55 protein-coding genes and 1 tRNA gene (2 of these 56 cut by a window edge) are annotated in these 57,354 nt (G+C 63.5%); 39 read left to right on the top strand and 17 right to left on the bottom strand.

Annotated features, from left to right (window positions below):
• Positions 1-114, top strand: the 3' portion of a protein-coding gene (locus tag WDS16_RS15120) for a GntR family transcriptional regulator (RefSeq protein ID WP_338893468.1). Its footprint begins 633 nt before the window's first position; only the last 114 of its 747 coding nucleotides appear in the window; its start codon lies off the left edge, out of view; the stop codon is at positions 112-114.
• A 1-nt stretch (position 115) separates the two neighbouring features.
• Here WDS16_RS15120 and WDS16_RS15115 read toward each other — a convergent pair whose 3' ends face one another.
• Both WDS16_RS15115 and WDS16_RS15110 read right to left on the bottom strand, forming a co-directional pair.
• Positions 116-589, bottom strand: a complete 474-nt coding sequence (locus WDS16_RS15115; protein ID WP_338886061.1) for a glucose PTS transporter subunit IIA — start codon at positions 587-589, stop codon at positions 116-118.
• Positions 586-981, bottom strand: a complete 396-nt coding sequence (locus WDS16_RS15110) for a PTS glucose/sucrose transporter subunit IIB (RefSeq protein ID WP_338886060.1) — start codon at positions 979-981, stop codon at positions 586-588. The genes WDS16_RS15115 and WDS16_RS15110 overlap by 4 nt, the downstream gene beginning before the upstream one ends.
• A gap of 94 nt (positions 982-1,075) precedes the next feature.
• Here WDS16_RS15110 and WDS16_RS15105 point away from each other — a divergent pair, with 94 nt between their 5' ends.
• From WDS16_RS15105 to WDS16_RS15090, 4 genes are read left to right on the top strand one after another with little or no spacing between them, the layout of a single operon-like run.
• The gene (locus tag WDS16_RS15105) at positions 1,076-2,233 is read left to right on the top strand and encodes a PTS transporter subunit EIIC (RefSeq protein WP_338893467.1); all 1,158 of its coding nucleotides are present in this window, start codon (positions 1,076-1,078) and stop codon (positions 2,231-2,233) included.
• The gene (locus WDS16_RS15100; RefSeq protein ID WP_338886059.1) at positions 2,230-3,444 is read left to right on the top strand and encodes an N-acetylglucosamine-6-phosphate deacetylase; all 1,215 of its coding nucleotides are present in this window, start codon (positions 2,230-2,232) and stop codon (positions 3,442-3,444) included. The genes WDS16_RS15105 and WDS16_RS15100 overlap by 4 nt, the downstream gene beginning before the upstream one ends.
• A complete protein-coding gene (gene nagB / locus WDS16_RS15095; protein ID WP_338886058.1) occupies positions 3,432-4,211 on the top strand; it encodes a glucosamine-6-phosphate deaminase in 780 nt (259 codons plus the stop codon). Before WDS16_RS15100 ends, nagB begins: the two co-directional genes overlap by 13 nt.
• A 24-nt stretch (positions 4,212-4,235) precedes the next feature.
• Positions 4,236-5,096, top strand: a complete 861-nt coding sequence (locus WDS16_RS15090; protein WP_338886057.1) for an SGNH/GDSL hydrolase family protein — start codon at positions 4,236-4,238, stop codon at positions 5,094-5,096.
• A 5-nt stretch (positions 5,097-5,101) separates the two neighbouring features.
• On the opposite strand, the gene WDS16_RS15085 is transcribed toward WDS16_RS15090, so the two are convergent.
• From WDS16_RS15085 to WDS16_RS15075, 3 genes are all read right to left on the bottom strand, one after another.
• Entirely contained in the window at positions 5,102-5,917 is an 816-nt protein-coding gene (locus tag WDS16_RS15085) for a shikimate 5-dehydrogenase (RefSeq protein ID WP_338886056.1), read from the bottom strand.
• Positions 5,918-5,933: 16 nt separating this feature from the next.
• Entirely contained in the window at positions 5,934-6,623 is a 690-nt protein-coding gene (locus WDS16_RS15080; protein ID WP_422395834.1) for an HNH endonuclease family protein, read from the bottom strand.
• An 88-nt stretch (positions 6,624-6,711) separates the two neighbouring features.
• Complete coding sequence (locus tag WDS16_RS15075) at positions 6,712-7,617, bottom strand: NADP-dependent oxidoreductase (protein ID WP_338886055.1); 906 nt, start codon at positions 7,615-7,617, stop codon at positions 6,712-6,714.
• A 139-nt stretch (positions 7,618-7,756) separates the two neighbouring features.
• Here WDS16_RS15075 and WDS16_RS15070 point away from each other — a divergent pair, with 139 nt between their 5' ends.
• From WDS16_RS15070 to WDS16_RS15040, 7 genes are all read left to right on the top strand, one after another.
• Positions 7,757-10,576 carry a DEAD/DEAH box helicase gene (locus WDS16_RS15070; RefSeq protein WP_338886054.1) on the top strand — a complete coding sequence of 940 codons (2,820 nt, stop codon included), beginning with the start codon at positions 7,757-7,759 and terminating at the stop codon, positions 10,574-10,576.
• Positions 10,576-11,331, top strand: coding sequence for an SWIM zinc finger family protein (locus WDS16_RS15065; protein WP_338886053.1), 756 nt, complete (start codon positions 10,576-10,578; stop codon positions 11,329-11,331). The genes WDS16_RS15070 and WDS16_RS15065 overlap by 1 nt, the downstream gene beginning before the upstream one ends.
• 132 nt (positions 11,332-11,463) lie before the next feature.
• Entirely contained in the window at positions 11,464-12,969 is a 1,506-nt protein-coding gene (locus WDS16_RS15060; RefSeq protein ID WP_338886052.1) for a CoA-acylating methylmalonate-semialdehyde dehydrogenase, read from the top strand.
• A gap of 3 nt (positions 12,970-12,972) precedes the next feature.
• Entirely contained in the window at positions 12,973-14,112 is a 1,140-nt protein-coding gene (locus WDS16_RS15055; RefSeq protein ID WP_338886051.1) for an isobutyryl-CoA dehydrogenase, read from the top strand.
• Positions 14,109-15,155: an enoyl-CoA hydratase/isomerase family protein gene (locus tag WDS16_RS15050; RefSeq protein ID WP_338886050.1), complete on the top strand. Its 1,047-nt coding sequence runs from the start codon at positions 14,109-14,111 to the stop codon at positions 15,153-15,155. Before WDS16_RS15055 ends, WDS16_RS15050 begins: the two co-directional genes overlap by 4 nt.
• Positions 15,152-16,063 (top strand): 3-hydroxyisobutyrate dehydrogenase, encoded by a 912-nt coding sequence (mmsB, locus tag WDS16_RS15045; RefSeq protein WP_338886049.1) that lies wholly within the window; start codon positions 15,152-15,154, stop codon positions 16,061-16,063. Before WDS16_RS15050 ends, mmsB begins: the two co-directional genes overlap by 4 nt.
• Positions 16,056-16,832 carry an enoyl-CoA hydratase gene (locus tag WDS16_RS15040; protein WP_338886048.1) on the top strand — a complete coding sequence of 259 codons (777 nt, stop codon included), beginning with the start codon at positions 16,056-16,058 and terminating at the stop codon, positions 16,830-16,832. Before mmsB ends, WDS16_RS15040 begins: the two co-directional genes overlap by 8 nt.
• A 5-nt stretch (positions 16,833-16,837) precedes the next feature.
• Here the strand turns inward: WDS16_RS15040 and WDS16_RS15035 are convergent, their stop codons facing one another.
• From WDS16_RS15035 to WDS16_RS15025, 3 genes are all read right to left on the bottom strand, one after another.
• Positions 16,838-17,668, bottom strand: coding sequence for a hypothetical protein (locus WDS16_RS15035; protein ID WP_338886047.1), 831 nt, complete (start codon positions 17,666-17,668; stop codon positions 16,838-16,840).
• 74 nt (positions 17,669-17,742) lie between these two features.
• Positions 17,743-18,276 carry a MarR family transcriptional regulator gene (locus WDS16_RS15030; RefSeq protein ID WP_338886046.1) on the bottom strand — a complete coding sequence of 178 codons (534 nt, stop codon included), beginning with the start codon at positions 18,274-18,276 and terminating at the stop codon, positions 17,743-17,745.
• 100 nt (positions 18,277-18,376) lie between these two features.
• Positions 18,377-18,823: a DUF1707 domain-containing protein gene (locus WDS16_RS15025; RefSeq protein ID WP_338886045.1), complete on the bottom strand. Its 447-nt coding sequence runs from the start codon at positions 18,821-18,823 to the stop codon at positions 18,377-18,379.
• Between the two features lie 99 nt (positions 18,824-18,922).
• On the opposite strand from WDS16_RS15025, the gene WDS16_RS15020 reads away from it, so the two are divergent.
• Entirely contained in the window at positions 18,923-19,453 is a 531-nt protein-coding gene (locus WDS16_RS15020; RefSeq protein ID WP_338886044.1) for a PadR family transcriptional regulator, read from the top strand.
• Here the strand turns inward: WDS16_RS15020 and WDS16_RS15015 are convergent.
• The 4 genes from WDS16_RS15015 to WDS16_RS15000 are packed head-to-tail and all read right to left on the bottom strand — an operon-like array spanning position 19,438 to position 23,131.
• Positions 19,438-20,028, bottom strand: a complete 591-nt coding sequence (locus tag WDS16_RS15015) for a class I SAM-dependent methyltransferase (protein ID WP_338886043.1) — start codon at positions 20,026-20,028, stop codon at positions 19,438-19,440. The genes WDS16_RS15020 and WDS16_RS15015 overlap by 16 nt on opposite strands.
• Positions 20,029-20,037: 9 nt before the next feature.
• A complete protein-coding gene (locus WDS16_RS15010; RefSeq protein WP_338886042.1) occupies positions 20,038-21,189 on the bottom strand; it encodes a sulfotransferase in 1,152 nt (383 codons plus the stop codon).
• A gap of 8 nt (positions 21,190-21,197) precedes the next feature.
• Complete coding sequence (locus WDS16_RS15005) at positions 21,198-21,974, bottom strand: SDR family oxidoreductase (RefSeq protein WP_338886041.1); 777 nt, start codon at positions 21,972-21,974, stop codon at positions 21,198-21,200.
• On the bottom strand, positions 21,971-23,131 hold the full coding sequence (locus WDS16_RS15000) for a hypothetical protein (protein ID WP_338886040.1): 1,161 nt from the start codon (positions 23,129-23,131) through the stop codon (positions 21,971-21,973). Before WDS16_RS15000 ends, WDS16_RS15005 begins: the two co-directional genes overlap by 4 nt.
• A gap of 192 nt (positions 23,132-23,323) precedes the next feature.
• Between WDS16_RS15000 and cysD the strand changes: the two genes are divergently transcribed.
• Genes cysD through WDS16_RS14985 form a run of 3 tightly spaced genes read left to right on the top strand, consistent with a single transcriptional unit; the run spans position 23,324 to position 27,170 of the window.
• The gene (cysD, locus tag WDS16_RS14995) at positions 23,324-24,235 is read left to right on the top strand and encodes a sulfate adenylyltransferase subunit CysD (RefSeq protein WP_338886039.1); all 912 of its coding nucleotides are present in this window, start codon (positions 23,324-23,326) and stop codon (positions 24,233-24,235) included.
• The gene (gene cysC / locus WDS16_RS14990; RefSeq protein ID WP_338886038.1) at positions 24,235-26,070 is read left to right on the top strand and encodes an adenylyl-sulfate kinase; all 1,836 of its coding nucleotides are present in this window, start codon (positions 24,235-24,237) and stop codon (positions 26,068-26,070) included. Before cysD ends, cysC begins: the two co-directional genes overlap by 1 nt.
• A 17-nt stretch (positions 26,071-26,087) precedes the next feature.
• A complete protein-coding gene (locus tag WDS16_RS14985; protein WP_338893463.1) occupies positions 26,088-27,170 on the top strand; it encodes a 3'(2'),5'-bisphosphate nucleotidase CysQ in 1,083 nt (360 codons plus the stop codon).
• A gap of 28 nt (positions 27,171-27,198) precedes the next feature.
• Here WDS16_RS14985 and WDS16_RS14980 read toward each other — a convergent pair whose 3' ends face one another.
• On the bottom strand, positions 27,199-28,380 hold the full coding sequence (locus WDS16_RS14980) for an erythromycin esterase family protein (RefSeq protein WP_338886037.1): 1,182 nt from the start codon (positions 28,378-28,380) through the stop codon (positions 27,199-27,201).
• 59 nt (positions 28,381-28,439) lie between these two features.
• Here WDS16_RS14980 and WDS16_RS14975 point away from each other — a divergent pair, with 59 nt between their 5' ends.
• On the top strand, positions 28,440-29,171 hold the full coding sequence (locus WDS16_RS14975) for a TioE family transcriptional regulator (RefSeq protein WP_338886036.1): 732 nt from the start codon (positions 28,440-28,442) through the stop codon (positions 29,169-29,171).
• Here the strand turns inward: WDS16_RS14975 and WDS16_RS14970 are convergent.
• Both WDS16_RS14970 and WDS16_RS14965 read right to left on the bottom strand, forming a co-directional pair.
• Positions 29,168-30,046 (bottom strand): hypothetical protein, encoded by an 879-nt coding sequence (locus tag WDS16_RS14970; protein WP_338886035.1) that lies wholly within the window; start codon positions 30,044-30,046, stop codon positions 29,168-29,170. The genes WDS16_RS14975 and WDS16_RS14970 overlap by 4 nt on opposite strands.
• 65 nt (positions 30,047-30,111) lie before the next feature.
• Positions 30,112-30,184: transfer RNA gene (locus tag WDS16_RS14965), tRNA-Arg, on the bottom strand.
• A 126-nt stretch (positions 30,185-30,310) separates the two neighbouring features.
• Between WDS16_RS14965 and WDS16_RS14960 the strand changes: the two genes are divergently transcribed.
• A complete protein-coding gene (locus WDS16_RS14960; protein WP_338886034.1) occupies positions 30,311-32,701 on the top strand; it encodes a phosphoketolase family protein in 2,391 nt (796 codons plus the stop codon).
• Here WDS16_RS14960 and WDS16_RS14955 read toward each other — a convergent pair.
• Positions 32,698-33,396 (bottom strand): DUF305 domain-containing protein, encoded by a 699-nt coding sequence (locus tag WDS16_RS14955; RefSeq protein ID WP_338886033.1) that lies wholly within the window; start codon positions 33,394-33,396, stop codon positions 32,698-32,700. The two genes, WDS16_RS14960 and WDS16_RS14955, sit on opposite strands and share 4 nt — an antisense overlap.
• The gene (locus WDS16_RS14950) at positions 33,396-34,313 is read right to left on the bottom strand and encodes a DUF3105 domain-containing protein (RefSeq protein WP_338886032.1); all 918 of its coding nucleotides are present in this window, start codon (positions 34,311-34,313) and stop codon (positions 33,396-33,398) included. The genes WDS16_RS14955 and WDS16_RS14950 overlap by 1 nt, the downstream gene beginning before the upstream one ends.
• A 199-nt stretch (positions 34,314-34,512) precedes the next feature.
• Between WDS16_RS14950 and argS the strand changes: the two genes are divergently transcribed.
• From argS to atpD, 21 genes are all read left to right on the top strand, one after another.
• Complete coding sequence (gene argS / locus WDS16_RS14945; RefSeq protein WP_338886031.1) at positions 34,513-36,165, top strand: arginine--tRNA ligase; 1,653 nt, start codon at positions 34,513-34,515, stop codon at positions 36,163-36,165.
• On the top strand, positions 36,162-37,583 hold the full coding sequence (gene lysA, locus WDS16_RS14940; RefSeq protein WP_338886030.1) for a diaminopimelate decarboxylase: 1,422 nt from the start codon (positions 36,162-36,164) through the stop codon (positions 37,581-37,583). The genes argS and lysA overlap by 4 nt, the downstream gene beginning before the upstream one ends.
• Positions 37,580-38,875 (top strand): homoserine dehydrogenase, encoded by a 1,296-nt coding sequence (locus WDS16_RS14935; RefSeq protein WP_338886029.1) that lies wholly within the window; start codon positions 37,580-37,582, stop codon positions 38,873-38,875. The genes lysA and WDS16_RS14935 overlap by 4 nt, the downstream gene beginning before the upstream one ends.
• Positions 38,876-39,943 carry a threonine synthase gene (gene thrC / locus WDS16_RS14930; protein ID WP_338886028.1) on the top strand — a complete coding sequence of 356 codons (1,068 nt, stop codon included), beginning with the start codon at positions 38,876-38,878 and terminating at the stop codon, positions 39,941-39,943.
• 17 nt (positions 39,944-39,960) lie between these two features.
• Complete coding sequence (gene thrB / locus WDS16_RS14925) at positions 39,961-40,893, top strand: homoserine kinase (RefSeq protein ID WP_338886027.1); 933 nt, start codon at positions 39,961-39,963, stop codon at positions 40,891-40,893.
• 321 nt (positions 40,894-41,214) lie between these two features.
• A complete protein-coding gene (gene rho / locus WDS16_RS14920; protein ID WP_338886026.1) occupies positions 41,215-43,350 on the top strand; it encodes a transcription termination factor Rho in 2,136 nt (711 codons plus the stop codon).
• 181 nt (positions 43,351-43,531) lie between these two features.
• Complete coding sequence (rpmE, locus tag WDS16_RS14915) at positions 43,532-43,765, top strand: 50S ribosomal protein L31 (RefSeq protein ID WP_072807073.1); 234 nt, start codon at positions 43,532-43,534, stop codon at positions 43,763-43,765.
• A 92-nt stretch (positions 43,766-43,857) separates the two neighbouring features.
• On the top strand, positions 43,858-44,937 hold the full coding sequence (gene prfA / locus WDS16_RS14910; protein WP_338886025.1) for a peptide chain release factor 1: 1,080 nt from the start codon (positions 43,858-43,860) through the stop codon (positions 44,935-44,937).
• A gap of 41 nt (positions 44,938-44,978) precedes the next feature.
• Positions 44,979-45,764: an SHOCT domain-containing protein gene (locus WDS16_RS14905; protein WP_338886024.1), complete on the top strand. Its 786-nt coding sequence runs from the start codon at positions 44,979-44,981 to the stop codon at positions 45,762-45,764.
• A 41-nt stretch (positions 45,765-45,805) separates the two neighbouring features.
• On the top strand, positions 45,806-46,690 hold the full coding sequence (gene prmC / locus WDS16_RS14900) for a peptide chain release factor N(5)-glutamine methyltransferase (protein ID WP_338886023.1): 885 nt from the start codon (positions 45,806-45,808) through the stop codon (positions 46,688-46,690).
• Positions 46,691-46,782: 92 nt separating this feature from the next.
• The gene (locus WDS16_RS14895; RefSeq protein ID WP_338886022.1) at positions 46,783-47,451 is read left to right on the top strand and encodes an L-threonylcarbamoyladenylate synthase; all 669 of its coding nucleotides are present in this window, start codon (positions 46,783-46,785) and stop codon (positions 47,449-47,451) included.
• Positions 47,448-48,731: a serine hydroxymethyltransferase gene (gene glyA, locus WDS16_RS14890; RefSeq protein WP_338886021.1), complete on the top strand. Its 1,284-nt coding sequence runs from the start codon at positions 47,448-47,450 to the stop codon at positions 48,729-48,731. Before WDS16_RS14895 ends, glyA begins: the two co-directional genes overlap by 4 nt.
• Entirely contained in the window at positions 48,728-49,942 is a 1,215-nt protein-coding gene (locus tag WDS16_RS14885) for an MraY family glycosyltransferase (RefSeq protein WP_338886020.1), read from the top strand. The genes glyA and WDS16_RS14885 overlap by 4 nt, the downstream gene beginning before the upstream one ends.
• Positions 49,943-49,973: 31 nt before the next feature.
• On the top strand, positions 49,974-50,426 hold the full coding sequence (locus WDS16_RS14880) for a hypothetical protein (RefSeq protein ID WP_338886019.1): 453 nt from the start codon (positions 49,974-49,976) through the stop codon (positions 50,424-50,426).
• A gap of 409 nt (positions 50,427-50,835) precedes the next feature.
• Positions 50,836-51,561, top strand: coding sequence for a F0F1 ATP synthase subunit A (atpB, locus tag WDS16_RS14875; protein WP_422395672.1), 726 nt, complete (start codon positions 50,836-50,838; stop codon positions 51,559-51,561).
• 96 nt (positions 51,562-51,657) lie between these two features.
• The gene (locus WDS16_RS14870; RefSeq protein ID WP_068370103.1) at positions 51,658-51,906 is read left to right on the top strand and encodes an ATP synthase F0 subunit C; all 249 of its coding nucleotides are present in this window, start codon (positions 51,658-51,660) and stop codon (positions 51,904-51,906) included.
• A gap of 6 nt (positions 51,907-51,912) precedes the next feature.
• Positions 51,913-52,476 (top strand): F0F1 ATP synthase subunit B, encoded by a 564-nt coding sequence (locus WDS16_RS14865; protein ID WP_068370101.1) that lies wholly within the window; start codon positions 51,913-51,915, stop codon positions 52,474-52,476.
• A 7-nt stretch (positions 52,477-52,483) separates the two neighbouring features.
• Positions 52,484-53,311, top strand: a complete 828-nt coding sequence (locus WDS16_RS14860) for a F0F1 ATP synthase subunit delta (RefSeq protein ID WP_338886017.1) — start codon at positions 52,484-52,486, stop codon at positions 53,309-53,311.
• A gap of 93 nt (positions 53,312-53,404) precedes the next feature.
• Positions 53,405-55,048 carry a F0F1 ATP synthase subunit alpha gene (gene atpA / locus WDS16_RS14855; protein WP_338886016.1) on the top strand — a complete coding sequence of 548 codons (1,644 nt, stop codon included), beginning with the start codon at positions 53,405-53,407 and terminating at the stop codon, positions 55,046-55,048.
• A 51-nt stretch (positions 55,049-55,099) separates the two neighbouring features.
• A complete protein-coding gene (locus tag WDS16_RS14850) occupies positions 55,100-56,074 on the top strand; it encodes a F0F1 ATP synthase subunit gamma (RefSeq protein WP_338886015.1) in 975 nt (324 codons plus the stop codon).
• Between the two features lie 3 nt (positions 56,075-56,077).
• Positions 56,078-57,354 carry the 5' portion of a F0F1 ATP synthase subunit beta gene (gene atpD / locus WDS16_RS14845; RefSeq protein ID WP_338886014.1) on the top strand. The gene runs 172 nt beyond the window's last position, so only the first 1,277 of its 1,449 coding nucleotides appear in the window; its start codon is at positions 56,078-56,080; its stop codon lies beyond the right edge, outside the window.

The following is a 57,354-nucleotide window of genomic DNA, read 5'->3' as shown; positions in this document are numbered from 1 at the left end:
GTGTCGTTCAGCGGAGACGAGCCTATCGAGCACACCGAGAGTTGGTACCGATGCGATCGATACCAACTCTCGATGGAGGTCGAAGGGCAGCGGCGAACCGCGCAGCGCCGCTGACCTAGGGCAGTTCGAACAGTGCCTCTCCGGCGGTGACGGTGGTGCCGACGGCCTCGGTGGTCACCGTGTCCGGCTTCGTGTCCATGACGACGACGGGAATGACGTCCGAGTATCCTGCGGCGGCGATCGCTGCGGGGTCGTAGTCGAGAACTACGTCCCCGGCCTGCACTCGATCGCCCTCTGTTGCAACGAGTGTGAATCCTTCGCCCCTCATCTTCACGGTATCGATGCCGATGTGCACCAGTACACCCGCCTTGCCGTCGGTGAACACGACGAACGCGTGCGGATGAAGCTTGAGAATTTTTCCGGCTACCGGCGAGCGGACTTCGATTCGACCCGCGGAGGTAGCGGGGCGAATCGCGACGCCCGATCCCACCATCTGCGCCGAGAACACCGGATCGGGTACGTCGCCGAGGGCGAGGACCACACCGTCGACGGGGCTGAGAATCGTGGCCGCAGAAGCTTCCGCTTTCACAGAATGTCCTCGATGTCCTCGGCGAGAGTGTCGGCCTCGGGACCGACGATCACCTGAACGGCCGTGCCCTTGTGGAATACCCCATGGGCGCCCGCAGCCTTGAGCGCTGCCTCGTCGACCAGCGCGCCGTCCTTCACCTCGGTCCGCAACCGGGTGATGCACGCCTCGATCTCGACGATGTTGTCGGCGCCGCCGAGTCCTTTGACGATCGCGTCCGCTTTGGACATCTTCAGTTCCCGCTTTCTGTCGGCTGAGTCACATGGCCGGGTTGACACGAGCTCTTCACCTGGCCAAACTACAACTGGTAATGACCGGACAGTACCCCTCGTGGCGTTCGGCCACAACAGATGTTCTCCTCCCTGCCGTCGAAGACCGAGAAGAAGGTCACTCATGACCACGAAGAGTTCCACGTCGGGTTCGAACCCCGACGAAGCCAAGAAGGAATCCCGCTCGCTCGCCGGGCTTCAGCGTTTCGGTCGGAGCCTCATGCTCCCGATCGCGGTGCTGCCCGCCGCGGGCATCCTGCTGCGTCTCGGGCAGGACGATCTGCTCGGTCGCTTCAGCTCGATGGAAACCGCAGCTTCGGTCATTTCCGCAGCAGGTCAGGCGGTGTTCACGTGGCTGCCGCTGATCTTCGCGGTCGGCATCGCAATCGGTTGGGCCAAGAAGTCCGACGGCTCGACAGCCCTCGCTGCCGTGGTCGGATACATGGTCATGAACGGTGTGTTCGAGGCAATGTCACCGGTCGTCCTTGAAGGAAAGGTCGATGCCAACGGTGACCCTGCCGTCATCAACTACGGCGTGCTGGCGGGCATCGTCATCGGACTGCTCTCGGCGATCCTGTGGCAGCGCTTCTACCGTCAGAAGTTGCCGGATTACCTGGGCTTCTTCGCCGGACGACGCCTCGTGCCCATTCTGACGGCCGTCACCGGACTCGTTGTCGCCGTTCTGATGTCGTTCGTGTATCCACTGTTCTACAGCGCCCTCAACTGGGTCGGCACCACCGTTGCGGACAACAGTGTCCTCGGCGGCGGAATCTACGGCTTCGCCAACCGCATGCTCATTCCGACCGGACTGCACCACATCCTGAACTCCGTCGTGTGGTTCCTCGTAGGGGACTACCAGGATGCGAGCGGTCAGGTGGTACGCGGCGACCTCAATCGGTTCTTCGCCGGTGACCCGTCCGCCGGAGTGTTCATGACCGGGTTCTTTCCGATCATGATGTTCGCTCTCCCCGCAGCAGCATTCGCGATCTACCGCAACGCCAAGCCGTCGCAGAAGAAGTTGGTCGGCGGAATTATGCTGTCCACCGCACTGACCGCCTTCGTCACCGGTATCACCGAGCCGCTCGAGTACGCGTTCATGTTCGTGGCCTGGCCGCTGTACATCATCCACGCATTCCTGACCGGCACCTCGATGGCACTCGTCAACGCGTTGGGGATTCACGACGGATTCTTCTTCTCCGCCGGTGCGATCGACTACGTCCTCAACTTCGGAATCGCCAGCAAGGCATGGCTGCTCATCCCCATCGGGCTCGTCTACGCGCTGATCTACTACTTCCTGTTCAGCTTCGTCATCAAGAAGTGGAATCTGCGCACCCCGGGCCGCGAGGACGACGAGCCCGCTGACACCACGAAAGCATGACGAACGCGGTGAGTACGATGCTGCGTGGTCGAGTCGTCACCGTCGACACCGTTGTCGAGGACGGTGTCGTCGTGGTCGAAGGCGACAGGATCTCGTGGGTCGGCCCGGCCGGTTCGGCATCGGGACAGATTCCGCCGCACACCGGTTCGACCATCCTCCCTGGCCTGGTCGACGTGCACTGTCATGGCGGTGCCGGCGCGAGCTTTCCGGATTCGGGTAGCGGGGACCTGATGACTGCCGTTCGACATCACCGCTCACGCGGGACGACGACCATGCTGGCCTCGCTCGTATCGGCACCGGCCGACAGATTGATCGCGCAGACGTCGTTGTTGGCCGATCTGTATCACGGCGGTGACATCGCCGGGGTGCACGTCGAAGGGCCGTTCTTGTCCTTGGCGAGATGCGGTGCACAGGATCCGAATTCGCTTCGCGCAGGGGATCCCGGCTTGCTCCGGGAGATTCTCGATGCCGGCAGAGGAGCGGTGAAGTCGATGACACTTGCTCCCGAGATCGACGGATTCGTTCGTATCGGCGATGCGCTGCGCGAACACGGGGTGCTGCCGAGCATCGGCCACACCGATGCCGACGCGCTCACGACCCGCCGGGGCGTCGAGGCTCTCGGCGAGGGTCCGATCAGCGCAACGCACCTGTTCAACGGTATGCCCACGTGGCACCATCGAGCGCCGGGACCGGTCAGTGAATGCTTGGCCGCAGCGGCGAAAGGTCGAATCGTGCTCGAATTGATCGGAGACGGAGTGCATCTCGCCGACGAGACCGTCCGAGCCGTGTTCGATCTCGTCGGTGGCGAACGCATCGCGCTGGTCTCCGACGCCATGGCTGCCGCGGGAATGCGTGACGGTCGATATCGGTTGGGGCCGCTGGAGGTCACGGTTCGAGGATCTGTCGCTCGATTGTCACTCGAGGGCGATGATGGTGGCACGGATCAGGACGCGAATCCTATTGCGGGAGGTACGTCTACCGTGCTGGACCTGGTTCGTCGCGCGGTAGTGAACGCGGGTGTTCCACTGGCCGAGGCAGTGCGAGCCGGGTCGTCGACTCCTGCGTCGCTGATCGGTGTGGGACACGAGGTCGGTCGGCTCGCGCCTGGATTCTTCGCAGACATCCTCGTCGTCGACTCGGCTTTCGAACCGGAGCAAGTAATTCGCCGTGGCGAGCGTACACAGAGGGAGGCGGCGTCGTGGAGGTCGTGATTTCGAGTAGTGCCGAGCAAGTCGATCGCCTTGCCGCGGACATCGTCGAACACGTCGTGCAGAGCGGTCCGGCCGTTCTCGGGCTGGCGACGGGTTCGTCGCCGGTAGGTACCTATCGTGAGCTGTCGAGACGACATCGCGAGAACGGGCTCTCGTTCGCACAGTGTCGTGCATTTCTGCTGGACGAATACATCGGTGTGCCCAGGGCCGCCGAGCAATCGTACTTCGCGTTCATTCGCGACAACTTCGTCGATCATGTCGATCTCGACGGTGCCGCGGTGTACTCGCCCGACGGCGAAGCGGACGACATCGCGCGCGAGGCGCAGCGGTACGACGCAGCGATCGCCGAGGCCGGGGGAGCGGACGTGCAGATTCTCGGCATCGGTACCGACGGACACATCGGTTTCAACGAGCCGGGGTCCTCGCTTCGGTCGAGGACACGAGTCAAGACGCTTACCGAGCAGACGCGTGCGGACAACGCCCGGTTCTTCGACTCCCCGGACGAGGTGCCGCACCATGTGCTCACTCAGGGGCTCGGCACGATCGGTGAAGCGCGGCACCTGGTTCTGATCGCAACGGGAGAGTCGAAAGCGGACGCCGTTGCCGCGGCGGTCGAAGGTCCGCTGTCCGCGTTCTGTCCGGCGTCCGTCATCCAGTGGCACCCGCATGTCAGCGTGCTGCTCGATGACGCCGCGGCGTCGGCGCTGGCACTCGCGGACTATTACCGATACGCGTATGCGAGCAAGCCACGCTGGCAGCGACTCTGAGAGATACTGCCCGCGGGAGGTTTCATGACGCACCGTTCACGTGTACGTATCTGCGCTGCCGCGTTGCTCACCGCGCTGGCCTGCGCGGTTTCCGTGGCGCCGTCTGCGCACGCTGATGTTCTCGAGTACGTCAATCTGGGTGACAGTTTCAGCGCTGGGAGTGGCGTACTTCCACTGGTCGGCGATGCCCCACTGGCATGCTTGCGTAGCGAGAGGAATTTCGCTCGGGTCGTGGCAGAACAGCAGGGTTACGAGTTGATCGACGTCAGCTGCGGCGGGGCGTCGACCGAGGACTTCCGCTCCCGGCAACACCCGGATACCCCACCACAGCTCGACGCACTGTCATCATCGACCGATCTGGTCACGTTGATGATCGGCGGTAACGACGGTGGTGTGTTCGCGGGGGCGATAGGTGCGTGTGTGCGGGCGGCGCTCGGCTCGCCGGGAACCTTCAGTCCATGCGCGGACACGGCCGGCACCTCGTTCGTGGACACGATCGAACACCAGACGTATCCCGCAATTGTCCAGGCGTTGTCGGACGTGCGCGACCGCGCCCCGAGCGCGCACATCGTGATCGTCGGATACCCGTGGCTGCTTCCGGCACAGGGCACGTGCTCACCGAACATGCCGGTTGCCGAAGGTGACGTCCCGTACCTCCGCGCGCTGCAATCGACGCTCAACACGGCGGTGTCGAGGGCAGCCTCGGAGACCGGTGTCACCTACGTCGACATGTCGGTCGTATCCGAGGGACATGACGGGTGTCAGCCTGCGGGAAGCAGATGGGTCGAACCGTTGGTCTTCTCGGAGCAGTTCGTACCCGTCCATCCGAATGCGCTCGGTGAGGCGGCGATCGCGGACGAGGTGACGAGGGCGCTCACGCGCTGATGTGCTCAGCGCCGCGAGAATTCCGACGCTCGTCGGATCTGCTCGTCGGTCGGCCGCACGCCGGTGTAGAGGACGAATTGCTCGGCGGCTTGCAGAGCGATGACCTCGGCACCGGTCACGACGGGTTTTCCTGCGGCGCGGGCTCGTACGATCAACGGCGTTTCCGACGGCATGGCCACCACGTCGAACACGGCGCGTGCCGACTCGATCTGGGCGTCGGTGAACGGAGAGAGATCGGCGTCCGGGCCGCCTGCCATGCCCACCGGGGTGACATTGACCAGAAGGTCGGCCGCAACCGACTCGTTCGAGTGGTCGTATCCGTACGCGCTTGCGAGTGTGGGACCTGTCTGCGGATTGCGTGCGACGACCGTTCCGCGCGTGAAACCCGAATCACGTAGTGCCGCAACGACAGCCTTCGCCATTCCGCCGCTTCCGGTCACTGCGACGGACCAGTCGGACGAAAATCCGGAGGACTGCAGTAGGTTCGCGACCGCCTGGTAGTCGGTGTTGTAGGCGTGCAGGACGCCGTTCTCGTTGACGATGGTGTTGACCGATTCGATCGCGTTCGCCGAATCGTGCATCACATCCACCGAGGCGATGACTTCCTCTTTGAAGGGCATCGACACCGCGCACCCTCTGATTCCGAGAGCTCGTATGCCTGCGATGGCGGCGGGGAGATCGGTCGTCGTGAATGCCTTGTAGACGAAGTTGATGTCGAGCTCGTCGTACAGGTAGTTGTGGAAGCGGGTGCCGATGTTGCTCGGCCGCCCGGAGAGCGACATGCAAAGCTGAGTTTCACGGTTCAGAAAGCTGCGCGACATTGTCTGCACAATACGCTCAGCAGGTGTGCGCGATTGCTGCGAGAGCGCGATGGTCGTCCTGCGTGATCGGAAGCTCGTACTGCGCTGCGACCGACAAGTACTTTCCGGCGTAGAAGCAGTGGTATGCACCGTTCGGGGGCAACCACTGCGCCGGTGTGCTGTCGCTCTTCGACTGGTTGTCGGTGCCGTTGACCGCCAACAGATTGAAGTCGATGTCGTTGGCGAAGCGCACGCGCTTGTCCGGCAGCCAGCGGTTGGCGCCCATGTCCCACGCCGCCGACAGCGGGTAGACGTGGTCGATCTGGATCTTTCCGGCGTCGGCCTTGGTGAAGCCGAGTTGCGCGCCGGAGTACGGATCGGCCAGCGTGCCCTCGAGGACCACACAGTTGTGCGTGCCATCGCGGAAAACCACGTTTGTCATGCTCCTGGCCAGGACGTTGTCGCGGGTGCCGCACCCGTCGTGACCGCCTGGTCCGTCGTAGTCGTCGGTCCAGGCAGGACCGAAGACGCAGCCCTCACCGCTCTTGCAGCCGCGCTCGTAACCGACTGCGTCCCCTCTGACAGCGACGACCTGAACTTGGGTGAGCAGTTCCTCGATCTGGATGCGCGTCGGGCTGCCCGGTGCGGGCGGAGGTGGTGAGAAACCAGGGAGGCCGCCGATGTTGCACGAGCCGAACGCTGCCATCACCACGGCGGCAGCCGCCATGAACAGCGCTATCCGCAGCTTTTTCACTCACGCCCAATCTTCGTTGCCGGTATTTGTGTACCGAGTGTGCCGTAGTGCACCGACACGATCAGCCGACCTCGATGACGACCTTGCCCTGGACGTGTCCGGTTTCGACGAGAGCGAGGGCCTCACCGGCCCGCTCCAGCGGAAACGTGTGGCCGATGTGCGGATCGAGGATGCCGCTCGTTACCAGCTCGGCCAATCGCGAGAACGCGTCGGACGATCGGTTGCGCTCGACACCCGATCCGCCGAGCGAGGCAGCAAGCACCGGGTCGGCGACGCTGATGACCCGGGTTGCTGCTTGAACCAGCGGAGCGGCGGCGCGTAGCGTCGCACCTCCGACGAGGTCGAGTACACCGTCCGGTCCGGTCGAGATGTTCTCGGCGTACCCGTCTCCGGATTCCACGAATTCGGCACCCAGGCTCGTCACCCACTCACGCTTGCCTGCGCTGGCAACTCCGATGGTGTCGATACCGTCGGCGCGGGCCAGCTGAAGTGCCGCCGAGCCGACACCGCCGCCTGCCCCGAGGACCAGAAGGGTGTCTTCCTTGCGCAGCGCGAGCTGATCCAGCGCGTCGTAGGCGGTACCCGCCGCTACCGGCAGCGTCGCGGCCGCGGCGAACGTCACGCTCTCGGGCTTGTGTGCAGTGGCTGAGGCATTGAGCACCGTGTACTGCGCGTACGCCCCGTGCCCGGCGGCGGTCGCGCCGAAAACGTGATCGCCTACCGAGAAGCCGTCGACGTGAGTACCGACCTGCACGACGGTTCCCGACACTTCACGTCCGAGAACGGCGGGCAGCACCGTCTGGACGGTGTCCTTGCGGTTGCCTGCGCGCACCTTCCAGTCGGCCGGGTTCACCCCGGCCGCGTGTACCGCAACCAGCAGCTGTCCCTGTCCAGGATCGGCGATGGGCATGTCGAGGAAGTACTCCGTCTCCGGGCCTCCATATTCGCTGAATCCGTACGCGATCATGCGTCCACTGTGCCAAACGTTCACCGAGAACCGGGCATAAGGGAACAGTTCCGCGGTTTTCGTGCGGGTACCGTGCGCGGCGAGCGCAACTGATGCACCGTGCCCAACGGGGAAGTCGGTGCCCTGATTGGATAGGTGGATGCTGCACGGTCTCTGGTCTCCCGGTGCCGGGTTGACGCTGTGGGACGACGAGATCACCACCGGCGACGAACCGGACCTACCTGCCGCCCATTCACATGTCCTGAGCAGGACATTTCGGCATCGCGTGCGAGTGGCGTTCCCAGCCGCCGACGGCGGTGAGCCGCAGCTCGCACAGGTTCCCGCGATCGCGTTGGCACCTATGGACGCCGTCGACTTGCTGCTCCGGACTCCGGAGTCGCACGCGCTGATCTCCGGAGACCTGAGGTATCTGGCGCACGTGGCACGCGGAATCGAACGGTGGGTGCGGGCCGGGCGGGTCGTGCCGGCGCTGGAGTTGATGGACGGTCAGTGGTGGCCGCGGTGGCGCCTCGTCGGCGGTGAGCGACAGCGGGCATGGCTCAGCGAGCTCGCTGTCGCGATGCCCCCGGTGCAGCGAGCCCAGGAGCGGCCCAAGAAGATTCTCGAGGACATCACCCGCGAGCTCACCGATCCGATCGTGAGATCGATTCTGGGAAGACCGGATTCGGAGCACTCGCTGCTCTCGGCGCTCGTGCGCGATGACCCGTATGCGGACGGAACGCAGCAGATCGCAGCGTTGCTCGACAAGTGGCGCGGCACTCTCACCGTGGACGAACCGTCGTTGGTATTGCGGTTGCTCGAACCCGACGACGACAGCGAGGGCGCCGACGAGAGCGAGGACGAGCCGTTCTGGACGCTGCAGGTCTGTCTTCGTGCGGACGGCGAGGCTCCGGTCCCGGTGCCGATGAGTCGCAAGGTCGACGCCACGCTGCTCTCGACGGCGGTGCGGAAGCTCGGCGAGGCGGTCGCCGCATATCCGCGGCTGCGTGATCTGCCCTCAGAGGAGGGGACGCTCGACCTCCTGCTACCCACGTCGGTCGTCATCGACCTCGTCGAGCACGGGGCCACCGCTCTGCAAGCCACTGGTACGACGGTGCTGTTGCCGAGAGCGTGGACCAGGTTGGATCCGTCGATGCGCTTGCGCGTCGAATCGCCTGCGGTCACCAAAGCCGCCGCCGATCGCGCGGTGGGTATGGACGAACTTGTGTCGTACGACTGGCAGCTTCAGCTCGGCGACATGGTGCTGTCCGAAGCGGAGATGAACCGCCTTGCCGTGTCCAAGGGCGATCTCGTGCGGTTGCGCGGACAGTGGGTGCTGGCCGACGGCGGGCAACTGGCCCGCGCAGCGAAGTACGTCGCGCAGCATCACGGCGACGGAACCCCCCTGAGCAAGTTGATGCGAGAAATGACGCTGGCGGACCCGCCGCCGGCGCCGGTCGAAGACATTCGCGCCACCGGGTGGGCAGCGACGCTGCTCGAACCCGGCGCGAGCCCTGAACCCATCCCGATGCCCGAGGGCGTGAACGCGGTTCTGCGGCCGTACCAGCAGCGAGGTCTGGACTGGCTGGCGTTCATGAGCCGGCTCGGGCTCGGGGCGGTCCTTGCAGACGACATGGGGCTCGGCAAGACTCTGCAGGTCCTCACTCTTCTCGCACACGAGCGCAGCACGACGCCGACGCTGCTGGTGGCGCCGATGTCGGTTGTCGGCAACTGGAAGCGCGAAGCGGAGAAGTTCACGCCCGGCTTGCGCGTCATGGTCCATCACGGTCCCGCGCGGCTCGGTGGTGAGGAGCTCGACAAAGCGATCGCCGAGCACGACCTCATCGTGACGACGTACGCGCTGATGGCCAAGGACCGGGAGCAGCTGTCCGAGCAGACGTGGCGACGCGTCGTCCTCGACGAAGCTCAGCACATCAAGAACGCGGGCACCGTGCAGGCGAAGGCGGCTCTTGCGATTCCGGCGGAGCACAAGCTCGCGCTGACCGGAACGCCCGTCGAGAATCGACTCGACGAGTTGCGGTCCATTCTCGACTTCGCGAACCCCGGGATGCTCGGCAGGCCGACCGATTTCCGCAAGAGATTCTCGGTGCCGATCGAACGGGAGAAGGACGAGGGCGCAGTGACCCGACTGCGGGCGATCACGTCGCCGTTCATCCTGCGCCGGGTCAAGACCGATCCGACGGTCATCTCGGATTTGCCGGACAAGAACGAGATGACTGTGCGCTCGAACCTGACTGCCGAGCAAGCCGGTCTGTACAAGGCCGTCGTCGACGAGATGATGGCGCAGATCGCCGACGCTAAGGGAATGAAACGCAAGGGGGCGGTGCTGTCCGCGCTGACCCGCCTCAAACAGGTGTGCAATCACCCCGCTCACTTTCTGTCCGACGGCTCGCCCGTGCTCAAGCGTGGCCAGCACCGATCCGGCAAGATCGGGCTGGTCGAGGATATGCTCGACGCCATCCTGGGCGACAACGAAAAAGCGTTGCTGTTCACGCAGTTTCGGGAGTTCGGCGAGATCGTCGCACCGTATTTCGCCGAGAGGTTCGGCACCGAGGTTCCGTTCCTGCACGGCGGGGTGACCAAGGCAAAGCGCGATGCGATGGTGGAGTCGTTCCAGAGTGAGGGCGGACCGCCCATCATGATGCTCTCGCTCAAGGCGGGCGGCACCGGGCTGAACCTGACCGCGGCGAATCACGTTGTGCATCTAGACCGATGGTGGAACCCGGCCGTGGAGAATCAGGCGACCGACCGGGCCTTCCGTATCGGCCAGCGCAAGAACGTCGAGGTCCGCAAACTCCTGTGCGTCGGAACCGTCGAGGAGCGGATCGATTCGATGCTCGAATCGAAGAAGGACCTCGCCGACCTCGCGGTCGGCACCGGTGAAAATTGGGTCACGGAAATGGATACCGCAGAGCTCCGGGAACTGTTTCGGCTCAGCGAGGACGCGGTGGGTGAGTGATGGCCGACTTCAGCCAGTACGGCAAGCGTCGAAAAGCCAAGGGCGGCATCGAGTCGCAGAACAAGCGCGGCGCCTTCGGGCAGACGTGGTGGGGCAGGCACTTCGTGACGGCGATGGAGGATCTGGCCGATCCGGGACGGATCGCTCGCGGCCGAACCTATGCGCGTCAGGGGCAGGTTCTCAATCTCGGTGTCGAACGCGGACAGATCTACGGTGAAGTCCAGGGCAGTCAGCTCGAGCCCTTCTCGGCCTCGGTCATGGTCGACCCGCTGACCGACGGGCAGATCGCTGCGCTCGTCGAGCGGGTGAGGTCGAATCCGGGGATGCTGGCCGAGCTCGCGTCCAACGCTATTCCTCAGGCACTGGCGTCGGCGCTGTTGCCGCACGACAAAGGTCAGCTCGATTTCGACTGCAGTTGCCCGGACGACGGGTGGCCGTGCAAGCATGCGGCAGCGCTGATGTACATAGCAGCCGAACATATCGACGCCTCCGCGGCGACCATCCTGACGCTCCGCGGGGTCGACCTCGATCAGCTGATCGAGGGGGTCGGCGACGACGACAACGTCGAGATGGATCCGAGTGACTGGTTCTCGGACACAGCGTCGTTTCCCGCGTTGCCGAAGGTGAGCTTCACGGCGGTCATGGACGACTTGGATCCACTGATTCTGCGCCGGGTCTTTCGGGCCGACGGTTCCGATGAGGCCGAGGTCAGTCGGGCTATGGCTGACCTACGGTCGTTCTACGACCGCATGTGAGGCGGCTCCGCCGCCACTGGCGCGGTTAAGTGCACCAGGATGCGCTTTTTCGTGCCAATGGGTAGACATACATGGAAGTCCGACTATAGGATGGGCACACTTCACCTCCTCGTATGTGTTAGGACGGATTTCATGGCTCGCGAACTCACTCACTTCATCGGCGGCAAGCACGTAGCAGGAGAGTCGGGCAACTTCGGCGACGTCTTCGACCCCAATACCGGTGAGGTCCAGGCGCTGGTGCCACTGGCCAGCGATGCCGAAGTCGAAGCGGCCATCGCCGACGCCGCCCAGGCGCAGGTCGAGTGGGCGAGCTGGAACCCGCAGCGCCGAGCACGCGTGCTGATGAAATTCCTGCAGCTGATCAATCGCGACATGGACGAGATGGCCCGCCTGCTCTCCAGCGAGCACGGCAAGACCATCGCGGACGCCAAGGGTGACATCCAGCGCGGCCTCGAGGTCGTCGAGTTCGCGGTTGGCGTCCCGCACCTGCTCAAGGGTGAATACACCGAGGGAGCCGGCGGTGGTATCGACGTCTACTCCATGCGTCAGCCGCTCGGCGTCGTCGCCGGCATCACCCCGTTCAACTTCCCAGCGATGATTCCGCTGTGGAAGGCCGGCCCGGCGATCGCGTGTGGCAACGCATTCATTCTCAAGCCGTCCGAGCGTGACCCGTCCGTACCGCTCAAGCTGGCCGAACTCTTCCTCGAAGCAGGCCTTCCGCCCGGCGTATTCAACGTCGTCAACGGTGGCAAGAATGCCGTCGACGTACTGCTGAACGACGATCGCGTCAAGGCCATCGGTTTCGTCGGCTCCACTCCGATCGCGCAGTACATCTACGAAGAGGCCGCCAAGAACGGCAAGCGCGCGCAGTGCTTCGGAGGCGCCAAGAACCACGCACTCGTCATGCCCGACGCCGATCTGGACCAGGTCGCCGACGCCCTCCTCGGTGCCGCGTACGGCTCGGCCGGTGAGCGCTGCATGGCCATCTCCGTCGCCGTGCCCGTCGGTGAAGAGACCGCAGATGCTCTCGTCGCCAAGCTGAAGGAACGCGTCGCGACGCTGAAGATCGGCCGCTCCGACGACGAGAACGCCGACTTCGGCCCGCTCGTCGGCAGCGACGCCCTCAAGCGCGTCAACGACTACACACAGATCGGTGTCGACGAGGGCGCCGAGCTCGTCGTCGACGGCCGCGACTTCCGACTCGAAGGCCACGAGAACGGATTCTTCGCCGGCGCAACACTGTTCGACAAAGTCACCACGGACATGCGCATCTACAAGGAAGAGATCTTCGGACCCGTCCTGATCGTCGTCCGCGCCAAGGACTACGAAGATGCGCTCCGCCTCCCCAGCGAGCACGAGTACGGCAACGGCGTCTCCATCTTCACCCGCGACGGTGACACCGCCCGCGACTTCTGCTCCCGCGTTCAGGTCGGCATGGTCGGCGTCAACGTCCCCATTCCCGTACCGATCGCCTACCACACGTTCGGCGGGTGGAAGCGCTCCGGATTCGGCGATCTCAACCAGCACGGACCCGACTCGGTGCGCTTCTACACCAAGACCAAGACGGTCACGGAGCGCTGGCCGTCGGGCAAGAAAGAGGCAACCGCCAATCACTTCGTCATTCCCAACATGGACTGACGCATGTTCAACTTGACCGAGGACGAGCGTGCGATCAACGAGACGGCACGAGATTTCGCCGACGAGTTCCTCGCCCCCAATGCCGTCGAGTGGGACCAGAACAAACACTTCCCGGTGGACGTGCTGCGCAAGGCCGCGGGACTGGGCATGGGCGGCATCTACATCGGTGAGGACGTCGGTGGATCGGGCCTGACCAGGCTGGATTCGGTTCGAATCTTCGAGCAGCTTGCGACGGGCGATCCGTCCATTGCGGCGTACATTTCGATCCACAACATGGTGACGTGGATGATCGACACCTACGGAACCGACGAGCAGCGCCGCACGTGGGTGCCGGGTCTGTGCTCGATGGACCAATTGGGCAGCTACTGCCTCACCGAACCCGGCGCGGGTTCCGACGCAGCAGCCCTGAGCACCAAAGCTGTTCGCGACGGTGACGACTACATCCTCAACGGTGTCAAGCAATTCATCTCGGGCGCAGGGACTTCCGACGTCTACGTCGTGATGGTGCGCACGGGTGCTGCCGGGCCCAAGGGTATTTCCGCGATCATCGTCCCGAAGGATTCACCGGGTCTCTCGTTCGGTGCCAACGAGAAGAAGATGGGATGGAACGCCCAGCCGACGAGGCAGGTCGTTTTCGAGGACGTCCGTGTGCCGGCGGTCAACCTTCTCGGCAGCGAAGGTGACGGCTTCCGCATTGCGATGAACGGCCTCAACGGCGGACGACTCAACATCGCTGCATGCTCGATCGGCGGTGCACAGTCGGCCCTCGACAAGGCGATCGCGTATCTGTTGGAACGTAAGGCGTTCGGCGCACGGTTGCTCGATGCACAGGCCCTGCAATTCCGCTTGGCCGATATGAAGACCGAACTCGAGGCTGCGCGGACGATGTTGTGGAGGGCTGCGGACGCCCTGCAGGAGAACGCTCCCGACAAGGTCGAACTCTGCGCGATGGCAAAGAGATTCGCCACCGACACCGGTTTCCAGGTTGCCAACGACGCATTACAGTTACTCGGTGGTTACGGGTATCTTGCGGAGTACGGCGTCGAGAAGATCGTTCGCGATCTTCGCGTACACCAGATCCTCGAGGGAACCAACGAGATCATGCGAGTCGTGGTGGCTCGCTCGATAGTGGGAGCAGCATGACAGAGCCCGAAGTCTTGTTCGATGTCCGTGGCGGCGTCGGTCGGATCACGCTGAACCGGCCGAAAGCGATCAATGCGCTCAACCATGCGATGGTTCAGCAGATCGCCCCGCAGCTCGACGCGTGGGCGGCCGACGACGACATCGATCTCGTTCTGCTCGTCGGCGCCGGTGAGCGCGGGCTCTGCGCGGGCGGCGACATCGTCTCGATCTATCACGACGCCAAAGAAGGCGGTTCGAGCACGAAGGACTTCTGGCGCGAGGAGTACATCCTCAACGCCGCGATCGCGCGCTTCTCCAAGCCGTATGTCGCCATCATGGATGGTGTTGTCATGGGCGGTGGCGTCGGGTTGTCGGCGCACGGAAACACTCGCATCGTCACCGAGCGTTCGAAGATCGCGATGCCCGAGGTCGGGATCGGGTTCATCCCGGACGTCGGTGGCACGTACCTGTTGTCGCGTTCGCCGGGCGAGCTGGGCACGCACCTCGGTTTGACGACGGCTCGGATGGACGCGGGTGACGCGATCGCTGCCGGCTTCGCCGATCACTACATGCCGTCGGGCAATCTCGAAAAGTTCTGCGAGGCACTGGAGACGGGTCTTCTCTCGGACGCGCTCGCCGAGTTCACCGAGGAAGCACCGGAGTCGACGCTCGACGCTGCACGAAGCTGGATCGACCGGTTCTACAGTGCCGACACGGTCGAGGAGATCGTCGACGGTCTGCGAGGCAGTGGAATCGAAGACGCGGAGAAGGCCGCTAGCGACATCGAGTCGAAGTCGCCGGTGTCGTTGAAGGTGACGCTGAAGTCGCTTCGGCGTGCCGCCGCCGCGTCGTCGTTGGAGCAGGTCTTGGACGAGGAGTACCGCGTCTCGCTCGCGAGTCTCGACTCCCATGACCTGGTCGAAGGGATCCGCGCTCAGGTCGTGGAGAAGGACAGAAACCCGAAGTGGTCGCCTGCGACTCTCGCAGACGTGACCGAGGCCGACGTCGATCGGTACTTCGAATCGTTGGGTGATTCCGAATTGGGACTGGAGAAGAACGCATGAGCGAGAAGACGATCGGTTTCATCGGCCTCGGGCACATGGGCGGCCCGATGGCAGCCAATCTGGTCAAAGCCGGATACACGGTGCAGGGGTTCGATCTCGTTCCCGCAGCGCTGAGCCAGGCGAAGTCCGACGGAGTGACCGTCGTCGAGTCGGCTGTCGCCGCTGTCAAAGACGCGGACATCGTCGTCACGATGCTGCCGAACGGGCGTCTCGTGCTCGATCTCTACAAGGATCTGCTCCCGGCAGCTGCGCCTGGGACGTTGTTCGTCGATTCGTCGACCATCGACGTCGCCGACGCCCATGCCGCCCACAAGCTGGTGAACGAGGCAGGTCATCGCAGTCTCGACGCGCCGGTCTCCGGCGGAGTCGGGGGAGCGGCAGCCGGAACGTTGACGTTCATGGTCGGTGGCTCGGCGGAGGACTTCGATTCTGCTGCAGCGATTCTCGATGTGATGGGACGCAAGGTCGTGCACTGCGGGTCGGCAGGCAACGGTCAAGCTGCCAAGATCTGCAACAACATGATCCTTGGAGTGTCCATGATTGCCATCAGTGAGGCGTTCGTTCTCGGCGAGAAGCTCGGGCTCAGCAATCAGGCGCTGTTCGACGTGGCATCGACCGCGTCGGGTCAGTGCTGGGCACTCACGACGAACTGCCCGGTGCCGGGGCCGGTTCCGACCTCTCCCGCGAACAACGACTACAAGCCGGGATTCGCGGCCGCTTTGATGGACAAGGATCTCGGTCTGGCGGCGAATGCGCTGCGCGACAACGGCGTCGAAGGCGTGCTCGGGCTTCAGGCTGCGGAAATTTACGCACGATTCAAGGAGACGTCCGGCGGCGGCACCGATGTCGACTTCTCCGGCATCATCAACGACATCCGCGAGCGCTCGACAGGGCAGCCGAATGAGTGAATACAACACGATCCTGCTCGAGCGTCGTGGACGCGTCGGGATCATTACCTTGAATCGTCCGAAAGCGCTGAACGCGTTGAACTCCGAGCTGATGCGCGAGGTCGTCGCTGTCGTCGAGGATCTCGACCGCGACGAGAATATCGGTGCAATTCTGATCACCGGGTCCGAGAAGGCGTTCGCTGCGGGAGCGGACATCAAGGAGATGCAGCCGAAGTCCTACATGGACGTGTATCTCGACGACTTCTTCACGGCGTGGGATCGACTCGCTGCGGCCAGGACTCCCATTGTCGCAGCGGTGGCCGGGTACGCCCTCGGCGGCGGCTGTGAGCTGGCCATGCTGTGCGACGTATTGATCGCAGCCGACAATGCAGTGTTCGGACAGCCTGAGATCAAGCTCGGTGTCATTCCCGGAATCGGTGGCTCACAACGGCTCACGCGCGCTGTCGGCAAAGCGAAGGCCATGGAGATGTGCCTGACCGGCCGAAACATGAAGGTCGAGGAAGCCGAACGCGCCGGCCTGGTGTCACGAATCGTCCCGGCAGACGACCTGCTGGACGACGCCATTGCGACTGCGACGACCATTGCCGAGATGTCGTTGCCGATTGCGATGATGGCCAAGGACGCCGTCAATCGTTCGTTCGAATCCTCTCTGGCCGAGGGAGTTCGCTTCGAGCGTCGCTTGTTCCACTCGACGTTCGCGACGGAGGACCAGAAAGAGGGCATGGCTGCCTTCGTCGAGAAGCGTCAGGCTAAGTTCGTCAATCGGTGAGGCGGTCAGCCCTGCTGATCGACTGACAGCAGGGCTGCACCCCTGGCGGACACCAACTCCGGGTGTCCTGGAACGTGGGTCTTCACCCTCAGTCGCCGTTCGAATGCCTCCCCGATCGACGTCACGTTCGCACCGCCGCCCAGCAGGACGATCGACGCGGGTTTGGTACCGGAGAGTTCGATGGTCTGCTCGACGACCATGGTGGCGTACCGAACCGGGCCCGCGATGATTCCTTCGAAGTCCCTGCGGGTGAACACATGATGCCCTGTCCCGTCCGACCCGTGCGCATTGACGACGCCTCCGTCGCTGAGCTGCTCCTTGATGGAGCGAGATGCCTCGACGTCCGTCCGGACACCGTTCGCGGCCAGATGCCTGCGCACGAGATGGTCGAGATCGTCGCCGCAGAAGGTGGATGTTCGACGCGACGCGACGGTCGTTCCCGCAGCCAGGTCCAGCACGGACACGGTCATTCCCGTGCTGCCGAGGTCGCACAGGACCGTAGCGCCATGGGTGGGAACGGTACCGGTGAATCGGAGATAGCGAAGCTGCGCGTCGGTCTCGTGCACGAGCCAGGAGGGACGGGGATCGCGACGTTCGCTCAATGCGTCGGCGTCTTCGTTGACTCGATAGGCAATCGCCGAGTACGCCACGGGAAGAGCCAGTTTGGACGCGGTGGCGTGCAGCGCTGACACACCGGCTGCGATGGTGGACACCAGTGATTGACCGCGCTGTCTCCGCACCGTTCTCGATGCGACGGGCGCGCGATGCGGACTGTCCAGGTAAGTCAGAATTGCGCGCGCACCGTGTGCACCTGCGCCGACACCCACTACCAACACGTTCTCTCCAACCTGAGCGTGGCCCCCGCCACGTTCTCGTGATATTCCATCACGGATCGTTGACGGGGCGTCACTCACCAGGCCGGTGTTGTCCCACCGTCCTCGAAATCACCGGCGGAGCGCCGCAGTTCGGCGAGGATTCGTACCAGTGAAGTCAAACGCTCTTTGGCCAGACCCGGTTTGCCGAAGACCTGGTCATTGAGCTTTTCGGTGGCGTCCACAGCCAGCGTCCGGCCGGAATCGGTGATCTCCACCAGGGTTGTTCGGCGATCGCTCGGGTGCGGAGTGCGGCGGACGTAGCCCGCTGCTTCGAGGCGGTCGACGGCATTGGTCACGCTGGTGGGATGGACTTGAAGACGTGCGCTCGCCTTTGCCATCGGGATCGCGCCGTTCTTCGTGAAGGTCAGCAACGTCAGAAGCTCGTAGCGCGAGAACGTGAGCCCGGTCGGCTTGAGAACCTCCTCGACCCGGGCGAGCATGATCTGTTGCGCACGCATCAGCGAAGTGACAGCGGCCATTCCGTCGGCGACGTCGCCCCACCCATGCTTGGTCCACTGGCGGTGGGCCTCTGCAATGGGATCGAGCGGTAGCGGCGACGATGACGACATGGTCCCCATCATTCCACGGTTTCGTCTCAGGAAAGGGGGACCGTGAGTGGGCCGGAGTTACCGACCCGCTCGGCGCGAGATTCCAGATCGCCTCGGTCGGTCAGTCGACGTAAAGGCGCCTGCCCGAGCAGGTCGTGGACATCCCGGTCACACGCTGCAGCGCGAGCATCGCTCCCCACGGCCCGATCACCCACACCGGCCAGGGATAGAGGAAATTGCCGGTCGCGATCGAAGTGATGGCCCAGATGGACAGGCACAGGACGCCGACGGCTGCCCACGTCAGCAATTCGCGCGCCATCGGCAGCTGTTTCGGCGTCGGCTTTTCGGTGGCGGCACGAGGGGCGGGGTCGGGAAGGTCCCGGAAGATCGACTCGAGGTCTGCCTGGGTTACCGCGGCATAGATATCCCGAGCTCGCGCGTCGAAATCATCGAGGGCAAGTCGTCCCGACGCGACATGACCGGTCAGCCGGTCGATGGCGCTTTCTCGTTGAGCGTCGGACAACCGGGTGTTCGGGGCGCCGCCGCCGGGCATGGGTCGGTAGGTCATGGTGCTCTCCGCTTCGACTTGCCGGATATTCCATTGTGGACTGTCGAACTCCAGCATCGACCTCCCACTGTGGAATGTCAAGGTGTGCCAAGATGGGTCGTGACCGATGAACGATCCTTGAATGCCACGGCCGGCTCGCTCCTGGGGTTCCTCCACCGCGGCCCGATGACCGGTTGGGACCTGCATGCCACAGCGCAGGCGTGCATCGGCGGATTCTGGACCGTGACCCGTAGCCAGGTGTATCGCGAGCTGGCCGCATTGACGACGCGCGGATTGGTCGAAGAAGGGCACGTCGGCGCGCGAGCGCAGAAGCCGTTCACCATCACCGACTCCGGCAGAGCTATTTTCGCGCTGTGGATCGACCGCGAACCCGGTGACGCGACCATCCGCCACCCTTTGCTCCTCACCATGGCGTTCGGGGCGCATCTGGAGCCAGGGCGGCTCGCGGCAATCCTCGTCGACCACCGACGTCGACATGCCGAAACGCTGGCCGGGTATCGAGCGCAGCGAGACGCCGCAGATGGTGCGAGCGTATTCGATTTGGCCACATTGGATTTCGGCATCAGGTACGAGGAAGCGACCCTCGAGTGGTTCGATGCCCTACCTGCCGAACTTCATGCCAACAGCTGAGGAGCCCTCGCGACGGTCACTGCCCAGTCCGCGCCGTCGTGCCACGGCCGCAGATCCCACGTGGCGAAGCGGTGCTCGACGCCGAGGCCGACTGCACGGAGATCGTCGTCGAACCGATCGACTGTGTAATCCCGGTCGGTCGCGAATCCCGCGATGAACAGTCCGCCAGGTCGAAGGTGCAGGGCGATTCGCGCGAGAGCAGAGCGTTCGGTGCCCGGTTCCATGAACACCATGACGTTTCCGGCCGCAACGATCGCGTCGAACGACATCCCGAGATCGAACTCGGTCAGATCGGCTCGATGGACGCTGATGCTCGTGTGTTGCCGGGCCGCCTCGACGAAGACAGGGTCGAGGTCCACTGCGGTGACCTGATGCCCGCGTCGGGCCAGCTCGGCTCCGAGTCGTGCTGTGCCGCAGCCTGCGTCGAGCACAGCGCTGCCTGGAGCCAGCAGCGCATCGACCATTCGAGCTTCGCCGTGCAGGTCGACGCCGCGGGACTCCAGTCGCGCGAATCGCTCGACGTAGCTCTGCGACTGAGCCTCGGTGTTCTCGCTCTGCCAACGTGTCGGAGCCATGCAGCCACCCTAGCGCTGTGCGGCAGCGAACCTTCGATCCACCTCGTCGCCGTCGAGTCCGAAGTCGCCGAGGGTGTATTTGTGCGACGGGCGACGTGCTCCGCTTCGGCTTTCGGCGTGCATGGCTTCCATGGCGATACGGGCGCTATCGGTGAGCGTGAGGCCGAAGTACCGGTACACCTGCTCGACGGTGCCGAGCGGATCGGCGACGAAGTCGTGGTAATCGACGTCGAAGAACTGCGCAGCCGGGGCGCGAGTGCGCGCCGCCGAAAAGTTGTGTAGTCCGCGTTCCCACAGGTCGAGTTGGGTACTTCCGATGACCTCGCCCTCGAACTTGTGGCTCCACCCGGCCGTCGCTTGTTCGGCGAGACTGCACATCGACGGCATGATGGTGCGCGGCTCTCGATGCGTCTGAATGATCAGTGCGTCGGGGTAGACCTGCAGCAGTTCTTCCAGCGCGAACAAATGGCTGGGGTTCTTCAGCACCCATCGTCGATCGACGTCGTGCATGCCGATGAGCTGGAGATTCTTTCGATGTCGTCGGTAGGCCGCGGTCCAGCTCTGTTCGGCCAACCAGGCCGAGTAAGTGGGTACGTATGCCAGGCACTCGTAGGCGATGGACTGCACCGACTGGCGAAGCAATTGCCAGCATTCCTCGACCTCGGCGGCCGACATGTAGTGCACACCCATGAATTCGGGGTGCTCGACATGATGCTGGGCGAACCCCTTCTCGATCTGCGCGAATATGGGGTTGGACTCCCAGGTATCGCGTGGAGGACGAGGGTGCGGCATTTCCGTCAACCACATCTCGAGACCCTGGTGTGCCGGGTCGACGGTCAACAACCGGTGCAGCGCAGTGGTTCCCGTCCGCGGTAGTCCGGTGACGAAGATCGGCCGATCGATCTCGACCTGTTCGTGACCCGGATTGTTCTTCCACGCCTGTTCGCTGAGCAACCTCGCGACCAGCGCGCCTTTGAGGAAGAATCTGTTCATCCGAGATCCGAGCGGCGTCAGTTCTGCCTCGCGCCGGTAGGAGTCGAGAAGCACTTCCAATGCTTCGGCGTAGTCGTCGGCGCCGAAGTCGTCGAGACCGGTGACCTTGGTCGCCGACGCATGCAGGTCGGCCGCAGTGCCGACATCGGTGCGTTCGGTGCTCGTCATCGGTGCTCCTAGTGGTGGTATTCGCCGCAGTTGACGTCGAGGCATTGACCGGTGATCGCGCGGGCGAGCGGGGAGGCGAGAAACACCACCGCGTCGGCGATCTCGTCGGGTTCCGGAAGACGCCGTAGGTCGGTGGCGGCTGCGGTCTGCTGGTAGATCTGTTCACTGGTGGTTCCGTACTTTTCCGCCATGTGGGCGAAGTATCCCTGCAATGTCGAACCCCAGATGTAGCCCGGTGCAATCGTATTGACCCGCACGCCCTGGGGCCCGAGTTCACTGGCCAACGTCTGCGACATCGCGAGCAACGAGGCCTTGGCGATCTTGTAGCTGCCGTATTTCGGTTGTGAATGTCGAATGACCGCCGAGTTGATCATCACGATCGACCCTGCCGAGTCGGCCAGGGCGGGAGTGAAGAGCTGCGAGAGCCGCAACGTGCCGAACAGCGACAACTCGAGCCCACGACGGATGACGGATTCGTCGGTATGCGCCAGGTCCTTCATCGACGGGATCGCGAACGCATTGTTGACGAGAACGTCGACATGCCCGAAGGCATCGACCGAAGACTCGACGAGTGCTGCCGCCGACACCGCGTCGGTGATGTCTGTGGCTACCACCAAGGCCTGTCGTCCAAGCGCTGCAACGTCTTTCGCGACGACCTCCAGGTAGTCCTTCGACCTGGCCGCGACCACAAGATCGGCTCCGGCTGCAGCGCTGCGCAATGCGATGGACCTGCCGAGTGACGGTCCGACGCCGGAGACCACGACGACCTTGCCCTCGAGCATCATCCGAGCATCCGCGTCGCGACGGCGGTACGGCGTTCTTCTATTCGCGCTGCGAAGTCCTGTGGACTGATCTTGTTGGTGTCGTAGTAGGGCAGCGTCGACGCGACCTGGTCGATGTCGACGACCTCCACGCTCGGTCCGTCCGCCGGCGTCATCTCCCGGGACACCCGTTGCCACCGGAACTGAGCGTATCCGCGAAGATGCCCCGTCGTCTCGATCCAGTTGGTCACCTGTGGGTTTCGTTCGCTGACGACGAGTCGAATGCAGCCGTCCGGGTCGATCTGCGCTTGATCCGCTGTCAGCGAAGTCTGATGATTGATGTAGTCGAGCGAGATGTACCACATGCTGCCCAGTTGAAATCCTTGGTACGGCGCATCGGACTTCGGGACGGTGATGATCATGGCTTGGTCGTCGCGTAGGTCGTAGTGCCCGGCTGAGGAGTATTGGGTGCTCAAGCCACCGGGTGTGAGTCTCGGTTCGGTCATCGTGTTTACCTCGAGGTTCAGATAGAACCACTGAGGAAACTGCAGAAACGTTCGGAGCCGGCCGAGCAGCATCTTTCCTGCCGTCGAATACCGCTTTGCGACGGCTTCTTTCGTGCGAACCGTCGGTGCTTCCTCGGTGCTTCCGACGCGGCTGATGGTCAGCGTTCCCCGCGATGCAGACCAGTCGCTGTAGACCTCGCGTACGACGAGCATCGACGATCCCTCGCCCAGCGTGAAGTGGTTTCTCTCCTCGGACGGACGACCGAAGTGCACCTCGAAGGATCCGTCCGGTTCTATGTGAATGGAGCGATCGTCGAAGGCGGTGAGGCTGTCGGGAACATCGACGGGGGAGTAGTCACCCTTCAGGATCTGAAAGCTCAGATCTGTTGTGGTTCCGCGCGTTCCTGACACCACGTACTCGTGTTCGTCGCTGATGTTCGCGTGGAAGTACAGGGTGTCCGGGTTGTCGAGACCCATTTTCGTGTACGGGCCGGTGGAAGAGGCAAAGAATGGAAACAGTGGGTCGTACGCCCATGCCATCTGAAGCGAAGCGCGAATGCTCCCGGCCAGGTAGTCGAACCCCTCGACGAGGTCCAATTCGCTCCGGACGTGTGGCGCATCCTCGATGATCTTCTCGGCGGCAGCCATTGCCTCGGCGAATGAATCGGTGAGCACGCTGAGCTCCTCGCTGCCGGTGTGTAGAACAGGTTGCAGAAATGACAATAGAACGTGCGCCTGTAGCGGTCAATGCTTGTCGCGATAGCCATTGCGGAAACGTTGACCAATGGATAGAACAGGTTCTATTATTTCGCCATCGAGCGTGAACCGAGTCGGTCCAGGTGGGTACCGACCGATCGGAGGGACGCCATGTCGACCATGTACCAATTGACGCATCTCGGTGCGTTGGAGGCCGAAGCTGTTCATATCTTCCGCGAGGTCGCGGCGACGGCGGAACGGCCGGTGCTGCTGTTCTCCGGCGGCAAGGATTCGGTGGTGATGCTGCACGTTGCGGCAAAGGCGTTCTGGCCTGCGCGGATTCCGTTCTCCGTCATGCACATCGACACCGGACACAACTTCGACGAGGTCCTGGCATTCCGTGACGCGACTGCTCAGGCGTCCGGCATCGATCTCATCGTGGCGTCGGTACAGGACGACATCGATGCCGGTCGCACCGTCGAGGAGACCGGTCCGCGTGCAACACGGAACCGGCTGCAGACCGCGACGCTACTGCGCGCTATCGCCGATCGGCGTTTCGATGCGGTGTTCGGCGGGGCGCGACGTGACGAAGAGAAAGCGCGCGCGAAGGAGCGGATTTTCAGCTTCCGCGACGAGCATGGGCAGTGGGATCCGCGCAAGCAGCGCCCGGAGCTGTGGCAGTTGTACAACGGCCGGCACCGGCAGGGCGAGCACTTTCGCGTATTTCCGCTGTCGAACTGGACCGAACTCGACATCTGGCAGTACATCGCCGCCGAGGACATCGCGTTGCCGAGCATCTACTACGCGCACCGACGACAGGTGATCTCGCGAGACGGAATGCTCTTGGCAGCAACACGATTCGTGACTCCTGCAGACGGGGAGGAGCCGTTCGAATCGTTGGTTCGCTTCAGGACGGTCGGCGACGCCACGTGCACCGGTTGTGTTGAGTCCTCGGCTGCCGATGCCGATGCCGTCGTCACCGAGATCGCGACGACCCGGACAACCGAACGAGGGGCGACCCGGGCGGACGACCGCATCTCGGAAACCGGCATGGAAGACCGAAAGAAGGAGGGCTACTTCTGATGTCGCAGCTTCTGAGAGTGGCCACGGCAGGCAGTGTCGACGATGGCAAGTCGACGCTGATCGGGAGATTGCTGTACGACTCGAAGTCGATCTTCGAGGACCAGTTGGACGCCGTGGAACGGACGAGCCGCGAGCGCGGCGGCGACACGGCCGACCTTGCGTTACTGACCGATGGACTGCGAGCCGAACGCGAACAGGGCATCACGATCGACGTCGCACACCGCTACTTCGCAACTGCAGAGCGTAAGTTCATCATCGCGGATACACCTGGGCACGAGCAGTACACGCGCAATATGGTGACTGGTGCCTCGACCGCAGATGTCGCCCTGATACTCGTCGATGCCCGAGCGGGAGTGCTCGAACAAACTAGGCGGCATGCGTTCCTGGCGTCGCTGTTGGGGATCCCGCACCTCGTTCTGTGTATCAACAAGATGGATCTCGTGGACTGGTCCCAGGCCAGGTTCGACGAGGTCAAGGACGAGTTTCGAGACTTCGCGGCCAAACTCGACGTGCGGGATCTGACATTCGTGCCCATGTCGGCGCTCGACGGCGACAACGTGGTCCACCGAACTCAGCGAATGCCCTGGTACGAGGGAAGTTCGTTGCTGCATCATCTCGAAGATGTGCATATTTCCTCGGACCGCAATCTGATCGACGCCAGACTTCCGATCCAGTACGTCATTCGGCCCAAACAGGCTCGCTACCAAGACTTTCGTGGATACGCCGGAACCGTGGCGAGTGGGGTGTTCAAGACTGGCGACGAAGTGGTGGTCCTACCGTCCGGATTCTCGACGCGTATCAAGTCGGTGAGGGGTCCCGGCGGTGTCGAGATGCCGGAGGCATTCGCGCCCTCGGCGATCTGTGTGGAACTCGAGGACGACATCGACGTCGGACGCGGGCACATGCTCGCTCGTCCGAACAACCGCCCCCTCGTCGGGAGCGAGATCGACGCGATGGTGTGCTGGCTGACCGACGAGACGACGCTGCACGTCGGGGAGCGATACCTCGTGATGCATACGACCGCGACAACACCCGCCACTGTGGTCGAGCTGGACTATCGGCTCGACGTCAATACGTTGCACCGTGTCACGCCGACAGACGCGTTGGGGATCAACGAAATTGGCCGAGTTCAAATAAGGACGCACAGTCCGTTGTTGTTCGATCCGTACCGGCGCAACCGAGTCACCGGCAGCTTCCTTCTCGTCGACGAGCGCTCGGGCGCCACGGTGGCGGCGGGCATGATCACCGGTCCGACACCAGCGTCGACCAACGTCGTCTGGAGTACATCTCGCGTCGATCGTGCGCAGCGCGCGACGAAGGGAGCAACGATCTGGATCACCGGGCTGTCCGCCTCGGGCAAATCCACGATCGCCGCCGAGCTGGAACGTCTGCTGGTGGCGTCGGGTCGGCCCGCCTACCGTCTGGACGGCGACAACCTACGCCTCGGGCTCAATTCCGACCTCGGCTTCTCGAAGGCCGATCGCGCCGAGAACGTGCGCAGGGTCGGTGCGGTCGCAGAGTTGATGGCCGACGCCGGGCTGATCACGCTGGCCTGTCTGATCAGCCCGTACCGAAGTGACCGGGACGCTATCCGCAGGTCGCACGAGGCCGCCGGGCTACCGTTCTACGAGGTCTTCGTCGACACTCCCATCGAGGAGTGCGAGAAGCGAGATCCCAAAGGCATGTATGCCCGCGCCCGAGCGGGTGAGATCACCGGCTTCACCGGCGTCGACGATCCTTACGAAGTTCCGGAGCATGCCGAACTGGTGCTGCAACCCGCTGATGGTGACCTTGCCGCGCAGGCGGGGAAGATCATGGAATTGTTGGGCTGGTGACGACACCACCCTCGCCCATGGACGATGCACACTTCGCAGCGGATGTAGCCCACGCTGCCGGGCTGTTGCTGCTCGAGGTTCGGGCGAGAGCCCACGAGACAGGCCGCGAGCTGGGACGGCTCGGCGACGCCGCAGCCAATACCCTGATCCTCGACAGGTTGGCATCGGAGCGGCCCGAGGACGCCGTCCTGTCGGAGGAGTCTGCAGACGACCTGACCCGCCTCGACGCGCAGCGCGTCTGGATCATCGACCCACTCGACGGTTCCCGCGAGTACGGTTTGGCGGGCCGCGAGGACTGGGCCGTGCATGTCGGGCTATGGGAAGCGGGCGTCGGGATGACGGCATCGGCGGTCGCGCAGCCTGCAATCGACGTGGTCTACTCGACGGCGGACGTGAAAGGCCCTGCGCCGCAATCGGGCAGGCCCAGGCTGGTGGTCAGCGACAGTCGACCGCCGTACTACATGGATGCCCTGGCCGCCGACGTCGAAGGAGACGTCGTGACGATGGGCTCCGCCGGCGCGAAGGCGATGGCCGTCGTGCGCGGCGACGTCGACGCCTATGTGCACTCGGGTGGACAGTGGGAATGGGACTCCGCGGCACCCGTCGGTGTTGCGCTCGCGGCCGGTCTGCACTGCTCGCGCATCGACGGATCGCCGTTGCTGTACAACCGGACTCATCCCTATCTGCCCGACTTGCTGATCTGCCGCCCCGAGCTGGCCGAACCGCTGCTCCGCGGCATCGCGACACATGCGACGCGGGAGGCGGATACCGGGCGGGTCGCGATGGCACGGGAGTACATCAAGTCCCTCGTCAGCCACGACGCAACCAAGCTCCGGTTGAGCGATCGCTGCACGCGTATCGAGAACGGAAAAGCTACCGGCGATTCCGGAGCGTTTCTGCGTCGCGAGATCGAGGAGGGGCAGCAATACAAGTCGATCGTCGGGGTGCACGAGCTCGTGTTCAACGAGTGGGACACCAATGTTGTAGCGCGATTCGTCCTCGAATTCGACGGGGGAGCGCGCGTGAACATCACCGAACACTTCGAGATTCCGGCCGGCGAGATCACCGCCATCACTGCGATCATCGAGCCGAGCCCCTAGCAGTCCCAGTCCTAGCCGATAGCGGCCACTACAACGTGTCCCGGATGAACAGCAGCGCGGCGTGCTCCCTCACGTGGGCAGGATCCATCGGCGCGTAGCCGAACCATTCAGACTCGCGGGGTTCGAAGTCGGCGGTCAACTTCCGAGCGTCGACGACGAACCTGTCTCTGCCCACCGAGTACAGAAGCCCTTCGACGGTGGCCGAAGGCGGGACGTCCACTCCGTGATCGCGGATCGTCCCCAGCACAGTCGGAATGAATGCGTACTCCTCCTCCAACTCGCTGCTGACAAGGGCGCCGGCACTCCACCATTCGATCGGCCCATCCCACAACTGCATCGAGCTCAGTTGCCGCTGTAAGTGACTGTTGTGCGCATGGGCGAGGGTCGGGGCGCGTCCGGCGAGAGCCAGCAGATTCTCCGCCATCATCGAATCCCGCAATCCGCAGAGCCGTTCCATGCGGGCAGGGGATGCGTCGGCCATCGCGTGGTGGTACCGCAACAGACCCACGGCAGTGCGTCCGTACATACGTGCGCGGTCCACAGCGTCCCACGAGGACACCGCGAGGAGGTTAGGAACGTGCATGTCGAGAAGTGAGACGAGGTCGTCGGCGAGTATCCGTAGATTCAGTGCCTCGGCGCTTTGGCCGATGGACTGCGACGGGTCCATCATCGCGTTCGGGTTTTGCCACCGTTCGTTCGCTCCCAGCAGCCGAGACAGAGCTTCAGCACCGACAGGCAGACGGCCGGGATCGATCCATTCGGCGAGATACGCATGCAGGCTGGTCAACGCATCCCGTGGACTCGGGGCGGACTGCATCTCCATCGGTCCGTCGAAACCAGCGAAGTGCAGCATCTCGGGTGCGGGGCGGCCGTCGTTGTATTCGCGCATCCACCGCACCAGATCACGGTTGCCCGGGCATTTTCCCCACCCGTGGCTGAATCCCTGTTCCATGACGTCGTCGAATGTGCCTGCGGTGGAGGTGATGTAGTCATCCACTACCAGCCCCATCAAGCAACTGCTTTCCACTGTGATGGTTCGGTATCCCTCGTGCTCGACGAGATGCCGGAAGACCTCGTTGCGGAGGTCGAGCACAGTGTCGACGCCATGGGTGGGTTCACCGATCGCCAGGAGTCGAGGGCGCGTGGGAAGCAGTGCCATGACCGCGGACGCCTCGATGGGATGGATGGCATCGTCGAGCGAAGTAGTCATGCTTCAACCGTATCGTTGAACTCTCCGTTGAGACTTTGGAATGAAATAGGCTGAGAATCGTGGATAACCTTCAACACCGTTGGCGATTGCGGCCGATAGACCTCGCTCGCGAGCATGGGCTGTCCACGCAGGCGATTCGAAACTACGAAGCGGCCGGGATCCTCCCGCCGGCTGAACGCACTCCCCACGGATACCGGACGTACACAACGGTGCACGTACATTCCGTTCGCGCATTTCTCGCGTTGATTCCCGGGCATGGTCACCAGAGGTCGACGTCGATCATGCGTGCAGTGAATCTCGATGCCATCGACGAGGCGTTGCAGCTGATCGATGAGAGCCACGTACAGCTCCTCGACGATCGGCGAACCCTTCGGGCTGTGGAGAATGCTCTTGCAGGACTGGGAACTTCGGCTGTCGAGGCCGCGAAGGCGACGTCCGGTGCGATGTTCATCGGCCCTCTTGCCCACCGGCTGGGCATCACGGCTGCGACGCTACGCAAGTGGGAGAACGCCGGTTTGGTCCAACCGGACCGTGATCCGCAGACTGGATATCGCATCTACTCGGAAGTCGATGTGCGGGACGCACTGCTGACCCGGCAGCTCAGGCGTGGTGGCTATCCCCTCGATCGAATCGCTCCCTTCCTGGCCGAAATACGCACCGCCGGTGGGCTCGATCCGCTCGAAGCTCTGTTGGGCGAGTGGCGAGACCGACTGTCCTACCGTGGTTGTTCACTGCTGGCCGGTGCCGCCGAGTTGGACAGGTACATGCGCGTGCGAGAGGGATCGCCCTAGCTGGACAGATCGTCGACGACGCTCTGGAGTTCGGCAGTTCGATCCTCGGCGTCGGAAAGCACACGGCGTAGTCGACGTGCCTCGCGTCCCGTCGACTTCTCGGCTTCGCGCGCTGTCGCTTCCTCGCCCTCGGCTGCATGCAGTTCGGCCCGTAGCCGTTCGAGCTGCTCCTTGACCTCTGCGAGGTGGTTCTGCGCATCGCGCAGGTCCGATTCGGCAGTCTCCGCGGCACCGCGCGCCGACGCCTCGTCCTCCTTGGCTTCCGCGAGAGCCTCTCTGGCTTCCGCGAGCGCCTTCTCGTCTACTCGGCGGTGTTCACTGGAGCGCTTCAGGGCGGGATCTTCTGGAGCATCCGACTGGGGCGGTGGGTCGTCGGTGTCCGGTACGAGGGAGAGTGCGGCGGGACCGAACCCGCTGTACGACTCGGCTGTCAGTACCCGTCCGGATCGGACCCGCAGTGCGATGTCGGGATCGGCGAGGGCTGCTCCCAACGTCTGGCCGACTTCGCGGGATGCGTTCTCGTCGAATGTTTTTCCCTGACCACGTGCCAGTTCGGCTGCTCGCGAGGTCAACGATTTGATTGCCTTCTGTCGCGCGGTCGACAGTTCGCGGAGATCGCCGGTGTTGGATTTGCGTTGAGCTTCACGCAGGCTGTCGCCGATATCGAACAGCTCGGCGATGTCCTCGGGCTCTTCTCGGACGAGAAGGTTTACCATCCACGCGACGGTGGTGGGCTTACGCAGGCTGCCGATTGCACTCGCGAGTGCACGGTTGCCGGACTTCTTGGCGGCCGCAACAGCGGCTTTACGGGCGGCGACGAACTCTGCCGGGTCGATGGCATACAACTCGGCTGCGATCTCGTCGAGCTCGGACATGGGCTTCATTGTCGCACCGCTGAACAAGAAGAGCCCGAGGTAGTCCCTCGGGCTCCAGTCATGGGTGCCCCCGGCAGGATTCGAACCTGCGGCCTTTCGCTCCGGAGGCGAACGCTCTATCCCCTGAGCTACGGGGGCCCGCCGAGGTTCCGGCGTGCCTGTGGGCGGGTCCAAGACTAGCGCATCGCATTCGTCATCAGAAATCACCCTCGTGTTGACGTGTAGAGAGGAGAGTCGAGGGATGTATGTAAGGAAGGGACGCCTGTGACCGATCACGAGTACTCGACCGAAGCCCTCGATCTCGACCTCGCGTGGTGGGCCGCCGCGAACTACCTGACCGTGGCCCAGATCTACTTGAAGGACAACACCCTGCTGCGCGAGCCTCTGGACGCCTCGCACATCAAGCCTCGGCTGCTCGGCCACTGGGGGACCAGTCCGTGTCTGTCGATGATCTACACGCTGCTGAACAGACACATCAAGGAGACCGACTCCGATTGGTTGTACGTCACCGGGCCAGGCCACGGTGGACCGGCGCTGGTTGCGTCGACGTACCTCGAAGGGACGTATTCCGAGATCTACCCGCACGTCGGGCCGGACGCCGCCGGAGTCCGACGGTTGTGCCGTCAATTCTCCGCTCCTGGCGGTATTCCTAGCCACGTCAGTGTCCAGACGCCAGGAAGTATCCACGAGGGCGGCGAGCTGGGGTACGCGCTGGTTCATGCGGGCGGTGCCGCATTCGATCGCCCCGACCTGACGATCGCCTGCGTCATCGGCGACGGCGAGGCCGAGACCGGACCGCTCGCTGGTTCGTGGAAGCTTCCTGCATTTCTCAACGCACGCCGAGACGGGGCGGTCCTGCCGATCCTCAACCTCAACGGAGCCAAGATCGCCGGGCCGACCGTCTTCGGGCGTAGCAGTGACGAGGACATCGTCGACTTCCTGCACGGTCAAGGATGGGACCCGGTCGTCGTATCGGGAACCGATCCCCGCGTCGTATTTCCCGAGTTGCTGCGGGTCCTGCGCGAATCGCACGAGAAGATTCGGCTCATCCAGACTGCTGCCCGCGACGGTGGCACGTCGGCACAAGCACGCTGGCCCGCGATCGTGCTGCGCACCCCGAAGGGATGGACGGGCCCACATACGGTCGATGGCGTTCTGGTGGAAGGAACCTTCCGAGCCCACCAGGTACCGCTGAGCGGAGTACGAACCAACCCGGAACACCTGGCCCAGCTGGAGGACTGGCTGCGGTCCTACCGTCCGGAAGAGCTGTTCGACGACGACGGAACCCTCGTGGCCGAACTTGCCGCGCTGGCTCCTGCGGGGGACAAGCGCATGGGATCGACGCCCTATGCCAACGGCGGCAGACTCCTTCAGCCGCTACGCATTCCGCCGCTCGAGAAGTATGAGATCCCGATCGAATCGCCGGGCAGTAGCTTCCACGAGACGACGCGGGTTCTCGGCGAACTGATGCGCGACATCTACGCCCAGAACGGTCGCGACGACGGCGGCGGCAACTTCCGACTGTTCTCCCCGGACGAGACGGCCAGCAATCGGCTGGCGGCAGTGTTCGAGCAGACAGATCGGTGCTGGCAGCTTCCTACCGAAGAGTGGGACGACCATCTCTCGCCCGACGGCCGGGTCATGGAGGTACTGAGCGAGCATCTGTGCGAGGGCTGGCTGGAGGGATACGTTCTCGCCGGTGGACACGGACTCTTCGCCAGCTACGAAGCGTTCGCGATGGTGAGCGTGTCCATGATGATCCAGCACGTCAAGTGGCTGCAGCATGCAGCTGATCTGGCGTGGCGCGAACCGGTGGCATCACTCAACGTGCTGCTGACGAGTACGTGCTGGCGAAACGATCACAACGGTTTCAGTCATCAGGGCCCAGGGATGATCGATGCCGCCATTCCGCTGTCGCCGGATGTCGTACGTATCTGGCTGCCGCCGGACTCGAACACGTTGTTGTCCATCTCCGACCATTGCTTCCGGAGTCGAGACCACGTCAATCTCATCGTCGTCGACAAACAGCCGCACCTGCAGTATCTGACTCTCGACGAGGCGAACAAGCACTGCGCCGCAGGGGCGTCGATCTGGCATTGGGCGGGGACCGAGACGGAGTCGGTCGGCAGCCCGACCGAGCCGGACATCGTGCTCGCCGCGGCAGGCGATGTTCCGACCCAGGAGATCCTGGCGGCAGCGCAGATTCTCCAGGAGTGGGTTCCGTACTTGAGGGTGCGAATGGTCAACGTCGTCGACCTGATGGCGTTGGTGACACCTGGCGATCATCCGCACGGCTTCTCGGAATCGACGTTCATCGACCTCTTCACGGCGGATACCGACGTCGTCTTCGCGTTTCACGGATACCCGCGGGCAGTGCACGAACTGTTGCACGGAAGGCCGAAAGTCGACCGCTTCCATGTGCGCGGCTTCAACGAACAGGGAACCACCACCACACCGTTCGACATGGTGGTGCTCAACAGGATGAGTCGATACCACCTCGTACTCGAAGCGCTACGGCGCTCGCGTCGTGTTCCGGAGAAGGGAAGCGAGCTCGTGGACTTCTGCAATTCCCAGCTGAAACGTCATGCGAGCTACGTCGTCGAGCACATGGAGGACATGCCCGAGGTGACCGATTGGACGTACACCCTCCATTAACTCGTCGGGAGGGGTTCGGCGCCCTTCTCGGCCAACATCTGGGTCATCAGTGTCGCCTCGCTCTGCTGGGTCGAGATCATCGACTGGGCGAGGCGCACGAGAGCCGGAGTTTCGGCATGGTCTGCCGCGTACTCCATCATCGACAGACCGCCCTGATGATGACGCAGCATCAACTGCAGGAACATCACGTCGACGTCCGGGCCGGTTGCCTGCCGGAGTGCGGCGAGTTCCTCCGTCGACGCCATCCCCGGCATCGCCGCGACGGATCCCGACTCTGCTGTATCTGCGGACATGGACATGGAATGCCCGTGATCGTCGGCCGACATCCACCCCATGTATCCGTCGGCGCCGACCGGGGCGCGATCCCAGAGCGCGAGCCACCCCTGCATCTGTCCGACTTGATTCTGCTGTGACGTCAGCATGTCGAACGCGAGGTTTCGGACGAGGGGATCCGACGCGTTGGTCAGCGCGATCGAGGACATGTCGATGGCTTGGTTGTGGTGCACCGACATGTCCTGCGCGAAGCCGACATCCACCGAGTCGGCCGCCGGCGTCGAGTCGTCACCGCCGAGAAAGTTGGTTCGGGCGAAGAACCCGAGCGCGAACCCGACCGTGAGCACGGCGATGACGCCGAGTGCGATCAGCGCGATGAGTTGTGGTCGTCCGACTTTCGTCGACCGTGACGGTTCCGACATCAGGGTGCGGGGGCCGGTGCTGCCGGCGCTTCGGCTGGTACCTGGATGTCGCTGGGGAGCTGGAGGCCCGAAGGCAGTCCGCCCATCCCCGACGTTTCACTGGTGTCCGGGGTGATCCCGCCCCCGTCCATCGGGACTGCATCTGCGCCGGGAGCCGACGCGTCGAACAGCGGTGGGTTGTCGGGATCGAATCCGCCGCCGGGCACCGTCGCGCAGCTCGCGCCGACCTCGGGGTACTGGTAGCGGTTGAGGCGAAGGGCGGAGATGAACTGATCGACTCGATCGTCGTCGACACTGTCCACCTTGAGCTGGTGGCCCCATGACTGCAGCGACACCGGAGTGTCCTGACCGGGATACGGCGACATCAACATGTAGGTCTCACCGTCGACCTTGTCGGCCAGTGTGGAAATCTCGTCCTCGGAGAGCTCGTCGGGGTTGTAGGTGATCCATACCGCGCCGTGCTCGAGGGAGTGGACCGCATTTTCGGTGCGGATCGCCTCGGGGTAGACGATGCCGGTGCAGGTGGCCCAGGTCGCGTCGTGCGGTCCACCGAACGGGGGAGTCTGGTCGTAGGCGACGCGCTGCGTCGGCGACACGTGCAGAGCTGCTTCGTAGGGCTGCACGGCGACGTCTGCGATCGACGTCGACGGATCCTGATTGCTCTCGCTCGGCTCCCATCGTTGGGCTTCGACGCGGTCCTGATACTTCGGGACGAGGTTGATGGCGAGGACGGCGATGAGGCCGATGACGATCGCGCCAGCGCCGACGGCGAACCAAGGGATCTGCCGACCCGTGGGCAGGCCGGACTTGCCCCTTGCGGGGACGCCGCCGCTCTTCTTCTTGGTTGCTTTCATTGCTTTGCTGGCTTTGGCTGCCGACTTCTTGTCCGGACCGCCGTTGTTGGAACCCGTAGGCATCGCTGTCGTCGCTCTTTCGGTTGTCGGAGGTGCACCGGGGCGCACACAAACTTCGTTCGGTCCGCGATTCGTGGCGACCTGTGATCGCAGAGCGTCCCTACTGTACGGTCCCGAGCTGAGCGCATCCTTTGAGGTGCCACAGCCGCCGAGACGACGTCAGTGGCAACTGGCTGGGTCCGAGACCATAGGATAGACACCTGTGACTCCCGCCGACCTTGCCGAACTACTACGCGCGACCGCTGCCACGGTGCTCGCCGACCGTAGTCTCGACGCGTCCGTACTGCCTGAAAAGGTGACGGTCGAACGTCCACGTAACCCCGAGCACGGCGATTACGCAACCAACGTCGCTCTGCAGATCGCCAAGAAGGCCGGTGCGAACCCCCGTGATTTCGCCGGCTGGCTTGCCGATGCCTTGACCGCGGACGCCTCGATTGCAAGCGCAGAAGTTGCTGGTCCAGGCTTTCTCAACATTCGCCTCGCCGCGGACGCGCAAGGCGCCATCGTCGCCCAGGCGCTGGCCGCAGGCTCAGCCTACGGATCCGCCGACGCGCTTGCAGGCAAGAAGATCAACCTCGAGTTCGTCTCGGCCAACCCGACCGGACCCATTCACCTCGGCGGTACTCGCTGGGCTGCCGTCGGCGACGCCCTCGGCCGGATCTTGTCGGCACAGGGAGCCGAGGTGGTACGCGAGTACTACTTCAACGATCACGGTGAACAGATCGATCGATTCAGCCGATCCCTGATTGCCGCGGCCAAGGGCGAACCCGCACCGGAGAACGGCTACGCAGGCGCATACATCGAAGAAATCGCGCAGCAGGTCGTTGCGAAGAGCCCGGAAGTTCTCGCCATGGCGCCGGTTCCGCAGGCGGAGACCTTCCGGTCGATCGGCGTCGAGCTCATGTTCGGTCAGATCAAGAAGAACCTTCACGAGTTCGGCGTCGACTTCGACGTCTACTTCCACGAGAATTCGTTGTTCGAATCCGGCGCAGTCGAGAAGAGCGTCGAGTACCTCAAGAACTCCGGAAGCCTCTACTCCGAGGACGGCGCCTGGTGGCTTCGCAGCACCGATTACGGCGACGACAAGGACCGAGTCGTCATCAAGAGCGACGGCAACGCCGCGTACATCGCCGGGGACATCGCCTATTTCCAGAACAAGCGTCAGCGCGGCTTCGACCTGTGCATCTATATGCTCGGCGCCGACCACCACGGGTACATCGGTCGGTTGAAGGCCGCAGCTGCAGCCTTCGGGGACGATCCGGACACGGTCGAGGTGTTGATCGGGCAGATGGTGAACCTGGTGCGCGACGGCGTCGCGGTCAAGATGAGCAAGCGTGCCGGCACCGTCATCACTCTCGACGACCTCGTGGACGCCATCGGCGTCGATGCCGCGCGGTACGTGCTCGTGCGTTCCTCGGTCGACTCGAGTATCGACATCGATCTCGCACTATGGGCGAGCGCGAGCAACGAGAACCCGGTGTACTACGTGCAGTACGCACATGCCCGCCTTGCGTCGTTGGCGCGAAACGCAGCGGAACTCGGCATCAGCGCAGACGACCCCGACCTGAGCTTGCTGGTGCACGAGCAGGAAGGCGAGCTGATCAGAACTATCGGCGACTACCCTCGCGTCGTGGCCAGCGCAGCCAACCTGCGTGAACCTCACCGGATCGCGCGCTATCTGGAAGAGTTGGCCGGTGCCTACCATCGGTTCTACGGCGCTTGCCGAGTACTTCCACAAGGAGACGAGGAGCCAGGTCCTGTGAACACTGCCCGTTTGGCGTTGGGCAACGCGACCCGGCAGGTGCTGGCCAATGGCCTCGCCCTGCTCGGCGTCAGTGCACCGGAGCGCATGTGAGCGCCCATCCGGCGGGTCCGAAACACGCGGACGCGCCTACGAAGGAAGCGACACAGGAACGGCCGAAGTCGGCGTCGGAGATGACGGCGCTACCTGCGCACGTCTTTCCACGTCATGCCCGCCGCGGCGACGACGGTGTGGTGACGTTGGCAGGTGTGCCGGTCACCGAACTGGCAGCCGAGTACGGAACCCCGCTCTTCGTGATCGACGAGGACGATTTCCGCTCACGTGCGCGGGAAATGGCCGAGGCATTCGGCGACCCCGCGCGCGTGCACTACGCATCGAAGGCGTTTCTGTGCGGTGAAATCGCACGCTGGGTCGCCGACGAAGGGCTCTCGCTCGACATCTGTTCCGGCGGCGAACTCGGTATCGCACTCGCTGCCGGGTTCCCGGCCGAGCGAATTGCTATGCACGGCAACAACAAGTCGGTCGACGAGCTGACCGCAGGTGTGCGCGCGGGCGTCGAACACGTCGTGCTCGACTCCATGATCGAGATCGATCGGCTCGACGCCGTCGCCGGTGAACTCAGCGCCGTGCAGGACGTCCTTGTTCGTGTGACGGTCGGCGTCGAAGCGCACACTCACGAATTCATCGCCACCGCACACGAGGATCAGAAGTTCGGGTTCTCGCTTGCCGACGGCTCGGCTCTCGAAGCCATCCGGCGCGTCTTCGCTGCGGGCAACCTGCGTCTGGTCGGGTTGCACAGTCATATCGGTTCGCAGATCTTCGAGGTGGACGGTTTCGAACTGGCGGCGCACAAGCTGATCGGCTTGTTGCGGGACGTCGTCTCGGAGTTCGGTGTCGACAAGACTTCGCAGATTTCCACCATCGACCTCGGTGGCGGGATGGGCATTTCGTATGTGCCGAGCGATGATCCACCGCCGATAGACGAACTGGCGGCGAAGCTGAAGTCCATCGTCGCAACCGAGTCGGCACAGGTCGGCCTTCCGGTGCCGAACGTCGACGTCGAGCCCGGTCGCGCCATCGCCGGGCCGGGCACGGTGACGTTGTACGAGGTGGGCACGATCAAGGACGTGACGGTCGACGCGACGACGCGACGACGGTACGTGAGTGTCGACGGTGGGATGAGCGACAACATTCGCACCTCCCTCTACCAAGCCGAGTACGACTGCCGACTGGTCTCTCGTGACAGTGATGCCGATGCAGTTCTTGCCCGCGTAGTCGGAAAGCACTGTGAGAGTGGCGATATCGTCATCAAGAATACCTGGATGCCGGAAGATGTCGGCCCAGGGGACTTGTTGGCCGTCGCCGCTACCGGTGCGTACTGCTATTCGATGTCCAGTCGCTACAACTTGCTGACCCGTCCGGCGGTCGTAGCGGTGAAAGACGGAAAGTCCCGGCTCGTCCTGCGCCGGGAGACACTGGAAGATTTGCTCAGCTTGGAGGTGCAGCCATGACTACGAAGCCGATAGGAATCGCCGTTCTCGGTCTCGGTAACGTCGGAAGCGAAGTCGTCCGAATCCTCACCGAGAACGCCGAGGATCTCGCTGCGAGAGTCGGTGCGCCGCTGGAAATTCGAGGCATCGCCGTTCGTCGCGTCGACGGCAAGCGCGGCGTCGACGCCGCGCTGCTCACCGACGATCCCGAGTCGCTCGTCAACCGGGACGACGTCGACATCGTCGTCGAGGTTCTCGGCGGAATCGACGTTCCCCGCAAGCTCATCCTCGCTGCCCTCGAAAAGGGCAAGTCCGTCGTGACGGCGAACAAAGCCTTGCTCGCGGAGTACACGGGCGAACTCAACGAGGCAGCCGAGAAGTCCCGCGCGGATCTGTATTTCGAGGCGGCAGTTGCCGGAGCGATCCCGGTCGTCCGTCCACTGATGCAGTCCCTCGCCGGGGACCGGGTGACCAAGGTCGCCGGCATCGTCAACGGCACCACGAACTTCATCCTCTCCGCGATGGACGAAACCGGAGCCGACTACGCGGAAACTCTCGTCGAAGCGGGCCGTCTTGGCTACGCGGAAGCCGACCCGACGGCCGACGTCGAGGGCTACGACGCCGCATCCAAGGCCGCGATCCTCGCGTCCATCGCGTTCCACACCCGTGTCACCGCAGGGGATGTGTACCGCGAGGGCATCAGCAACATCACCTCGGCGGACCTGGAGACTGCACGTTCGCTCGACTGCACGATCAAATTGCTGGCCATCTGCGAACGCATCACGACGCCCAAGGGGAAAGAGCGGATCTCCGCTCGGGTCTACCCGGCCCTCGTGCCGCGCGACCACCCGCTCGCGACGGTCAACGGCGCGTTCAATGCCGTCGTTGTGGAAGCCGAAGCGGCAGGCCGGTTGATGTTCTACGGACAGGGTGCCGGCGGTTCGCCGACGGCTTCTGCCGTACTCGGTGACCTGGTCATGGCCGCCCGCAACAAGTTCTACGGGGGCCGTGGGCCGCTGGAGTCGAAGTACGCCAAGCTCAAGATCGCGCCGATGGGTGACATCTCGACCCGCTACTACGTCAGCATGGAGGTCGCCGACAAGCCGGGAGTTCTTGCGACCGTTGCTGCGGAGTTCTCCAAGCGCGACGTCAGTATCTCCACTGTTCGCCAGTCGGGTGCGGGTGAGGGTGCGCGTCTGGTGGTCGTGACGCACCTTGCTGCGGATTCTGCTCTGTCCGAAACTGTTTCGGCGTTGGACAAGCTCGACGTCGTCACCTCTGTAGCCAGTGTTCTGAGATTGGAAGGCACATAAATGACCGTGCACACCCCATGGCCGGGTCTGATCGAGGCGTATCGTGAGCGTCTTGCGATCGGCCCGAATTGGAAGACTGTCACCCTGCTCGAGGGCGGAACTCCGCTGATCCACGCGGAACGGTTGTCCGAGATCACGGGCTGCGAGGTTCATCTCAAGGTCGAAGGTCTCAACCCGACCGGTTCCTTCAAGGACCGCGGGATGACGATGGCGGTCACCGACGCACTCGCGCGCGGTCAGGAAGCTGTTCTCTGCGCGTCGACGGGCAACACGTCTGCCTCTGCTGCCGCCTATGCCGCCAAAGCGGGTATGGGCTGCGCCGTTCTCGTTCCCCAGGGCAAGATCGCGATGGGCAAGCTGGCTCAGGCGGTCATGCACGGCGCCAAGATCATTCAGGTTCAGGGTAACTTCGACGACTGCCTCGAACTTGCGAGGAAGACAACAGCGGAGTTTCCGACCATCGGGCTGGTCAACTCGGTCAACCCGGTCCGGATCGAAGGGCAGAAGACTGCGGCCTTCGAGATCTGCGACGCTCTCGGAAACGCACCGGACGTGCACGCGCTTCCGGTCGGTAACGCGGGCAACATCACGGCCTACTGGCGCGGCTACTCGGAGTACTTCCGAGATGGGCTGACCACGGTCAAACCGCGGATGCTCGGCGTCCAGGCCGCAGGTGCGGCGCCGCTGGTTCACGGTGCGCCGGTGAAGGACCCGGAGACCATTGCAACTGCCATTCGCATCGGCTCGCCCGCTTCGTGGAATGGCGCAGTAGCGGCCAAGGAGGAGTCGGGCGGCGCGTTCCGTGCTGCAACCGACGAGGAGATACTCGAGGCCTACCGCCTGGTGGCGAAGTCCGAGGGCGTCTTCGTCGAACCTGCGTCGGCTGCCTCCATCGCGGGGCTGCTCGCCGCGCGGAAGGAAGGCTGGCTGGACAGCGGCCTACGCGTCGTGTGCACGGTGACGGGTAACGGTTTGAAGGATCCCGACACCGCCTTGTCCGGAATGCCTGTGGTCGAGCCGATCCCGGTCGACCCCGTTGCCGTGGCATCTGCGCTCGAGTTGGCGTAGTGGCAGAGTCCCAGGCCATGACGACAACACTGCCGCTGGGGTTGACGGTCACTGCGCGTGTTCCTGCGTCGAGCGCCAACCTCGGGCCCGGGTTCGACACACTGGGAATCGCACTCGGTCTCTACGACGAGATTCGAGTCACCACCACAGCGTCCGGACTCAGTATTCACGTCGAAGGCGAGGGCGCCGAGGATGTTCCCTGGGGGCCCTCGCATCTCGTCGTCCGTGCGATCGAGCGCGGCCTGGAGGCGGCTGGAGTGTGGGCGGATGGCCTGGATGTCGTGTGCAGCAACGTAATTCCGCATTCCCGTGGACTCGGGTCGTCTGCGTCCGCGGTGGTCGGCGGCTTGGCCGCCGCCAACGGATTGGCGGCCAAGCTCGATCCGGCGTTTGCCTTGACCGACCAGCAGTTGGTGCAACTGTCCTCGGAATTCGAAGGGCACCCCGACAATGCATCGGCGAGTGTGCTCGGCGGTGCGGTTGTGTCGTGGAGCGAGCCTGCAAGCGACAGCGGCGCGCAGCGAATCTACTCGGCGGTGAGATTGCCGGTTCATCCCGACATTCATGTCGTCGCACTCGTTCCAGCGGAGCGGTCGTCGACCTCGCACACGCGCGGACTGCTACCCGAGTTGGTGCCGCATCGTGATGCTGCATTCAACGTCAGTCGAAGTGCGCTCGCCGTTGTGGCTTTGACCCAGAGGCCGGACCTGCTGATCCCGGCTACCGAGGACATGCTGCATCAGGGGCAGCGGTCGAGCGCCCTACCCGCGGCGACGAAATGGATCACCGCCCTTCGATCGCGAGGAATCGCTGCGGTCCTGTCCGGCGCGGGCCCGACGGTGCTTGCACTCTGCGTAGCGCCATTCCCGGCGGACCTGAAGGAGCAAGCGTCAAGCGAGGGGATTCGCGTCCTCGAACTCGACGTGGCAGACGGTGTCTGCACGTCGTGAGTGACTCCGGTGTGACTCGCCGGTAGCCGGTTCTTGCCGACCGCGATGATCGACGCTATCCTGAGGGTCGTCCGTACAACGTGCGCTTCAGACGCCGGTTTTCACCAGGGCAATCTCGTCATCGTATTCGGGGGAATTCACGTCCGAGTCCACTGACGCTCCTGGCTTCGACCCTCCGTAGCCTTTAATACGGATTCGGGTCGGTCGTCCGTCGGAAGTAATTCGATCGTGAACGGCAATATCCGTGCTCGAAAGAGATTCGAGCTACGGAAACGAACCCTCGACTGCGCAGACTGCGAGTGAGGGAAGGAAAGGACCTCCGTGACCGATACGGAACTGATCTCTGCGCCCGAAAAGACGCGACGCGGAGCTGGCCTGTCCGGAATGGTGCTCACCGAGCTGCGTAGTCTCGCGGGCGAACTCGGCATCAAAAGCATCTCCGGCATGCGTAAAGGCGATCTGATCGCCGCCATTTCTGCACGTCAAGGCGGTGGTGCGGCGGCAACAACCGATGCACCCAAGGCCCCTCGACGTAGTGCAGCCGACAAGACTCGCGCTCAGGAGTCCGTGACTCCGACCGCCGTGACTCCGACCGCCGTGACTCCGACCGCCGTGACTCCGGCGCCCGAGACGAGCTCGAAAGCTACATCTGAATCAAGCGTGGACGATGCGACGGACACACCTCGTCGCACGCGCAGTCGGCGTACCGCAGGTCGTAGGGCAGGCGCTCCCGACCAGCTCCCGCTCGACGAGACCGCAGCCGCTGCCGACTCTGCTGCCGCTGCCGACTCTGCGCCCGCCGCGACTCCTGACTCCCAGCCCACGGGTGCGGACGCAGGAGACGCTGCGTCCAACGAGCGGCCGCGACGTGGCCGTGCCGACCGTGAGAATCGGAATTCGACCGACGGTAACGACGGCGCTCGCGGAAACCGTGGGGACGCTGGAAACCGTGGTGACGCTGGAAACCGGGGCGAGAACTCCGACAACGACGGCAACCGTTCCGAGGGCGGGCGCAACGAGCGCACCCGCGGCGAGCGCAACCGCGACAACCGCGGTGAAGGCAACCGTGGTGAGAGCAACCGGGGTGACGGCAACCGCAACCGGAATCAGAACCAGAACGACTCTCGTGGGGACGACCGCAACAACAACGGTCCCCGAGACAACCGCGACAACCGTGACAACTCCGAGGACGACGGCGATGGCCGTGGCCGCAGGGGACGCAGGTTCCGTGAGCGTCGTCGTGGGCGTGACCGCGGTGAAGGCGGCGGTGGCGGCGGTGGAAACGAGCGCGAGCCCGAGATCCGCGACGACGACGTATTGCAGCCGGTAGCGGGCATTCTCGATGTGCTCGACAACTACGCTTTCGTGCGCACCTCCGGTTACCTCGCGGGATCGAACGACGTATACGTCTCGATGAACCTCGTGCGGAAGAACGGTCTACGCCGCGGCGACGCCGTGACCGGTGCTGTTCGTGTCGCTCGTGAAGGTGAGCAGTCGAATCAGCGACAGAAGTTCAACCCGCTCGTTCGACTGGACACCGTCAACGGTGGTGATGTCGAGACTGCGCGCAAGCGTCCAGAGTTCGGCAAGCTCACCCCGCTGTATCCGAACCAGCGGCTGCGGTTGGAGACGACGCCGAACATTCTGACCACTCGCATCATCGACCTGGTCATGCCGATCGGCAAGGGTCAGCGCGCACTGATCGTCAGCCCGCCGAAGGCCGGTAAGACGAGCGTTCTGCAGGCGATCGCCAACGCGATCTCGGTCAACAATCCCGAGTGCTACCTGATGGTCGTCCTGGTCGACGAGCGTCCGGAAGAGGTCACCGACATGCAGCGCTCGGTGAAGGGCGAGGTCATCGCCTCGACGTTCGACCGTCCGCCAGGTGACCACACGGCAGTCGCCGAACTCGCGATCGAGCGTGCGAAGCGTCTCGTCGAAGCAGGTCAGGACGTCGTCGTGTTGCTCGACTCGATCACTCGATTGGGTCGTGCGTACAACAACAGTTCGCCTGCGTCGGGCCGAATCCTGTCCGGTGGTGTCGATTCGACGGCGCTGTACCCGCCGAAGCGTTTCCTCGGCGCTGCCCGCAACATCGAGAACGGTGGATCGCTCACCATCATCGCGACGGCCATGGTCGAGACCGGTTCCACCGGTGACACCGTGATCTTCGAGGAGTTCAAGGGCACCGGCAACGCCGAGCTCAAGCTCGATCGCAAGATCGCCGAGCGGCGTGTGTTCCCGGCTGTGGACATCAACCCGTCGAGCACCCGTCACGACGAGTTGCTGCTGAGTCCCGACGAGATGGCCGTGGTGCACAAACTCCGCCGCGTTCTGTCGGGTCTCGACTCGCATCAGGCAATCGATCTGTTGGTCGATCGCTTGAAGAAGACCAAGAGCAACGTCGAGTTCCTGATCCAGGTGTCGAAGACCGCGCCCGGCGCGCTCGACGACTGACCATCTGGTTTCCAGCGCGGGAACAAGCCGACAGGTGCGGGTGTTGAGGCACCTGTCGGTGAGGGAATGAAGACGATTAGCAGGTCGGAAGACCTCTCTGGCATACTGAACGGCCGAGTCCGGTTCCGGTTCACGCTCTCGATTGGCGAGGGCGACCCGGCGACCATCTGAAAGGGACACCATGAAGGCAGGAATTCACCCCGACTACACACTGACCACGGTTGTGTGCGGTTGCGGCAATACTTTCGAGACCCACAGCACCACCGACAAAGACCGGATCAACGTCGAGGTCTGCTCGCAGTGCCACCCGTTCTACACGGGCAAGCAGAAGATTCTCGACACCGGTGGTCGCGTTGCGCGCTTCGAGGCTCGCTACGGAAAGCGTGCCGGCAAGAAGGCTGACGCCGACAGCTAGCTTTTCTCCCGACGCCCGTCCTGTGATGTCTACAGGGCGGGCGTCGGCTTTTGTATATATGGACTTCTCGAGCACTAGAGCGGAGCGCACCAATGGCGAGGACGACGAAGCCTTCGGCCATCGACGACATTCTGGCCGAGCATTCGGGCCTGGAACAGCAGCTCGCCGACCCTGCCTTGCACAACGATCCGGCGGCGGCGCGGCGTGCAGGCAAGCGATTCGCCGAACTCGCCCCGATCATGTCGGTTCACGGGAAACTCACGTCCGCTCAGGACGATCTCGCCGCAGCGCGCGAGTTGGGCGCCGACGATGCGTCCTTCGCCGCGGAGGTTCCTGAACTCGAAGCGACTGTGGTGGCACTCGAACAGACGCTCGCCGACCTTCTTGCTCCGCGTGATCCGCACGATGGTGACGACATCGTGATGGAGGTCAAATCCGGTGAGGGCGGCGAGGAATCGGCGCTGTTCGCCGCCGACCTTGCCAGAATGTATGTGCGCTACGCCGAGCGTCGCGGGTGGCGAGTCGAAATCCTCGACGCCAATGTCTCCGATCTCGGCGGCTACAAGGACGCGACCTTGTCCATCAAGGCAAAAGGTAGTTCGCTCGACGGTGTCTGGGCCCGACTGAAGTTCGAGGGGGGCGTGCACCGCGTCCAGCGAGTGCCCGTGACCGAATCACAGGGTCGAGTGCACACGTCCGCAGCCGGAATTCTGGTCTACCCAGAGCCCGACGAGGTCGAGGAAGTACAGATCGACGAGACCGACCTCCGGATCGATGTCTATCGGTCGTCCGGCAAGGGCGGGCAGGGCGTCAACACGACCGACTCCGCAGTGCGGATCACCCACTTGCCCACAGGGATCGTCGTCACCTGTCAGAACGAGCGCTCGCAGCTGCAGAACAAGGCGCGTGCGATGCAGGTCCTCGCAGCGCGACTGCAAGCTGCGGCCGAGGAAGCTGCCGACGAAGAAGCGGCAGCCGGGCGAGCGAGTCAGGTTCGCACCGTCGACCGCTCCGAGCGCATTCGCACTTACAACTATCCGGAGAACCGCATCACCGATCATCGGATCGGCTACAAGTCGCATAACCTGGACGCCGTACTCGATGGTGAGCTCGATGCGTTGCTCGACGCCCTTGCCAAGGCTGACCGAGACGCGCGGATGCAAGCCGAATAATCCGCTCCACGCACGGGCCTAAGCGCACAGGAAAGGTGCCGATGTACCAGGAACTGACACCCGCGGGTGAGAACGCAGTTGCGGAGTTGGCCGGCCGGTACGGCGTCTCCACCGCAGCAGTGCGCACGATGCTCGATGCCGTCAACGCCGGTCGTGGAACGATGGCACAGTTCAACGTCCCCGAGCTCGGCGGCGGGGGACAGTGGATGCGCGGGGGGATGACAATGGTCGGCAACATGTTCGACCACGGACTCAAAGCACGCGTCGACGGATTGTGCCGCGACCTGTCCGAGTTGCTGGCGAACCAGCAGGTCTATCCGCCAGCGCAATCGAGTTCGGGATTCGGCTCGAGCTGGTGGCCGAGCGATCTCGGCAGTCCCAGTTCCAGCGGCGGGCAGAACGGTTCGCAGTACGCCTATTTCCCTGGTTCGCGACGTCTCGCGGTGCTGGCCAACGGTCGCCTGTCGATCTACGACACACTGGATCACTCGATCGGTGGCGTACAACAACAGCAGGGTGGCGGCCCGGGCTCGTTGGAATTCACCAGTCAGTACGGCACGTTCACCGCTGCGAGCCTGCCCTTGGTCGATCCTTCGCAGTCGGCACAAGGCCCATCTCGAACACCCGAACAAGCTCCGGCGCCCTCACCGGCGCCATCCAATTTTCAGCCGCGGCCGTCCGCTGTCTCCGAGCCGGGTTCCCCCGGTGGCATGAACATCGACGAGGTCACCTCGGCCATCGAGTCGCTCGCATCTCTGCACAACAAGGGCATCCTGACCGACGACGAGTTCTTCACCAAGAAGGCCGAGCTTCTGAAGCGAATCTGACGCATGCACGGCGCGTCGGTACGGCATGGCACGCTGTAGTGGTGACTCGGAAACCGCTTCGCTTGGCCATTCTGGAAGCAACCGCGACCCTGGAGGCGGCTGGTGTGCCCAGCGCCAGGGTCGACGCCGAATTGCTCGCCTCGCACATCGTCGGCGTCGAGCGCGGACGTCTCGGACTCGTTCCCCTCGTCGAACCCGAGGTGATCGAGGCGTACTACCGGACCGTCGAGCAGCGCGCCAAGCGAATTCCGTTGCAGTACATCACCGGAACGACGGCACTGGGCAACATCGACGTCGAAGTAGGGCCGGGAGTGTTCGTTCCGCGCCCTGAGACCGAACTTCTGCTCGGCTGGGCACTTGCATTCGTGGAAGGTGTCGATCGGAAGCCGCCGGTCATCCTCGATCTGTGTACCGGCTCGGGTGCTCTCGCGCTCGCGTTGGCCAACGCGAGGCCCGACGCACAGGTCCACGCCGTCGAGCTCGATCCGTCTGCGTTGGCGTGGGCTCGCCGCAACGCGGACCTCCGCGCCGAACTCGGTGACACTCCGATCACGCTGCACCACGGGGATGTCACGGACCGCGACCTACTGACCGAGCTCGACGGTCGGGTGGATGTCATCGTCGCCAACCCGCCGTACATTCCCGAGGGCGCCGAGTTGGAGCCGGAGGTGTTCGAGCACGATCCGCATCTGGCTCTTTTCGGCGGCTCCGACGGACTCTCGGTCATCGAGCCGATGATTGGCAACATCGCGCGGTGGCTCGCCGTCGGTGGGGGAGTGGGTGTCGAACACGATGATTCACACGGCGAGCGGGTTGCAGCGTTGTTCGAACGGCGACGTGTGTTCACCGATGTCGTCGAGCATCCCGATTTGTCCGGCCGTCCGCGGTTCGTCGTCGCGTCACGGGCGGTCTCCGCGGACAGTTAGTCCGATCGTCTGTGCAGTCGATCCGGTCGACATGCGACGCACTGGGCCAACCTTGACGTCGTCGGCGATGGAACGAGTGACAGGATAGGGGGGTGAGTACCGTCTACGACTGCCAGCACGCCGATTCTCGAGCAGCCGGGTTGTCCGCAGCCCGGGGCGCACTCAAGTCCGGACGTCTCGTGGTCATGCCGACCGACACCCTGTACGGCCTCGCGGCCGACGCGTTCGACGGTAGCGCTGTCACCGATTTACTCCGGGCAAAAGGTCGCGGCCGAGACATGCCGGTGCCGGTGCTGGTCGGTTCTTGGAACACGATCGACGGTCTCGTGGGTAGCGTCAGGCCGCGTACGCGAGATCTGATCAGGGCATTCTGGCCCGGCGCGCTGAGTCTCGTCGTGCAGCAGGCACCGTCACTCGCGTGGGATCTGGGCGACGCGCACGGCACCGTGATGCTCCGTATGCCATTGCATCCGGTCGCGCTGGAACTATTGCGTGAGGTCGGTCCGCTCGCGGTCTCCAGTGCGAACATCTCGGGACAGCCTCCTGCGACGACGGTGACCGAGGCGAGGGACCAGCTCGGCGGTTCGGCTGCGGTCTACCTCGATGGTGGTCCTGCCGAGCATGCAGTCGCATCGACGATCGTCGATCTGACATCGGAACAGCCGAAGATACTGCGTGCAGGTGCAATTTCGACCGATGCCATCGCCGAGGTACTCGGGGTCACCGCGGACAGTCTCGTGCAGGGGAGTGTGGCGCAGTGACGGAACCCCGATTCTCCGGTCCGGATTTCGCCGAGCTCGAGGCAGTCGATCCCGAGATCGCCGACATCGTCACCGGTGAACTCGACCGATTGCGTGGAGGCCTACAGCTCATCGCCAGCGAGAATCTCACTTCGGCTGCCGTGCTGGCAGCGCAGGGAAGTGTCCTGACGAACAAGTACGCCGAGGGGTACCCGGGCAACCGCTACTACGGTGGATGCGAGGTGGTGGACCGCGCCGAAACTCTCGCGATCGAGCGCGCCAAATCCCTGTTCGGTGCCGACCACGTCAACGTGCAACCGCATTCGGGGGCAAATGCGAACCTGGCCGTATACGCGGCTTTCGCGCAACCGGGCGACGCCGTACTCGCGATGAGCCTGCCGCACGGAGGCCACCTGACTCATGGCTCCAAGGTCAATTTCTCCGGCAGGTGGTTCACCGCCGTTCCGTATCACGTGCGCCGCGACACCGAGCTCATCGACTACGACGAGGTACGCGAGCTGGCGCTAGTGCACCGACCCCGGATCATCGTCGCGGGAGCGACGGCCTACTCGCGTGAGATCGACTTCGCAGCGTTCCGATCCATCGCCGACGAGGTGGGTGCGATCCTGTGGGTGGACGCGGCACATTTCATCGGACTGGTTGCCGGACAAGCCATTCCGTCGCCCGTCCCGTATGCCGACGTTGTGTCTGCCACCACGCACAAAGTGTTGAGGGGGCCGCGCGGGGGCATGCTGATGTGCCGTCAGGAGCACGCACGAGCCATCGACAAAGCTGTCTTCCCGTTCAGCCAAGGCGGCCCGATGATGCACACCATCGCAGCCAAGGCGGTGGCGTTCCGCGAAGCACAGACCGAAAACTACCGCCGGTATGCGGCTCAGGTGGTCGCCAACGCACAAGCGCTGTCTCAGTCGCTGACCGATGCTGGGATGCGTGCGGTCTCGGGCGGCACCGACACCCACCTTGCGTTGTTCGATCTGCAGCATCTCGGCGTCGACGGCCGCACCGCAGAAGCACGGTGCGCAGCGGCCGCGATCGTCCTCAACAAGAACGCGATTCCCTTCGATCCGGCTCCACCTGCTGTGGCGTCGGGCATTCGGGTCGGGTCTGCAGCGGTGACGAGCCAAGGATTCGATGCCTCCGATATGAACACCGTCGGTGTTCTGCTCTCGCGTGCCGTCCGAGCCGAGGCAGGCACCGTAGGCGGTGACCGTGAGCTGGCTTCCGTGAAGAACGACGTGACGGCTCTCGTGACGCGCAAGCCGGCCTACCCCGACGCATGACGGTCGAGATCCTCGCGCAATCCGGGCAAGGCGCGGGCGTCCCGATCCGGGAGCTCCTGCTCGTCTTTCTCACCGCGGCTGTCGTGACGTTCCTGGCCACCGGGGGTGTTCGAGTTCTTGCCATCAAGTTCGGGGCGGTCGCTGCTCCACGTGAGCGAGACGTCCACGTGACTCCGACGCCGCGTCTCGGCGGCACTGGGATGTACCTCGGAATGCTGGTGGCGCTGCTGTTCGCGTCGCAACTGCCTGCTCTCGCCCGAGGATTCAACCCCGAGTACAACCAGGACGTCCCGGCGGCGATGGTAGCCGGATTCGTCATCGTGGCGGTCGGCATCATCGACGACCGGTGGGGTCTCGATGCCCTCACGAAATTCGTCGGCCAGGTGACAGCCGCTGGAGTCCTGGTCGTCATGGGCGTCAGCTGGTATCTGCTCTATCTGCCGTGGGGGCCGGACGGTGGCAGCACTCTCGTCCTGGACCAACTACAGGCCGGTCTTGTCACCGTGTTGATCACCGTCGTGATGGTGAACGCGATGAACTTCGTCGACGGTCTCGATGGCCTGGCAGCCGGGCTCGGGCTCATCGCGTCGCTCGCCATCTGTGTGTTCTCGGTTGGTTTGCTTCACGAACAGGGCGGCGACGTGAGCATCTACCCGCCTGCGGTCATTGCCGCGGCGCTCGCCGGTGCCTGCCTCGGGTTTCTCCCGCACAACTTTCAGCCCGCCCGCATCTTCATGGGCGATTCGGGATCCATGCTGATCGGACTGATGCTCGCGACGGTGGCGACCAGCGCATCGGGCCGAATCCCGCTCGTGGCGTACGGTCCACGGGATTTGCTCGGCCTCCTGTCGCCGCTCCTACTTGTCGGCGCGGTCATGTTCATTCCGATACTCGACCTTCTGCTGGCGGTCATCAGGCGTACCCGGGCGGGCCGTAGCCCCTTCAGCCCCGACAAGATGCATCTGCATCACCGATTGCTTCAGATCGGACATTCGCATCGTCGAGTCGTCCTGGTCATCTACTTGTGGGTCGGAGTGCTCGCATTCGGTGCCGTCGGATCATCTTTGATCGATCGACGAATCGTCGTGCTGCTGGTTGCAGCCGGTCTGGTGTTCGCACTGGTGGTGACTGCAGTACCGACTATTCGCCTCGACATGGCTCGGCAGAATCGACGCACGCGGAAAGCCGGCCGACGAGGCCGTCGGGGCTGACGTCCGGCGCGGCTGGGTAGTCTGTGCGTCTGTGAGCTTCTCTCCTACGCCGGTGCCCGATCAATCCGACTCGATGCGTGCTGCAGTTCGCTACGGCATCATCGGTCTGGCGGTGTTGACCGTACTCGGTGCCGTCATCGCGACGCTGGTCGCTGGAATTCCCGGACTGTGGGGAGCTCTCATCGGTGCGGCACTCGGTGGCGGGTTCATTCTGACCACGGCGTTGTCCATTGCACTGACCTCGAAGATTCCGCCGACGATGGCCGGTGCAGTGCTGCTGGGTGGCTGGATCGTCAAGATGCTGCTCGCCGTTGTGGTCTTGGCGGTATTGAAGGACATGGATTTCTACAGCAAGAAGTCGTTGGCGCTCGTCGTGGTAGCTGCTCTGGTTCTCGTTCTCGGTGCGGAGGTCTACGGCGTCGTGCGCACCAAGGCTCCGTACGTGGACGACAAACCAGACAACACCGAGTCCGACGGTGCGTAGTACGACGAACGGTCGTAATCGGTCAAGAAACAGCCCCACCTACACAACGTCGTAGTTGTGTTGATAAAGTTCCGACCAAGGGAGGGTTCGACTGCCGCGAACAGGACATATCGCGTGGCAAGAAGATCCTCACAGGTAGCCGACGTCGCGTGACTTTACTTACAGACGCGCCCGAAGAGTTACCGAGTCGACGTGAGTCGCCGACACCCGACAGACGCTGGCCAGTGAAGACCAGGCCTCAGCTGCTGACGACCTCGAGCCGATATCGTCGACTTGATAGATCGTCAATGTCCGATCGAACCGCAGTCGTTTGGCGTCTGCGGCCCGAACACGGGAGAGACCGCTGAGCGTCACCAACCTGGCTGCGGAGTTCCACCCGCCGTCACTATCCGACTTCTTTCCTCCCGCTGTGTTGTTCGAAGGCACCCCCTTCGAACTCGACCGGCTGATGCTGATTCGCATTCTCATGACCCTCGTGTTGGTCGTGCTGTTCGCTGTCGCGATGCGCGGGCCGAAGGTTGTACCGCGGGGTCTGCAGAACGTCGTCGAGTACATGCTCGACTTCGTCAAGGTGCAGATCGCCGACGAGATTCTCGGCAAGGAACAGGGCAAGAGGTTCCTACCGATCATCATGACGATCTTCTTCGCCGTGTTGTTCATGAATCTCTCCGGAATCATCCCGTTCCTGAACATCTCGCCGAACGCTCGTATCGGTATGCCGATCGTGCTCGCGTTGATCGCCTACGTGACGTTCAACTACGTTGGAATCAAGAAGTACGGCTTCTTCAAATACGTCAAGAGCAGCGTCGTTGTCCCGGATGTGCCGCCAGCGCTGCACATCATCCTGATCCCGATCGAGTTCATCTCGACGTTCATCCTTCGACCGTTCACGCTCACCGTGCGTCTCATGGCCAACATGCTGGCCGGTCACCTCATGCTCGTGCTGTTCTTCAGCGCGACCCAGTTCTTCTTCTTCCAGGCTGCGGCGGGAATGAAGATCTTCGGCCTGTTCTCGCTTGCAGCAGGTTTCGGCTTCACGCTGTTCGAGATGCTCGTCATCGGACTGCAGGCGTACGTGTTCGCACTGCTCACCGCGGTGTACATCGACCTCGCCCTGCACGCAGACTCGCACTAGTACTGCACGCCGACTCTCACTAGACCGCACGACGACAAGATCTACCTGACCCACGCACCGACCGGTGATGGGCAACAGAAAGGGAACGGAATTCAAATGAGCCTCGCGTACCTGGCACAGGAAACGACCAGCACGGTGACCGGCGCTGGATACGGTGCAATCGGTTACGGCCTCGCTGCCATCGGACCTGGCATCGGTGTAGGCATCGTGGTCGGCAAGGCCATCGAGGGCATCGCCCGTCAGCCTGAGCTCCAGGGCACCATCCGTACCAACATGTTCCTCGGCATCGCGTTCACCGAAGCGCTCGCGCTGATCGGTATCGTCGCCGGCTTCCTGTTCGGTTAATCCGACATGGCAACCGACATCGCGTTCTTGGCCGCGGCGGAAGGCGAGGACATCAATCCTCTTCTCCCCGCGACTTACGACATCGTTTGGTCTGCGGTCTGCATCGCTGTCATCGGCTTCGTCTTCTGGAAGTACATCCTCCCGAAGTTCCAAGAAGTCCTGACGCAGCGTAGCGAGCTGATCGAAGGCGGCATCAAGAAGGCCGAAGAGGCTCAGGCGGAGGCTAAGGCTGCTCTCGAGCAGTACCAGAAGCAGCTCGCCGACGCTCGTCACGAAGCCGCGCAAATCCGTGAGGACGCGCGTGCTCAGGGACAGGCCATCCTCGCCGAGTTGAAGACGAAGGCGCAGGAGGAAAGCGACCGGATCGTGGCCGCAGGTCACAGCCAGCTCGTTGCTCAGCGTCAGCAGATCGTTACGGAACTCCGTAGCGACCTCGGACGCACGGCAGTGGAACTCGCGGAGAAGGTCATCGGCGAGCAGCTGTCCGATGAGGCGAAGCGTGCTGGATCCATCGACCGCTTCCTGAGCGAACTCGACTCCGTTACCGCTGATTCTGCAGCGGGAAAGTGAGATAACCATGTACGCAACTTCTCGTGAGGCTCTGGCCCGCACGCGTTCGGTTGCGAACGATGCGCTTGGGTCCGCGTCGGCAGGGCAAGCAACTGCTGCTGCCGCGCAGACCGGTGCAGAGCTCTTCGCTGTCGTGGAGACCCTCGACGGACAGCGCACGTTGCGTACCGCGCTGTCCGACGCCTCGGTTTCCGCGGAACGTCGCAGCGCGCTGGCGGAGGAACTCTTCGCCGGACAGGTTTCGGAGACTACCTCGAAAATCCTGAAGACCGCTGTCACGGAGAGCTGGTCCAAGGCATCGGATTTGCTGAACTCACTGGTCGTGCTGGGCCGCGAAGCTCTGCTTCGTGCCGCGGCCGACCAGGATCAGCTCGATACCGTCGAGGACGAGCTGTTCCGTCTCGGCCGGATCGTTGCAGCCAACCCGCAGCTCGAGCAGGCCCTGTCGGATCTCGGCAAGCCTGTTGCGGCCAAGCGTGAGCTGCTCGGACGTCTGCTGTACGGCAAGGTGACTGCGGTTACCGAGGCGTTGGCGATCCAGACGGTCAGTCGTCTCCGTAAAGCGGCACCCGCCGACGCACTGGACGAGCTGGCAGGACTGGCAGCGCAGGTCCGCGACCGAGCTGTGGCGCACGTGCGCAGTGCGGCACCCCTCAGTGACAGCCAGCTCGAGAAGCTGACTGCGACATTGACGCGTACCTACGGCAAGCCCGTCACCGTACATGTCGAGGTCGATGCCGAACTGCTCAGCGGACTTGTGGTCCGAATCGGCGACGAGGTCATCGACGGTAGTGGGGCAGGCCGCCTCGCTGCATTGCGAAAGACGCTCAAGTAGTACGAGTACGGCACCACAGTCTGGACGAAGAGGCGTTTCGAAATTTCGAAAGCCTTTAATACCGCGATCATTGAAGGAAGAGCAGGAAAAAATATGGCGGAGCTGACGATCTCCTCCGACGAGATCCGTAGCGCGATCGAGAACTTCACCGCGAGCTACTCACCGGAGTCCTCCCGCGAGGAGGTCGGCACGGTTACCGACACGAGCGATGGAATTGCGCACGTGTCCGGTCTTCCGTCGGCGATGTCCAACGAGCTGCTGGAATTCCCCGGCGGCGTTCTCGGTGTTGCGCTCAACCTGGATGCCACCGAAATCGGTGCCGTCATCCTCGGTGACTACGAGCACATCGAAGAAGGCCAGGAAGTCAAGCGCACCGGCGACGTTCTGTCCGTGCCGGTCGGCGACGGCTACCTCGGCCGCGTCGTCAACCCCCTCGGTCAGCCGATCGACGGTCTGGGCGACATCGAGTCCAGCGAGCACCGTGCTCTCGAACTGCAGGCTGCCTCGGTACTCGAGCGCCAGCCGGTCGAAGAGCCGCTGCAGACCGGCATCAAGGCCATCGACGCCATGACGCCGATCGGCCGCGGACAGCGTCAGCTCATCATCGGCGACCGCAAGACCGGCAAGACTGCCGTCTGCATCGACGCCATCCTGAACCAGAAGGCCAACTGGGAGTCCGGCGACGAGAAGAAGCAGGTTCGCTGCATCTACGTCGCCATCGGTCAGAAGGGCTCCACGATCGCAGGCGTCAAGGCTGCGCTCGAAGAGCAGGGTGCCCTCGAGTACACGACGATCGTCGCGGCTCCGGCATCCGATTCGGCCGGCTTCAAGTGGCTCGCTCCGTACACCGGCTCGGCCATCGGCCAGCACTGGATGTACCAGGGCAAGCATGTCCTCATCGTGTTCGACGACCTGACCAAGCAGGCCGAGGCGTACCGCGCCATCTCGCTGCTGCTGCGCCGTCCGCCGGGCCGCGAGGCATACCCGGGTGACGTCTTCTACTTGCACTCCCGTCTGCTGGAGCGGTCGGCGAAGCTGTCCGACGAGCTCGGTGGCGGATCGTTGACGGCGCTGCCGATCATCGAGACCAAGGCCAACGACGTCTCGGCGTACATCCCGACCAACGTCATCTCGATCACCGACGGTCAGGTCTTCCTCGAATCGGACCTCTTCAACAAGGGTGTTCGTCCCGCGATCAACGTCGGCATCTCGGTATCCCGAGTCGGTGGCGCCGCGCAGACCAAGGGCATGAAGAAGGTCTCTGGCTCACTCCGTCTCGAGCTGGCTCAGTTCCGTGAGCTCGAAGCCTTCTCCGCGTTCGCATCCGACCTCGACGCTGCATCCAAGGCTCAGCTCGAGCGCGGTGCGCGACTGGTCGAGCTGCTCAAGCAGGATCAGTACTCGCCGGTTGCCGTCGAAGATCAGATCGTGTCGATCTGGCTCGCCGGTCAGGGCACCTACGACTCGGTTCCCGTCGGCGACGTTCGTCGCTTCGAGAGCGAGTTGCTCGAGGATCTGCACCGCAACGCCAGCGGCGTGTACGACAACATTGCCGGCGGCAAGGCACTGGACGACGACACGCAGAAGGCGCTCCTCGAAGCCACCGAGAAGTTCAAGGCAGGCTTCCTCGACTCCGAAGGCAACACCGTCGTCAACGAGGCCGAGGCAGACACGCTGAACCCGGACGAGGTCAGCCAGGAGCAGGTCAACGTCACCCGCAAGACAGTCAGCAAGTAGGCCGGCGATGACAGGTGACAAGACGAGCAAAGAAGGGAGCGTGAACAGCTGATGGCAAGCATTCTCGAGCTGCGTTCCCGGATCAAGTCGGTCAACTCGACGAAGAAGATCACCAAGGCGCAAGAACTGATCGCCACGTCGCGAATCACCAAGGCGCAGGCCCGTGTTGCAGCCTCCAAGCCGTACGCGGAAGAGATCACCAAAGTGCTCTCGGCTCTGGCCAGTGCGTCGGGTTCGCTCGATCACCCATTGCTGAACGAGCGCGCCGAACCCAAGCGTGCGGCTGTCCTGGTCGTGACCAGCGACCGTGGCATGTGCGGTGGCTACAACTCCAACGTCCTCAAGGAAGCGGAGGAGCTGTTTCAGCTTCTGCGCAAGGAGGGCAAGGACCCGGTCATCTACGTGCTCGGCGCGAAGGGGCTCGGTTACTACACCTTCCGCGAACGCGACGTGAAGGGTGCATGGACGGGCTTCTCACAGGAGCCCGGCTACGCCGACGCGGCGAAGGCCAGTAGGCATCTGGTCGAGCTGTTCATGGCGGGATCAGGCTCCGAGGTGGACGCCCCCAACGGTGAAGGCACCATCGAGGGCGTCGACGAACTGCACATCGTCTACACACGTTTCGTGTCGATGCTGACGCAGAAGCCCGAAGTTCGCCGGATGGCACCGCTGGAGATCTCGTACACCGACGAAGAGATTCAGATGGGCGCAGATGCGCTCACCGATTCGCCTTCGGCGGCGGATGCGCAGGCCCAGTACGACTTCGAGCCCGAGGCCGGAACGCTTCTGTCGGCTCTGCTGCCGAAGTACATCAGCACGAGGATCTACTCCTCGTTGCTCGATGCGGCTGCGTCCGAGTCGGCTGCGCGCCGTACCGCAATGAAGGCGGCAACGGACAACGCGAACGAATTGGTCGAGAACCTGAGCCGTCAGGCCAACCAGGCTCGGCAAGCCCAGATCACCCAGGAAATCAGCGAAATCGTTGGTGGCGCAAACGCGTTGGCTGACAGCGCAGGAAGTGACTAAGCAATGACCGCAGCAGTAGCCCAAGAGAACGCGAGCGGAGCGGACACACAGTCCGGCCGTGTCGTTCGGGTCATCGGCCCCGTTGTGGACGTCGAGTTCCCGCGCGGCTCCATCCCCGCCCTGTTCAACGCCCTCCACGCAGAGATCACTCTGCCGACCGTGGCCAAGACCCTGACGCTCGAGGTCGCACAGCACCTCGGTGACAACTTGGTCCGCACCATTTCCATGCAGCCGACCGACGGACTCGTCCGCGGCACGGACGTCGTGGACAGTGGCAAGCCGATCTCGGTTCCCGTCGGCGACGTCGTCAAGGGCCACGTCTTCAACGCCCTCGGTGACTGCCTCGACACCCCGGGCCTCGGTCGCGACGGCGAGCAGTGGGGCATCCACCGCAAGCCACCAGCCTTCGATCAGCTCGAAGGCAAGACCGAGATCCTCGAGACCGGTATCAAGGTCATCGACCTTCTCACCCCGTACGTCAAGGGCGGAAAGATCGGACTGTTCGGTGGTGCCGGTGTCGGTAAGACCGTTCTGATCCAGGAAATGATCACCCGTATCGCCCGCGAGTTCTCCGGTACCTCGGTGTTCGCAGGCGTCGGTGAGCGCACTCGTGAGGGCACCGACCTTCACCTCGAGATGGAAGAGATGGGCGTCCTTCAGGACACCGCCCTTGTCTTCGGCCAGATGGACGAGCCGCCCGGCACGCGTATGCGCGTCGCGCTGTCGGCACTGACAATGGCGGAGTACTTCCGCGATGTGCAGGGCCAGGACGTGTTGCTCTTCATCGACAACATCTTCCGCTTCACGCAGGCAGGTTCCGAGGTATCGACCCTGCTGGGACGTATGCCTTCTGCCGTGGGTTACCAGCCGACGCTGGCGGACGAGATGGGTGAGCTCCAGGAGCGCATCACCTCGACCCGTGGACGCTCGATCACCTCGCTGCAGGCGATCTACGTTCCCGCCGACGACTACACCGACCCGGCGCCTGCGACGACGTTCGCCCACCTCGACGCAACGACCGAGCTGTCGCGTCCGATTTCGCAGATGGGTATCTACCCCGCTGTGGACCCGCTCAGCTCGACATCGCGAATCCTCGAGCCCGGCATCGTCGGTGCAGAGCACTTCCGCGTTGCCAACGAGGTGAAGCGCATTCTGCAGAAGTACAAGGAACTGCAGGACATCATCGCCATCCTCGGTATGGACGAGCTTCAGGAAGAGGACAAGGTTCTGGTCGGCCGTGCACGCCGCCTCCAGAAGTTCCTCGGCCAGAACTTCATCGT

Source organism: Rhodococcus sovatensis, assembly GCF_037327425.1.
GTDB lineage: Bacteria > Actinomycetota > Actinomycetes > Mycobacteriales > Mycobacteriaceae > Rhodococcoides > Rhodococcoides sovatense.
The sequence above is the reverse complement of the archived record's forward strand: the minus strand, read 5'-3'. Positions and strand labels throughout refer to the sequence as shown.

Excerpts from the sequence above, each read along its gene's own strand:
- WDS16_RS15110 (WP_338886060.1), bottom strand. The coding sequence starts at position 981 with ATGAGTGACCTTCTTCTCGGTCTTCGACGGCAGGGAGGAGAACATCTG.
- WDS16_RS15105 (WP_338893467.1), top strand. The coding sequence starts at position 1,076 with ATGCTCCCGATCGCGGTGCTGCCCGCCGCGGGCATCCTGCTGCGTCTC.
- WDS16_RS15100 (WP_338886059.1), top strand. The coding sequence starts at position 2,230 with ATGACGAACGCGGTGAGTACGATGCTGCGTGGTCGAGTCGTCACCGTC.
- WDS16_RS15090 (WP_338886057.1), top strand. The coding sequence starts at position 4,236 with ATGACGCACCGTTCACGTGTACGTATCTGCGCTGCCGCGTTGCTCACC.
- WDS16_RS15085 (WP_338886056.1), bottom strand. The coding sequence starts at position 5,917 with ATGTCGCGCAGCTTTCTGAACCGTGAAACTCAGCTTTGCATGTCGCTC.
- WDS16_RS15080 (WP_422395834.1), bottom strand. The coding sequence starts at position 6,623 with ATGGCGGCTGCCGCCGTGGTGATGGCAGCGTTCGGCTCGTGCAACATC.
- WDS16_RS15075 (WP_338886055.1), bottom strand. The coding sequence starts at position 7,617 with ATGATCGCGTACGGATTCAGCGAATATGGAGGCCCGGAGACGGAGTAC.
- WDS16_RS15070 (WP_338886054.1), top strand. The coding sequence starts at position 7,757 with ATGCTGCACGGTCTCTGGTCTCCCGGTGCCGGGTTGACGCTGTGGGAC.
- WDS16_RS15065 (WP_338886053.1), top strand. The coding sequence starts at position 10,576 with ATGGCCGACTTCAGCCAGTACGGCAAGCGTCGAAAAGCCAAGGGCGGC.
- WDS16_RS15060 (WP_338886052.1), top strand. The coding sequence starts at position 11,464 with ATGGCTCGCGAACTCACTCACTTCATCGGCGGCAAGCACGTAGCAGGA.
- WDS16_RS15055 (WP_338886051.1), top strand. The coding sequence starts at position 12,973 with ATGTTCAACTTGACCGAGGACGAGCGTGCGATCAACGAGACGGCACGA.
- WDS16_RS15050 (WP_338886050.1), top strand. The coding sequence starts at position 14,109 with ATGACAGAGCCCGAAGTCTTGTTCGATGTCCGTGGCGGCGTCGGTCGG.
- mmsB (WP_338886049.1), top strand. The coding sequence starts at position 15,152 with ATGAGCGAGAAGACGATCGGTTTCATCGGCCTCGGGCACATGGGCGGC.
- WDS16_RS15040 (WP_338886048.1), top strand. The coding sequence starts at position 16,056 with ATGAGTGAATACAACACGATCCTGCTCGAGCGTCGTGGACGCGTCGGG.
- WDS16_RS15030 (WP_338886046.1), bottom strand. The coding sequence starts at position 18,276 with ATGTCGTCATCGTCGCCGCTACCGCTCGATCCCATTGCAGAGGCCCAC.
- WDS16_RS15025 (WP_338886045.1), bottom strand. The coding sequence starts at position 18,823 with ATGACCTACCGACCCATGCCCGGCGGCGGCGCCCCGAACACCCGGTTG.
- WDS16_RS15015 (WP_338886043.1), bottom strand. The coding sequence starts at position 20,028 with ATGGCTCCGACACGTTGGCAGAGCGAGAACACCGAGGCTCAGTCGCAG.
- WDS16_RS15010 (WP_338886042.1), bottom strand. The coding sequence starts at position 21,189 with ATGACGAGCACCGAACGCACCGATGTCGGCACTGCGGCCGACCTGCAT.
- WDS16_RS15005 (WP_338886041.1), bottom strand. The coding sequence starts at position 21,974 with ATGATGCTCGAGGGCAAGGTCGTCGTGGTCTCCGGCGTCGGACCGTCA.
- cysD (WP_338886039.1), top strand. The coding sequence starts at position 23,324 with ATGTCGACCATGTACCAATTGACGCATCTCGGTGCGTTGGAGGCCGAA.
- cysC (WP_338886038.1), top strand. The coding sequence starts at position 24,235 with ATGTCGCAGCTTCTGAGAGTGGCCACGGCAGGCAGTGTCGACGATGGC.
- WDS16_RS14985 (WP_338893463.1), top strand. The coding sequence starts at position 26,088 with ATGGACGATGCACACTTCGCAGCGGATGTAGCCCACGCTGCCGGGCTG.
- WDS16_RS14980 (WP_338886037.1), bottom strand. The coding sequence starts at position 28,380 with ATGACTACTTCGCTCGACGATGCCATCCATCCCATCGAGGCGTCCGCG.
- WDS16_RS14970 (WP_338886035.1), bottom strand. The coding sequence starts at position 30,046 with ATGTCCGAGCTCGACGAGATCGCAGCCGAGTTGTATGCCATCGACCCG.
- WDS16_RS14955 (WP_338886033.1), bottom strand. The coding sequence starts at position 33,396 with ATGTCGGAACCGTCACGGTCGACGAAAGTCGGACGACCACAACTCATC.
- WDS16_RS14950 (WP_338886032.1), bottom strand. The coding sequence starts at position 34,313 with ATGCCTACGGGTTCCAACAACGGCGGTCCGGACAAGAAGTCGGCAGCC.
- WDS16_RS14935 (WP_338886029.1), top strand. The coding sequence starts at position 37,580 with ATGACTACGAAGCCGATAGGAATCGCCGTTCTCGGTCTCGGTAACGTC.
- thrC (WP_338886028.1), top strand. The coding sequence starts at position 38,876 with ATGACCGTGCACACCCCATGGCCGGGTCTGATCGAGGCGTATCGTGAG.
- thrB (WP_338886027.1), top strand. The coding sequence starts at position 39,961 with ATGACGACAACACTGCCGCTGGGGTTGACGGTCACTGCGCGTGTTCCT.
- rpmE (WP_072807073.1), top strand. The coding sequence starts at position 43,532 with ATGAAGGCAGGAATTCACCCCGACTACACACTGACCACGGTTGTGTGC.
- prfA (WP_338886025.1), top strand. The coding sequence starts at position 43,858 with ATGGCGAGGACGACGAAGCCTTCGGCCATCGACGACATTCTGGCCGAG.
- WDS16_RS14905 (WP_338886024.1), top strand. The coding sequence starts at position 44,979 with ATGTACCAGGAACTGACACCCGCGGGTGAGAACGCAGTTGCGGAGTTG.
- WDS16_RS14885 (WP_338886020.1), top strand. The coding sequence starts at position 48,728 with ATGACGGTCGAGATCCTCGCGCAATCCGGGCAAGGCGCGGGCGTCCCG.
- WDS16_RS14870 (WP_068370103.1), top strand. The coding sequence starts at position 51,658 with ATGAGCCTCGCGTACCTGGCACAGGAAACGACCAGCACGGTGACCGGC.
- WDS16_RS14865 (WP_068370101.1), top strand. The coding sequence starts at position 51,913 with ATGGCAACCGACATCGCGTTCTTGGCCGCGGCGGAAGGCGAGGACATC.
- WDS16_RS14860 (WP_338886017.1), top strand. The coding sequence starts at position 52,484 with ATGTACGCAACTTCTCGTGAGGCTCTGGCCCGCACGCGTTCGGTTGCG.
- atpA (WP_338886016.1), top strand. The coding sequence starts at position 53,405 with ATGGCGGAGCTGACGATCTCCTCCGACGAGATCCGTAGCGCGATCGAG.
- WDS16_RS14850 (WP_338886015.1), top strand. The coding sequence starts at position 55,100 with ATGGCAAGCATTCTCGAGCTGCGTTCCCGGATCAAGTCGGTCAACTCG.